Here is a 57671-nt window from a genome sequence, read left to right as displayed (position 1 = left end):
GAGAAATTAAAAGAATATTATGTTAATTTATTGTTTTTAAAAAGTTCTCCTAAGAAATAGAAATTTTATAGTTATTTGTTTTTATAGAGATTTGTAATAAATATTATAAATGCGCTTTATTTCCAGTTTTTTTCCTTAAATAGATGAAAAATATTGTTTTCCTAGATATAATATTAAATTATCACTTAATAACAGATCAAAAATAGTATTTTGATGCTTTATTTATAAATATGTATCATGTTATATTAAGATAGATTTATTATTTTTATTTATATAAATAGTTTTTTATTAAGTTATTTTTTATGATATAAAATAATATTGTTTAATGTAATGATATACTTTGTATATTAGTTTTTTTATTAGAATGCGTGGTGAATATTTAGGTCATGGCTTGTCTGTAGAGGCTAGAAAACGAATCATATGAGTGGTTGGAAAGTAAAATCCATTATATTAAAAAGTGTTTGTAGATCCAATGCTCGTAGAAAATTTCTTTTTTGATAGGGCGGAGCGGAAATTAAGGTTTAGTGTTATTTTACAGATACATTATCGGGAATAAATGCATCAAATGCAGCCCAAAATTGCTTTTTATAATCTTCGTTAACCATAATTGTATCCAGTTCAGCGCCTGTAATAGTAATACTTTCTGTCAGACGTGTGTGTTGGCATAATTGCTGCACTTCAATGTTGTTTGCAATATTATTTTGATTGGCAAGAATAAAGAGTGTTGGGATTCGTAAATCTCCATGAAGTACATTTCTCTTCACAGAATCAATCGCATTAAATACTGATGCTATCCATTGGGATGTTGGGGGCTTAATGGAAGAGAGCGGCACTTTATGTATGTGTCCCAATTGTATATTTTTTTGTTTTGTTTTGTTTAATTTTTTACCATCTTTCGCTGGTATAAAGCCAAGACCTATATCAGAAAGAAATTGTGTTAATTTATGTTGAAAACCATTTGTTTTATTGCCGAATGGAGCAAAAAGGGGAGAAACACAGAGCAATCTATTAAACTGATGATTAATGAGATCTAATCCGCTAAGTGCTATCAATCCACCTATGCCGTAGGCAAGCATAGAGTAAGGTGGCGGACAATTAGGATAAACAATATTTTTAAGAAATTTATATAAGTCATTAATATCGTTATTTATATCAAAATAATGATGTCTGTTTTGTTTTCTTATCTTGAGGGATGTTTTTTCTTGATCAAACCAGTCAAATATTGCTGTATGAAAACCGCGTTTAGAAATTTCATTTATTAATAAAAAATATTTTTCTAAAGCATTTGCGTAGCTTTTGAGAATAACAATTGTTCCCTTAGATTTTTCCACCTCAGGATATGTTATAGCAAAACGAATTTCATGATCTATTGCTATTTTAAGAGTACCATGATGGACATTAAGAGGAGTGGCCCCCCAGTCTATGGGATAAAGAGGTGTTTCCAATTGAAATCCTTTACAGTGTATTTGCTGCTTAGTGCTTTGACATTTATGTAATGAAGAAAAAGGATTTAAAAAGGGGTATATTGCTTTTTAGATAGTTTTTATCAATTTAGGTCCCAAAGAGTTGAAATAAAGAAAAACGATTACTAGATAATATAGTGCGGTTGCCATGATGGGGCCGCAGGTTCACAAGTAAGTTTGCCATGTGGGAACTTTGTGAATTAGTTATAAATTATAGTCGCTCTAGAGGAGGGCAATATTATGCGTCAAGTAGATTTTTCACCATTTTATCGTTCCACAGTAGGTTTTGATCATCTTTTTAACTGGTTTGATTCTAGAACACAACCAGACGAAGTTTCTTCTTATCCCCCTTATAATATCGAGCGTTTAACTGAAGATTCTTATAGAATTTCTATGGCTGTTGCTGGTTTTTCTCAAGATGAAATTGATATTGAAACGCATTGTAACCAGCTGATCGTTAAGGGAGACAGAAAGTCTAAAAATGATGATGAAGAGCGAGAATTCCTTTATCGAGGTATTGCTTCTCGTGCTTTTGAACGGCGTTTTCATTTGGCTGATCATGTTAAGGTTATTGGGGCAGAACTTGGAGATGGGCTTCTTCATATTCAGCTTAAAAGGGAAATGCCAGCTGAATTAAAACCCAAAAAGATAACCGTACAGATGTCACCATCCATTACAAAAAATGATAACAGCGACGTTATCGTGTAAAGAAAATTTAGAAAATATGAGATCGGATAATTATAAATTTTTCTGAAAAATAAAAAACGCGAGGCAAAAGGTCTCGCGTTTCGTATGTGTTTTCCTAAGAACGAAGCGCATTTTAATAAAAAAGCTTATCTCGAATTTATGATAAAATATCATTGCACATTATTCTACGTTGAAGAAAAAGTTCATGTGTGTGCAATTGAAATGCATAATGATTCACTTTTTAAGTAAGCTTATTTATAGCATTTTAAAAATGGTCGGAGCGGCGGGATTTGAACCCACGACCCCTTGACCCCCAGTCAAGTGCGCTACCAAGCTGCGCTACGCTCCGAGTTCGTGTAAAACGATTAAATGACTGTTTCTTTAAAGGCAAGAGAAAAAATAAACAGAATAAAATCTAAAATGCTCTTGCACTTAGAGCTTTTGAAAGTAAAAATTTTGGACATCAATATTTTGTTGTTAATTCAAGATAAATAACGAATTTGTAAAATTCTTTGTGATCATTAAATTTTTAGCTCTATAGTTAATAGATGTATGCATTTAATTACTTTTGAGATTGTGAGGAGGGGGGTAAGATTGGTGTAGAAGGTATGAATTGGAGCAAATGAGTGCTGAAGGTATATTTTTTTCTTACCTAATCGTTACTTTTCTAAAAAGATAAAGATTTTCAAAAGAAGAGGAGTGAATATATGGTTTTGAAAAGTTTTCGTTTTTTAGAGTTTTATAGACGAGGTATTTTCATTTTATATGGATAAAAAATTGTAAGTTCTGGATTGTATAATCACAAATCTCATTTTACGGGTATGTATTTTTATCCAAATAAACAAGATCAGAATGCTTTAATTTATGTTTTGTTGTTTTTTTTCTAAAATATCAGATAAAATATTATAGAGGAAAAACTTTCAAAGTGTCTATTGAACTAAGAAAAGAGTAAACTATGAGCCGTTTTTCGGTAATAAATTTGACGCAAGCAGCAGTGGATCGTGTTAAAGCGATTATGGATGCAAAAGATGCACAGGGTATTCTTGTTGGTATCAAAAAAGGTGGTTGTGCAGGGATGGAGTATACAATTACTCTTGTCAAAGAAAAGGGGATAGATGCGGATGTTGTTGAAGTGAATGGTGCCCGTGTTTTTGTAGCACATGATGCGGTATTATTTTTATTAGGGACGCAGATGGATTATGAAGTGACAACGCTGCGGTCTGGTTTTATCTTTAAAAATCCTAATCAAGTTTCAGCATGCGGGTGTGGCGAATCGGTGGAACTTCGTCCTGCTATGCAGGATCAATATAAAACAAATTGAGCTGAGCTAAATTATAATTTAGTAATTTTAGAGGGGCTTGTTCTTTTAGGTAGAAGAAATCTACTATTTTTTATTGTTCATTTTTAGCTTGCTTCCAAAGTGCTTCCATTTCATTCAAGGATGTGTCAGTGAGTGTTTTAGATTGAGTGGATAGCTTTTCTTCAATATAGGCGAAACGATTTCGAAATTTTATATTCGTTTTTTTTTTAATGCTTTTTGTGAATCAATCGCTAAGTGGCGCGCGAGGTTAAGGAGTATAAAGTAGAGATCTCCAAACTCTGCTTCTATCTCTGAGTTTTGTTTATTTTTGATGGCTTCTTTGAGCTCTTCGAGTTCTTCTTCTATTTTTTCAAAAACTTTATCACTTTTTTGCCAATCAAAACCTACTTTAGCTGCTGCTTCTTGTAAAGCAAGTGCCTCTTGGTTTGCTGGCTGGATTTGTTTTACTTTTGCGAGTATGCTTGTGGAGGAATTGTTGTTTTTTTCTTCGCACATTCTTTTTTGTTCAACCTGTTCTCTTTTTTTTATATATTCCCACTCCTCTTTTATAAATCCTCGTTTTTTTTGCTCGGTATTTCCAAAAACATGAGGATGGCGTCGAATCATTTTTTCTGTGATTGCATAAACAACATCTTCAAAAGTAAAGCTGCCTTCTTCTTGTGCTATGGTAGCATGATAGACAACTTGTAAAAGAAGATCCCCAAGTTCTTCACAGAGATCCTTTCGATTCTTTCGTTCAATGGCATCGATGACTTCGTAAACTTCTTCGAGCATATAGGGTATGAGGGATTCAAAAGTTTGTTTTTTATGCCAGATACAACCATTATCAGAGTTTCGTAATGCAGTGATAATTGCAGTGAGATCTTTGATATCTTTTGAGGCTAACATTTTGCACTTCCTTTGTAAGCAATAGAGCTTATGTTAGATGTCCCAACGTCTATGTAACCACATCCATTGTCCAGGATATTCACGGACCCAAGATTCAACAATATCATTTAATTTTTGCGTAGAAGCAGCTATATCGATATCATTTTTTTCATCACGTGGAAGTTCTACATGTTCATATAACTCTAAACGATGACGTCCACTAGGCAAACGAATACAACGTGCTGGATAAATATCACAGTCATATTGTCGAGCAAGTTTTATAATTAAGGGGTTTGTTTTAAGAGGTCTGTTAAAAAATGTTCCCATGATACCGCGGCGAAATTTTTGATCAACGAGCATACCAACATTTTCACCTTCTTCTAATTTGGCTGCTAATGCCCATGCTGCTCCGGCCTTGGAGGGAACAAGGTGTCCCATAGAAGTTTGTCGTGCTTTAAGGATTCGTTTGGCAACATAGGGATTATTGGGTGGTCTAAATAATACCGTAACATTAAGATCAAAACTTTGTGCACAAATAGGCAGAAGTTCAAAATTGCCAGTATGTGCGGTGAAAAAAATATGTGGTTTTTTTTCATTTTTTAATCGCTCAAATATTTCAATGCCTTTAACCTCAATGAAACCTGGCTCGTCTGCATGAGGATCAAAATCAAAAATTTTATCAAGAAAAATATATTCAGCTAGGAAACGTCCTATATTTTCCCACATTTCTATTGCAATCGCACGGAGTTCTTGCTCTGTTTTTTCTGGATATGCACTCCTAAGGTTTGCAAGTGTGATTTGATGACGATGTACAAGGGGACCAATTTTTTTTGCTAACCAAGCAAAAAAAGAAATTCCCATTTTGGCTGGAAAACATTTTAGAATAAATAAAGAACCAAAGAGTAGATATGCCCATAACAAGTAGGATATTTTTTTAGCTATAATTTTAATACGATATATGAGATTTTTAAGAGAAAGCTTCATCATGATTTAATCGATTTTAAGGATAATTTTACCAAAAACATCACGACTCTCCATTCGTTTTAAAGCTGTATCAATTTCATCCAGCCCAACAATTGTATCAATGACAGGGTGTACGGCTTTTTGTGCCATTTTTTGCATGGCATTTTTCATATTTTCCATACGGCAGCCAAATGAACCGAATATCTTGAGCTGTTGCTGGAATAATTGCATGAGATTTATTGGTGCTGAAACACCAGAGGTAGAACCGCAAGTCACTAAGCGTGCTCCTTTTTTCATACATAACAGAGAACCGTTCCATGTATCGACACCAACATGCTCAAAAACAACATCAACACCTTTTTTTTGGGTTAATTTACGCACTACACCTTCAAAACGATCTTTACGATAATTAATCACATGATCTGCCCCAAGAGAGTGCGCTTTTGCAATTTTTTCATCTGAACCTACAGTTGTGATAACTGTACAGCCCATGTGTTTTGCAAGTTGAATGGCTGCAGAACCAATACCTGAGCCACCAGCCTGTATCAGGATTGTTTCTCCTGCTTGTAGTTTTGCGTTATCGAAAAGCATATGTTCTACGGTACCAAAAGTAATTGGAGCAACTGCTGCTTGCAATTCATCACATTGGGGTGGTGATGGAACCAATAAACGTGCTGGCAAATTGACAAGCTCACACGCAAATCCATCAAGATGAAAACCGTAGACTCCCTTTACCTGACTGCAAAGATTATCCCGTCCTTCATGACAAGCTTGGCATACTCCGCAGGTTTGTGCACCATAAATTGAGACAATCTGTCCAAGTTGGAGATGTTCAACACCATCTCCTATTTGTATAACCTCACCAGAGGCTTCTGCACCAATGATGAGTGGCATTTTTCTTTTCGCAAAAGCCATGCCACGCCATCCCCATACATCAATATGATTAAGAGCAACGGCTTTTATCCGCACAGTTACTTCACCTATACTAGGTGAAGATGGCGGGGAAATATTGGTGATTTCAAGCCGACGATCATCGAAGAGTTGCAGTGCACGCATTATCATCCCCCTTAAATATATTATTAGGTTAGCGTTATAAAATTTTATTATTAAAGGATTATCCTTTATATGCAGTGATAACAAGACTCATATTTTGACCACCAAATCCAAATGAGTTTGACAAAACCGCATTGACACAGGCCTTACGGCTATGATGAGGAACAACATCTAAAGGGATCGCAGGGTCAGGATTATCATAATTTATTGTCGGTGGAAGTATCCCCGATTGAATGGTTAAAAGCGAAAAAACCGCTTCTATTGCACCAGCAGCAGTTAATGTATGTCCAATCATTGATTTATTAGAAGAGACTGGAATATGCTTTAAAAGATCACCGAATACTGTTGATAATGCAAGATATTCCATTTTCTCATTTTCAGGTGTTGAAGTTCCGTGGGCATTAATATAGTCAATTTCATTGATGGTTATTTTTGCATCGTCTAAAGCTTTACGAACGGATTCAATTGCTGGTGATGCATCGGGTTTTGAACGTGTACGGTGAAAGTCATCGGCGGTTTCTCCACAGCCAGCTAAAATTCCTAAAACTGTAGCATTACGGTTTAATGCGCTTTGAAGAGATTCAAGAACAAGAGCGCCTGAGCCTTCTGCCATAACAAAACCATCTCGATCACGGCTAAAGGGTTTTGCTGCTTTTTCTGGAGGCTCATTCTGAGTTGAAAGAGCAGATAGTAACGAAAAACGGATGAGAGATTCTGCTGAAACTGATCCATCTGTCGCAATTATGAGAGCTCGATTTGTTTCTCCCCGTCTAATAGACTCAACACCTAATTGAATTGCTGTTGCACCAGATGCACAGGCAGTGGAAAGTGTAACAGGAAGTCCTTTTGTGCCAAATGTTTTTTGAAGTTTTTCTGCAATTGCACCAAATTGTGTGGCTTCAAAAAGCGTCTCATGGAGTTTATCCTTACAGACTTTAAGAAGATGTGCATAAGAAGGCTCATTATTGAATTCTTCCTCTTGATCAAGACTAAAACGTGCTTTCCATTCAAGTTCAACAGGAGGAGCAGCTAGAAAGAGTGGTCCATTAAAGTTTTTTTTATCAATAGCAGCTTGTTCTAAAGCTTCTTCAGCAGAAAGATGTGCAAGCTTCTCAGAGAGAGCTGAAGCACCAAGTGTACTTTCTTTAAGAAAATCAATTGTTCCAGCAATATATGTATTTAATCCCTCAACGGGAAAACGTGTTATTTTGTGGATACCACTTACACCGCTTGTTAATTTTTGCCAATTTTCATGTTTCCCTTGTCCCAGTGATGTGACAATGCCTGCACCAGTTATTGCTACAAGTGGACGCCCAAAATGATCATGATATTTCACTATAGAAATTCCCCTTCAAACAGCAGTAAGACGCACAATACCTTCAGCTCTTTTTATACCAATCGTTGTAACAAATATTTCACGTACTTCTTTAGAAAAAGGTTTTTCATGAGGACTTAACGCTGGAAAACCGCGTTTTTTTTCAATTGAAAGTGCTGCAAGAGCTAGAGCTAGAGGAAATTGTGCTTCCCGCATATAACCAAATAATGTTGTAATGCCACGGTAAGATAGATCAGCATTATCAAGAGCATTTTGTTCTGCTTTTGTTGCTTCGTGAGCTCCTGAGGCTGCTGAAATGGCTAAGGCAGATTTAGCGCCCGCAGTTTTTAACATTGTTGCAATTGAATCTCTAAGTGGAATTTTGGTTCTATCTGTTTGGTCTGTAATAATTTGGCTAATTTCAGCATAAGCACGTGCGTTGCGTTTTTTGGCATGTTCTCCACTTTCAATAACTAGGAAGATCCCACCAGAACCTGCTATGACACCGCCGCCTGGATAGATTCCACGATCCCACACGGGGCTCCATCCATTATGGGTTAAAAGACCACCAAGCTCATGCGCCAACAACATATCATAACTTTGTGCATTATAGGAACTTCCTACAAGAGCATGGGTACTTTGACCTGATTTAATACGAGCTACAGCAATTTGAAGTGCAGAAAGACCACTGCCTTCTTCTCCCATAAATGTACGAGATGATCCAGTGACTTTATGAACAATTGAAATGTTTCCTGCCAAAAGGTTTGAAAGTTGTGCCAAAAATAATGTTGGACGAAGTTCAGTTGAAAGAGCAACATTTAACATAGAAGCATGATCGGCAACAGCGCGCGCTTTAGAAAGAATCTGTGTATCAACAGTAATATCACGTTCTCCCCCACTTGCCGCTACGATCATATCCATTGTTGAAGTGAGTTGTTCATTATTTTTCATGCCGGCATCATCAAGAGCAAGACCAGCCGCATAGGTACCAAGACGCTGCCATGTTCCCATTTGCCGTTGATCACTTTTTTTAGGAATTTGTAAACTCCAATCAATTTCGGGCAATTTATGAACCGTGTAAGGTGAAAAAGTTGTATAATCTAGGTTTGGTGTACGGATTGGATCATTTAAGAGATTCCAATGTTGATCAGTTCCTTCCCCCAGAGAGCTTATGAGACCTATACCAGTGATGAATACAGATTGATCATGCATGGCGAAAAAACTACTCCGCCTGTTTTAAGGCAACGAGATCATCAATTTTTGCACAAAGGTTTTTAAGAACAAAGTATTCTTCTGTTGCAACGGTACCTTCGTTGACTTCTTGTGTCCATTGTTCTAGAGGGACTTTTATTCCAAAAGCTTTATCAATAGCGAAAACAATATCAAGAAAATCAAGACTGTCGATTCCTAAATCGTCAATTGTATGACTCTCAGGTGTAATTGTATTGCGATCAATTTCACTGATTTCTGCAATGATATCAGCAACTTTATCAAACGTGGAAGGCAATGTACGGATTCCTTATTATAGAGTTAGTAAATTCAAAATACATTTAATATTATTCTTCTAGCCTTTTTTCTCTTTAAAAAAAAGACTTAATCCAGAATATAGCTGTCTTTATCTATAGAGAAAAGAGGTTTACAGTACATGAAATACTATATCTCAATATTTAAAAAACTTTGAAATTTTATTGCGCATTTATTTTACGAGACTATTTTTTCTATTGGCAGCAAGGACAGCAAGGGCTGTTATATTAACAACTCCCCGAGAAGTTACTGAAGGTGTTAAGATATGGGCGGGACGTGCTGCCCCGATTAGAATAGGACCAACATGGAGTGCATTTGTGAGGCTTTTAACAGTGTTGAGCGTGATATTGGCTGAATCAAGTGTTGGAAAGACAAGCAAATTAGCTTCACTTTTAAGACGAGAATTAGGAAAAACACGATCACGAAAAACTTTGGAAAGGGCAGCATCAGCATGCATTTCACCATCTGCTTCTAAATCAGGGTGTAATTTGGCAAGAATTTCTGTTGCACGTCGCATTTTACGCGCACTTTCTGTGTTTTTAGAACCAAAGTTTGAGTGTGATAATAAGGCTGCTTTTGGTGTTATTCCAAATGCTTCAACTTCTTGAGCTGCCAACACAGTCATTTCAGCGATTTCTTCTGCAGAAGGATTTTCATTGACGTAAGTATCTGTGAGGAAAAGAGTACGTTGTTGAGAGATAAGCAAACTCATAGCAGAAAAACGGTGAACATGAGGATCAAGACCGATAATTTGTTCAATCAATTCAAGTTGACGTTCAAAGCGTCCTTCTAAGCCGCAAATCATTGCATCTGCTTCTTCACGCATAACGGCAAGGGCAGCAATAGCCGTTGTTGATGTTCTCACTACTGTTTTTGCCATTTCAGGCGTAACACCACGCCTCCCTGTATAATGAAAAAATAAATTAACATAATCACGAAAACGTGGATCATCTTCAGGGTTTGTTAATTCAAAATCTATACCGGGACGAATTCTTAAACCAAAGCGTTTTAATCTTGCTTCTACGACATGTGGACGGCCGATAAGGAGGGGCGTTGCTGTTTGTTCTTCAATGACAACTTGTGCCGCACGAAGGACGCGTTCATCTTCACCATTGGCATAGATGACGCGTTTACGTTTTGCTGTTTTTGCTGCAGCAAAAACAGGTTTCATTGTTAAACCAGAAAGAAAGACAAATCGATTGAGGATATCATAGTAGGCCTCCATATCTTCAATGGGACGAATGGCAACACCAGTTGTCATTGCTGCTTTAGCAACAGCGGGGGCAATACGCAGTATTAAACGCGGATCAAAAGGAGAGGGGATTAGATAGTCTGGTCCAAAATTGGGTGGTTCTTTTGAGTATGCACGTGCTACAACATCTGAAGTTTCTTCACGTGCAAGGGCAGCAATCGCATGAACAGCGGCCATTTTCATTTCTTCATTAATTGCACTAGCACCTACGTCTAATGCACCACGGAAGATATAGGGAAAACAAAGGACATTATTAACTTGATTGGGATAATCAGAGCGTCCTGTGCAGATCATTGCATCTGGTCGTATAGAGCGTGCTTCTTCAGGCATAATTTCTGGTACTGGATTAGCCAGTGCTAAAATGAGTGGATTTTGAGCCATTCTTTTAAGATATTCAGGCTTTAAAACACCACCTGCAGATAGGCCTAGAAAAATATCCGCATCATCAATAATATCAGATAAAGTTCGTGCGTCCGTTTTTTGTGCGTAATTGATTTTCCAACGATCCATAAGGGTCTTGCGACCTTCATAAACAACTCCCTCTAAGTCACTAAGCCAAATATTTTCAACTTTTGCCCCAAGACGAACCAAAAGATTAAGGCAAGCGAGGGCAGCAGCACCTGCACCTGAGGTAACTATTTTTGCATTTTCAATTTTTTTTCCTGAAAGATTTAAGGCATTTAATACAGCCGCAGAAACAATAATGGCAGTTCCATGTTGGTCATCATGAAAAACTGGAATTTTCATTTTAGCACGAAGCTTTTCTTCGATGTCAAAACATTCAGGAGCCTTAATGTCTTCAAGATTAATACCACCAAATGTAGGTTCTAAAGTCGATACCGTTTGTACCATTTGTTCTATATCGGATGCATCAATTTCAATATCAAAGACATCAATATTCGCAAATTTTTTGAATAAAACGGCTTTACCTTCCATAACTGGCTTTGAAGCAAGAGGGCCAATATTTCCTAAACCAAGAACAGCAGTTCCATTGGATATAACAGCGACTAAATTAGAACGGGAGGTATATTGAGCAGCAAGATTAGGATCTTCATGAATTGCAAGACATGGTGCAGCAACACCTGGAGAATAAGCAAGAGCTAAATCACGTTGGTTATCAAGAGGTTTTGTTGCTTGTATTTCCAATTTTCCAGGTTTAGGGTACTGGTGATAAAAAAGTGCGGCACTGTCAAGTTCAGCTTTTGGTGAACTGAAATCACTATTTCGTTCTCTAGACATTTTTATGATATCCAAGTTAGCGTATGTGTATATGAGATGTTCCATCTACGATAAGGTTTTGTCCACTAATAGATCCTCATTTCTCTGAATATCAAAATGCATGAGTATGAGAAAACTCTTCTGGATCGTAAAACCAGTTTGATGATTCTTTTTGTTTGTGTGCATGAATAATTTCATTGATAGAAGCACGATTAGTTTTTTCTTTCCTTAATAAAACGCGTAAAAATTGATTAGTCTACAAACGAATAAAATATTACTAATAATTACATTACCAAGCCATTATTTTTTTTGCAATGCTTACAACTTAAGGAAAGAAAAGAAGAGTGTTTTCTATTAACTTCATCTTCTTTATTTAAATTTCTATAGGGAGGTAGAAGAAATTTTAAATAACAATTTGCAATTTATAAATTATTTTTGCAGCTATTTAAAAGGAAATTGGAACTTTAAAAATGGGAGTTGTTTTGTTTATTATTCAATTGAACTCTTAATAATGCAAACTTTATAATTTATAATGAATCATCTCGTATGTTGAATGAGAAATTTGAATACAATAAGATTCTTTTAGCTCAAACTCATCTAATATAATAAAAAATATTTACTTACATAATTCAAACGAGAGTAATATGTGGATAAAAAACATTAAAAAAAATAAATAGAAGTGTTTCTATGAGCTATTTTAATACAAAAGCATGAATTTTTTTCACAATTAATAAAAATAATTATTACCGATTTTGTACCTTTATGAAACTATGAAAAATAAAGGAGTTAAGAAAAAGATAAGGAAATAGAAAACATGCTTTATCATTCTTAGAATGATACGTTGTTTGATAAGCCATTACGCTTCTTTAGGGTTATTGCTTAGGATATCAAAGAAAACCGCATGCCAATTATCCCAACCTTTGAAGTACAAAGCTACAGTTGAAAAAAAAGCATTCTATGATGAGCCATTAAAACAACTGGAGAGAGAAAGTGGAAAAAATATCTTTTTCCACTTTCTTATTTGTTATTGGATTCGACCACTTGCATGAGCAAGCATAGTATAAACTTTTCCGGTATCTGATATCAAGTACTTGCGAACTGAGTTGGAAGAGCCAGAACTGCGCGATATATCACGTAAGAGCTTTTCGAAATCTGTAACATATTGATTCACTGAACGTTTAAACCCAAAATCGCTCATATATTTTTTCTTAATCATTTCAAATATTTTTTGTCCATTTAAGGTATAAAGGCGTTCTGTTACGATGTTTTTTTGTCCACGTTGATAATGATCCCATAGCTCAACAATGGCATTGTGATTAATAGCTTGCACTATACCAGAAGCTAATGAATTAAGAGAGCAGTTTGCAGGAGATGGTTTTGTTTGCACTGATGTTAAAACATCATCACTAGGGGGAGCATCATAAAATGTTTCTTCACGTGAAGCTCTTTCTAAGAGATTTGATACCCATTTATTTGGTCTTTTTTTGCTTTGATCTTGTTGCAAAATAGGCTTAGGTGGTACAATCTTTTTAACAGACTCAGTGGAACTGTCACTTTTTTGATTAAACATTGATGATGTAGGAAATGCTGACATTAGCTGTTTTTGTGCGCTCTTTTGATCATTTTGTATAACACTGACTAAATCTTGTAACGCTGTAATCTGTTCATTCAAAGCTGTGCGAATTGTTTGCGTTGTTTCTTTTGTTTTTTCTGGAAGTTTTTTTACATTTTCATTGATATCATTATTAATCTTTGAAAGCTCTAAACGAACTTCATCAGCGGAGCGACGTATATCTTCTGCTGCTTCTGAAAAACGCGTTGATGCTTCACTAACAAGCTTATTAAGTGATTGTTGGAATGAATTTGTGGAGTTACGCGCATTCTTATCAGAGCGTTCAAGTGCTAAGTTGAAGATTTTTTCATAATGCCCAATCATTTGATTAATTTCATGAGACTTTGAAACAAGAGCATCGCTTAATACAGAAAGCGTATTATGTTTTTCTTCAAGTGTTGCACTAAGTGAATTTTCAGACTGTTCAAGAACATGAATAGTTTGGGAAAGTGTCTTTGCATGTTCACCAAAACTGCTCGTTATATGATTAATTTGTTCAAAGGTACTCTTTGAAAGTCCTTGCAGAATTTCAACATTAGTATTGAGCGCTTGATTTGAAGCTGACAAACGCTCTGCTACTTGGTCCGTGTTGCGGAAAAAATTATTCGTACTCTCATTAAACTGCCCATCAATATTTTGAACAGCCGATAATAAAACATTACTATTTTCGTGAAAATTGTAAATTGATTGATTCAACTGTGTTAAGATGGATGAGACATTATTAACAAGCTCTTCCTTCATAATCGTTATTGTTTGAAGTGTTTCAGAGTTAGCTTTGGTTAAGCTATTCACTAAAGATTCATTATGTGCATAAATTCTTTGTTCAGCATCTTGTGTGGAAAGAGAGAGTTGTTCACCGATATGCTGTGTTAAAGAATCAATTGATTCTGTCGTATTTTGCGCTGCTTGATTTAAGTGATTTGTAAGCTCTGTTATTTTTCCAACATGTTGTGAAATTTGTGTTGTTGTTTGATTTCCAGCATCTTCCAGACGGCTCGTTACATCAGAGAGCTGATATCCTAAATTATTTTTAAGATTTTGCATAGAGTGATGAAGAACATCACAGCGTTCATTAAGAACTTGTTCTATTGCTGTTGTTGATGTGTGAATAGTTTCATTCAATAATGCTTGTGCATTATGGCTGGCTGTTGCGAAAGCTTCGACAGTATGCGCTGTTTGTTCAGACAGAACTGACAGAACTTTTTCACTGGTATCATAAACAGTTTTTTTGACATTTGATACAATGCGATTGCCTGATTCTGAGAGAATATTTTCTGCTTGTGCAGTAACATTTGTAACAGATGAAAGAATTTGTTCACTCGTAGAAGAAAGAATATCAGAAGCTTTTATAATCTTATTATGCAGGTTATCTGTCACTGTATTAACAGAGTCTTCTAAGGTTACACGCATATTGTCAACACTGCTTTCCAGCGCTTGTTGAATTATCTGACTTTGCTCATTATTAATCATGAGAGACGTTTTTAATGTGTCAGAACGTTCCTCAATAACAGATGTTTGCATATCAATGGCTTCACAGATTTGGCTAAATTTTTCAGATAATGTTTCCTCTAGCGTTGTTGTCCGTTCAAAAATTTTGTGTGCACGATCTTCTAGATCTGTATCGAATGATTCCATACGTGTTTCAAGGGTTTCAAAGAAAACACCACTCGATTGAGAGAGCGTATTCTTTAAAATTTCGGCATGGCTTTCAAGGTTTTTGATATGATCTTGAACCGTTTCAGTAATGTTTTTATTATTGGCGACAATTGCACTCTCAACTAAATCTATTTGTTGTTTCAATGCAACATCGACACGTATATCACTTTTTGCAATGAGATTATGGATTGTTTCCATGCGTTGTTCAAGTGTGCGTGCTTGATCGGCAAGAACTTCATTGAGAGAAAAACTATTAATCGCTAAAGAATCGCGCAGAGCATCGGCACGGATATCAATATTTCTCGCTTGTGCTTCTAAAGCATCTTGGGTTGTATTACAACTTTGTACAATGACATCTTGTAACTTTTCAGTGCATTGAATGATGTTTGTAATATGATTTTCAGCTTGTTTATCAACGACTTGAACATTATCAGCCAAAACTTTTTCAATATGAGAAGTATTTTGGGACAAAACATCAATTTGATTTCTTAATGTATCCGCAATTTTATTTTTCTCGTTATCGAGCATGTCTGCCATAAGAGCTCGTTGATCAGAAAGTTGTACTTTAAAATCTTGTGAACGTTCTTGTATGATATCAACAATGGCATTGTCGACATATTGAATTTCTTCTCTCAGACTTTCCTTACTTTTATCAATTGCAGAAAGAATAGCTTCACGTCCATTTGTAAATGCATGGGTAATGTCTGCTGTTTTTTCTTGGAGGTTCTCATTTATTTTCAAGACATGAGCTTCCAAGAAGTTACCAAGTTTTTCAGCATTATCCTCTAAAGCCTGACTGCGTTCTATAAAGGAATCAATGATGGAATCACTATGTTCTTTAAGAGAAAGATCAACAGTTGCTAAACGTTGTTCAAAGGCTCCAATTGCTTGCGAAGTTACGTTATCAAATTTAGAAGAGAGTTTATGTGCTTGGTCGTCGAGCTTTAAGATCTTCTCATCAAAATTCTGTAGAGATTGATTATTACGATCAATAAGAGCTTTATCCAAGGCTTTAAACTTTTCATCGACAGCGTGCAAAGTTTGATCTGTTACTGCTTGTATATGTGTTGCAATTTTAGCAACATGTACTTCCGCTTTTTCAGCTGTTTCATTAAAGGTTTTTTCTATTTGTTTTTCATTATGATCAAATCGTTTTGCAAAACCATCAAAGTTTTTTCCTAATTCATGAAAAAATTCCGTGTTTTTCTGCTGAATTTGTGTTGTTGTTTTGTTAAATTTTTCAACAAGTTGATTTGTTACGCCATCACCGGCATAGGAAAGTTTTTCAACAAGGTCTTCACCTTGTTTTTGTAAAGTTTGAGAAAGGGTTTGTGCAAGCTTTTCAACATTGGTCACAATGTTAGAGGTAACCAAACCAAATTCATCACTCAGTTGTTCTTGGGTTCCTTTAATTGTTGATTGTACGCGATCTGCGTGATTCAAAATGGCTATGCGTTCATTACTCAATTCTTTGATTAATGTGTGAATGCGTGATTCATTCTCAGCATAGGCTTGTTCTAGATTGTGAACTTCACCTTGTATGATTGCTTCAAGTTCAACAGCACGTCCGAGGGTACGTTCAATACCTTCGTTCATTGCCGCTACTTCTTCACGAATGGTTTGCCCTATAGCAATAGCTTGTTTTTCAGATAGATGTTGTGGTTCACTAAGGCGCTGTGCAGCATTGGTCATAAGAAGCGCAATATTATGCAAGTCGTTTGAACGTTTTGTTAATTGAGCAACGCCCCAAGATATAAGGATAGGAATTGCTGTTCCGGCTGCTACAGCAAGTCCTGTTGGGGATGTAACAAAAGTGCTGATATTGGATAAGGAGCTGAGTCCGGTAGGTGCGAGTTTATGCGCAATAAAAGCTCCTCCCGTTGCCCATAAAGCACTAAGCGCTGTTGTATACCAGTAGACTCGAGAGGAAGAACGCTGCTTGAATGGTCCAAAATTTACAGGGGTTGTTATATCATCATTTGCAGGAAGAAGTTTTGTAGGCAATAATGTATTATGAACAGTTCCACCTGAAATATCAGGTGAAGGTTTTGGAGCAAAAAGCTGTTCAACAACGGATTTATCAACAACAGCTTCATCATGAATATTAGAAACAAAAGTTGACGTACCGTTTTCAGCAAAAAATTCTTCTTCTGCCATTGCAATTTTTTGAATCAGATCATCGACATTAACAACATTTTCAGAATTATTGGATGATATCGTTTCAAATCCTGTGTCATCGAAATCAAAGTTCATAGCTTTTGTGAGGGCTTCTTCAACTTCAACTTCAAATGTTTGCAATTTTGTTCTGCGTGCCATACTCGCCTCGTACTCTTACAGCCGGAAAAGGGATACGTTCTCTTCCACATAATTTCTACATACTAGCTGTTAATTATTTAGAAAGGAATATGCTTAGGGAAAAATTTTAAAAACTTATCAAGATAAAGTTAACGCGGTTTCTTGTACCCTGTTTAAAAATGTTATAGAATATAGTAAAAACAATTTATTATTTAAATCTAACTAAAACAAAAATACTGTTTACAACTTGTGTTTATAGAAAGCTTTATAAGCCGGCAGTCTTTGAAATAAGGACAATTTAATAGCGGTTATATATACAGTAAGGTGCGAATGTCTCTCTTTAATATCGACAATCGTTAATAAATGTTGTTGTCCGCTTACTTTTATTGATTCTAAACGAAGCAGATTCATCATCACATATAGTCTGTAATAGCTTAGGATGTATAAAAGTATGCCTTTGAATTGTAAGCTCATAAAAAAGTAAACGTGGAAAAATTTTTAATTTAATATAGCTTTTCGTAAGTTGTACTTTATTATTGTCTTAAAGAGCTGTTTTTTCTCTAATTTCAGTTGTTTGTTGCTGAATTTTTAAGCTTCTACGTTGACAATTGGATATTTTTCAGTCGATATGCATGCACGAATATTTTATGCAATCTAGATAAAGGTGTAAGAATAATGGCAGAGCGATCACAACACCTGCAAGATGTGTTTTTAAATACGGTGCGTAAGCAAAAAATTTCCCTTACAATTTTTCTTGTCAATGGCGTTAAACTCACGGGTATTGTAACTTCATTTGATAATTTTTGTGTTCTTTTGCGCCGAGATGGACACGCGCAATTGGTTTATAAGCATGCTATTTCTACGATTATGCCTGGACAGCCTGTACAGATGTTTGAGGGTGAAAGTCCTGAGTAAACATATCATTTTAAGATAGACCTCTTATCCCATTTAAAAGTACTTAGATTGCTATGATAAATGAAAATGAGAGATTAGGAGGGGTATTTTCGCAGAATACAGGACAGGTGCGCGCACTTGTTTTGATACCGATTTTTCAAGAAAATAGAAGTGAAAGCTCTTTGAGAGAGTGTTCTATATCTTCTCGTGTTAAAGAATCATTGGGGTTAGCACGTGCTATAAGGTTAGAAGTTGTTAATTATGAAACGATTAATATTGCAACGCCTCGCTCTGCGACTCTCTTTGGAAAAGGTAAAGTAGATGCGTTAACCTGTTATATAGATGAATATTCTATTGAGCTTGCGATTGTAGATCATTTTTTAACGCCAGTACAGCAGCGTAATTTAGAAAAATTGTGGAATTGCAAAGTTATCGATAGAACGGCTTTGATTCTTGAAATTTTTGGGGACCGTGCACGAACAAAAGAAGGAGTTTTGCAAGTAGAGTTAGCGCACTTGTCCTATCAAAAAGGGAGGCTTGTGCGGAGTTGGACGCACTTGGAAAGGCAACGGGGGGGGCGTGGCTTCCTAGGTGGACCTGGTGAGACGCAAATTGAAGCAGATAGGCGTCTTTTACAAGAAAAAATTATTCGTATTCGCCGCGAATTGCAAACGGTTATTAAAACACGTGCACTTCATAGAGCAAAAAGGAAAAAAACATCTTATCCTGTTGTGGCACTGGTAGGATATACGAATACAGGAAAGTCAACTCTCTTTAACCGTTTAAGCGGTGCAGATGTTTTAGCAAAGAATATGTTATTTGCAACGCTTGACCCGACTTTGCGCAAAGTTGTGCTTCCCCATGGAAAAACTGTTCTTTTGTCTGATACTGTAGGGTTTATTTCTAACTTGCCAACGAATTTGATTGCAGCTTTTAGAGCAACCCTTGAAGAAGTGGTTGAAGCGGATCTCATTCTTCATATAAGAGATATGTCAGATCTTGATCATCGAGCACATGCCCAAGATGTTTTAGAAGTGCTTTCAAGTCTTGATATCGATATTGATGATATGGAGCATATCATAGAAGTTTGGAATAAGATTGATATGTTAGATGAGCAAGCATTGAATGTTTTACAAACAAGCGCAAAGACGCGATTAAATCCTGCTCTCATGGTATCAGCACTTAAGGGGGATGGACTCGATCAATTATTAAGAGCCATTGAAAAGCGAATTTTTGGAGAGGTGCAAAGCATTGAATATCTTTTACAACCTCATGAAATGTCGCTTATTGATTGGTTTTATGAAAACTCTGCGGAAATAGTGCAAGAAGGGCATGATGATGGGTCTATTACCATTAGAGCGGTTGTTACTTCTGAAGCAAAAAAACAACTAGAGAGCCTCAAAAAAAATATGAATTAAGTTCTTTAAAGCTATTTTTGAACATTTGTTCTTAAATTTTATATTTTTATTATCTCAAAATAATATGACAGCAAGTTAAGAGGATAGTTACTACTTTCTCTTAATAAAACAATATGAAGAAGTATTTTGCTGGTTAAAATAAAGATGAGTCTTACATGTAATAAAAGACTATTCGTACGTACCGTATGGCGAAGCATTTTGATTGTTTTGCTATTACAAATGCTATGTGTATCTTTGATTTGGTTGTATTATTTTGTCCAGCCTCGTGGTTACCAAGCAACTTTAACATTTTCATTATCTGATTCTGTAGGAAAGCCATTACCAATTAAAAAGAAAGACAATGTTATCGCCTTTTTGTTTTCACAGCCTATGTTCTTCAATGATTCGAATTTTTCTTTAAGTGCTTCTTATAAGAAAAAAAAATCATGAAAATATCCGTTTATCGCGTCATGGTGATTTTATCGATCTTACTTTTGAAGCCGAGACACTTGAAGCAGCTCAACGTGGGTTGGAAACTTGGTTTTCCGCATTTTCACAAGCAATCATAAAACAGAAACAATTCTTGTTAAATGATAAATTAGAAGACAAACAATATGATAATATTGCAATCCTTAATATCGTGCAGGAATTTCGTAAATCTATTGATTCTTTTATTCAGCGTGGTGTAAAACAAACAGAGCTTCATGATCTTTCGATGCAATTAACGCAAGCAACTTTAAAGCGTATTCATTTAACAAGTTTGAATTCAACGATTAACATGATGCGTGAAAATGGGCAGTCTTTACTGTCTTTATCGTTTATTGCAGGCAATTCAGCAATTGCTGCTCTGGAATCTAAACGTGATCTCTTGGAAACACAAAGAGCACATATGGCTGTGCAATTAGGGTGGACACATCCTCAAATTAAAGCGATGACTGCAGAATTAGAGACAGTTTCTCATCAATTAAAAAATAAAATTTTACAAATCGTTTATCAAGTTCATTCAGATGAGGTTATTGCAACGGAATTAGAAAAACAGCTCAAAAAAAGAATGAACTTTTTTGTAAAAGATCAATCCCAATCTTTGAATGAAATATTTAACGAGTTTGAAAATAAAATAAAAGTAGCAGTCGATGCCCAAAATGAAGCGATGAGCAAGTCTGCTCAACGAAGAGAAAAAATTATTGATTCATATCGGAGATTGAGTGATGATCCTCTTCTCTTACAAAATACAAATATCCACGTGGTCACGCCAACAACGTTAGCACCAATTTCTTTTATGGCTCTTTATGGAAAAAATATTCTTGTGAGTGCATTGGTCAGTTTCCTTACTCTTTTGCTAGGAATATTGTTATTCTATCCGTGCTTTAAAAGGAAAAAAGACCAAATCTCAGAAGAGGATTTGAGATCAAAAGAAAATGATCTTAAGAAGAATGAGAGTATTTTAGTCTCTCAAGAAATGAAAAATTTTGAAGCTTTTATTACGATAGAGGGATTATCTGATGTTTTGAAATGGCGTGCTTCAACCATTATTTCAATCATTGGACCAGAAGCTGCACGGACAGCGGCAAAGCTTTCACTTCATCTCACAAAAGAGAACAAAACAATTTTGTTGGTCGATATTTCTGGTCAACAAATAGAGAAAGTCATAGGCCCACATCGCGGACTGAGTGATATTTTAACGGGCAATGCCAAGTTGCATGATGTTATTTACCGTGATTATGATACGGGGGTTGATATTCTTCCTCAGGGGTTAACAAGTGCTATTTCAGCACAAGATTTTTCAAATGATATTTTTCATATATTACAAGAATTTAAAAAAGAATATGATTTTATCATCCTAGAGATGGCAAGCGAACCCAAATATGGGTTTGAGCAATTTGCAGAGCTAACAGACTATTATATTTGTAATACTGTTCTTAATAAACAAGAATGGATGATGCGTATGGTAGACAGCTTTCCAAAGACTGTTTATCACGTTGTAGCATCATAAGCTTCGTAAAAAAGAAATATGTATCGCATGTTATAGTGGTACGCTTGTTTTTTGCTAAAGTTGTAGTACATACTAAAATAGACAAAGAGTTAATGTTTAAATTTTAAAATGCATTTTAGTTGGAGAGAAGCGTGGGGCAATCAGAGATGGCAGTAAAGAGATTAAACAATAGCATTTTAACGCCTGTGCAAAAGGAAAATAGAAAACATATACAAGTGTGGCTTTACTCTATTTTATTGCTTTGTTTGGCAATTGTCTTAGTAGGTGGCGCTACTCGTTTGACGGGATCAGGATTATCTATAACGGAATGGAAGCCAATACACGGCGTTATTCCACCGATTGGTGAGGATCAATGGCAAGAGGAATTTTTAAAATATCAACAAATAGCACAATATAAGCTGCTTAATCCTGATATGACCTTAAGTGCTTTTAAGGTCATTTTTTGGTGGGAATGGGCGCATCGTGTTCTTGGGCGTCTTGTTGGTCTTGTCGCTTTATTGGGGCTCATTTGGTTTTGGGCGACTAAGCGTGTTGAAAAAAATATCTTACTCCCGCTTATTGTTGTACCTATTCTTATCGCCTTTCAAGGCTTTATTGGTTGGTGGATGGTTGCTTCAGGGATTGGGCAAAGTAATTTAACAAGTGTGAGCCAATATCGTTTGGCATTTCATCTTATAACGGCATGTTTTGTTATTGTTTTTGTTACTTATTTATCTCGAGGGCTTGCAGAATATTCAGAAAAACCAGCAAATAAAAAGGTGCAATATTTTGCGGCATGGCTTGTTATTTTCGTCTTGATAGAGATTTATTTCGGAGCTTTGGTTGCAGGGCTTCATGCTGGAAAAGTCTATAATACATGGCCCCTTATGGATGGGCAGATTATTCCTGATGGATTGTTGCAGCATCGTCCTGTTTGGCTCAATTTATTCGAAAATTCCTTAATGGTTCAATTTATTCATCGGTTTTTTGCTTATTTTTTATTGATTGCCTCGGCTATTCATGCTTTCTATGTACAAAAAAATGCTCCACATTCAACTCATTCTCGTCGTGCATTTCTTATCTGTGTTATGATTATTATCCAAGCAGTCTTGGGTATCTTAACACTGTTACATGAGGTTCCGATAAGTTTGGGGCTCATTCATCAAAGTATGGCATTAGTCGTGTTGTGTTTTGTTGTTGCACATTGGCGAGCAACAAAAGGGGCTTATCGCGTTGTTGAATAAAAGTTTGTGGGTAGGGAGGTTTAGTCGCTTGAAAGCATTAAATCGAGGTTTTGGATAGCTGCAGCTGATGCGCCTTTTCCTAAATTATCGAATATGGCGCTGAGATTAAAAATACCTTCACGATCATTTCCAAATACGAACAGTTTCATACCATCTTTATTGGCTAAACACTCTGGATTAAGTCTTTGAAGTGAAGCAGTTTCTTCTTGTGATGCAACTAAAATGGTATTTTGTCCATCGTAATGGTTTGCGAGAATTTCGCGCAAATCAGAACAGTTTGCTGATTTTGTGAATAAATGGCGATGCAGAGGAAGATTCACAATCATTCCTTGGGGAAAACGACCCACACTTGGTATAAAAACTGGGGGTTGATTGATTTGTCCATAGATTTTAATTTCTGGCACATGTTTGTGTTCAAGATTAAGACCATAGATAAAATAATTGTCCTGAATATTTTGTTGAGATTGATTTTCCATTTGTAAAATCAACTGTTTTCCACCACCGGTATAGCCGGAGATTGCATTAATCGAGATGGGATAATCGGCGTCTAGCAGTCCTGCTTCACGGAGTGGGCGAATCAAACTAATGGCACCGGTAGGATAGCATCCGGGATTGGTTATATAATGTGCTGCTTGGATGCGCTTTCTTTGTCCTGCTGTCATTTCAGGAAAACCGTAAACCCAGTCTGGTGCAACACGGTGGGCTGTCGAGCTATCAATAATCCTAATGTTTTTATTTTTTTGAAGCCAATGAACCGTTTCGCGTGCAGCATCATCTGGAAGACACAAAATAGCAATATCGGCTTGATTAAGATAGTCTTGTCGCAGATGAACATTATGGCGATCTTTATGAGCAAGAGAGAGTAGTTTTAAATCTGTACGCCTTTCTAAGCGTTTTTGTATTTGTAGTCCGGTTGTGCCATGTTCACCATCAATAAAAACTTTGGTTAGCATTTTTATTTGCCTTCGTATTAACTTTGCCTATTATATTCAGCTTTTCACATTATAAATTATTTTTAATCATTAAATTATTGAATTTCTTTAGATTATAGATATTTTTTGTAAAAGGTGTAAACAAATAAGAGTGTAAAAAAAGAAATGTAATCTCATTTTTTACTATTCTCGAGAGGAAAGTTTTTCGCTGTTTTTATAACAAAGAATAAGATAAATATTTGCCTCATTATTTTTGAGTGTAAGTAGTTTAAAATGTTTGGTTTGCATGGTTTGCTGTGTTATCGTTCCTTGACTTTATTTTTTTATGTTAGGAATGTGTTTTATGACTCAGCAAGAAAATGACGCACAAAAGCGCTTTTTTAATGATAATTTACAAACTGTTGATGGTGCAATTTTTGACGCAATTAGAGGGGAGTTTGAGCGTCAACAACATGAAATTGAGCTTATTGCTTCAGAGAATATTGTTTCAAGAGCGGTCCTTGAAGCGCAGGGGTCTGTTTTAACCAATAAGTATGCAGAAGGTTATCCAAGAAAGCGCTACTATGGTGGGTGTCAATTTGTTGATGTCGTTGAAGATTTAGCTATTGAAAGGGCAAAACAGCTTTTCGGTGCTGCGTTTGCGAATGTACAGCCTAATTCTGGTAGCCAAATGAATCAAGCTGTCTTTTTAGCTTTACTTCAGCCTGGTGACACATTTATGGGGTTGGATTTAAATGCTGGAGGTCACCTTACGCATGGTTCACCTGTTAATATGTCAGGAAAATGGTTTGATGTTGTTTCCTATGGTGTGCGTCAAGAAGATCAGATTATTGATATGGATGAGGTTGAGCAGCTTGCAAAAGAACGTAAGCCAAAACTTATTATAGCAGGGGGCTCATCTTATCCACGGCTATGGGATTGGGAAAGATTCCGTGAAATTGCAGATGAAATCGGTGCTCATTTACTCGTTGATATGTCTCATATTGCTGGTCTTGTTGCTGGTGGCGTGCATCCTTCACCTGTTCCACATGCGCATATTGTAACAACAACAACACATAAATCGCTTCGAGGTCCTCGGGGTGGTTTAATATTGACAAATGATGAGGCTTTATCCAGAAAAATTAATTCTGCAATTTTTCCTGGTCTTCAAGGTGGTCCTTTAATGCATGTGATTGCCGCAAAGGCTGTTGCGTTTGAGGAGGCTTTGCGTCCCTCTTTCAAGAGTTACAGTGCCAATGTTGTCGCTAATGCGAAAACTTTAGCAAAAACATTACAGGGTAATGGTTTTAATATTGTTTCTGGTGGTACAGATAATCATTTGTTGTTGGTTGATTTACGTTCTAAAAATCTAACAGGTAAACGTGCTGAATTGGCTTTGGGACGCGCTCATATTACCTGCAATAAAAATGGCATTCCTTTTGATTCTGAAACGCCATCTATAACATCGGGAATTCGTTTGGGATCACCTGCTGCCACGACGCGTGGTTTTTTAGAAAAAGAGTTTATTCAAGTTGGTCATCTGATTTCAGAAGTTCTTGATGGTCTTCGGAGTGCAAAAAGTGATGAAGATAATCATGCCGTTGAAATGGCTGTTGAGAAAAAGGTAAAAGATATAACGAATCAATTTCCTCTTTACTCTTATCTTACCACTCGTTAAGGATACAAAGGATGCGCTGTCCTTACTGCCAATATGAGGATACACAGGTCAAAGACTCTCGTCCAGCAGAAGAGGGGGCAGTGATTCGCCGCCGCCGTGTGTGTTCCGTTTGTGGTGGTCGTTTTACAACTTTTGAACGTGTTCAGTTGCGTGAGCTCTTGGTTGCTAAAAAAAGTGGACGATGTGAACCCTTCGATCGTGATAAGTTAATGCGATCAGTTGATGTGGCTGTACGTAAGCGCAATATTGATCCTGATCATATTGAACGAGCAATTTCTGGCATTGTACGCCAGCTTGAAAGTTTGGGAGAACCAGAGATTTCTTCAGAAAAAATTGGGCATCTTGTGATGGAAGCATTGAAAAGAATTGATGATATTGCTTATATTCGTTTTGCTTCTGTGTATCGAGATTTTCGTAATGCAAGCGATTTTCACGATGTTATAGATGAATTGTCAAAGGGTATCGCGGATACAGAATCTCGTTTTGATGAATAAAAAAGTGCAAGATGAACGGTTTATGGCTGCAGCTATTCGTTTAGCAGAACGTCATGTCGGTCTTACAGGTGAGAATCCTTCCGTTGGTACGTTAATTGTGCGAAACGATAATGGTGCTGTGGGGGCTTTTATTGTTGGCTATGGCGTAACAGCTATTCATGGGAGTCCTCATGCGGAAGTGCAAGCTTTACACATGGCAGGTTCTTTGGCTCAAGGAGCGACTGCTTATGTTACTTTAGAACCTTGTGCGCATTATGGAAAAACTTCGCCGTGTGTGAATGCGCTTATTGATTCAGGTGTTTCTCGAGTTGTTGTTGCGCTGACTGATTGTGACAAGCGTGTTGATGGTCATGGTATTGCTCTTTTGCGAGCGGCGGGTATTGAAGTGGTTGAGGGCATTTTAGCTGAAGAGGCTTTTGAATCCTTATGGACGCATTGGTGCATAAGGAAGATACAACGCTGTGCGGTCACTTTTAAAATGGCAATTTCTGCCGATAATGGTGTTGGAAAAAGAGAGAAGGGCAGCGTAAAAATTAGTGGAACACTTTCTCATGCCCATACGCATATTCTACGTGCTCAAAATAATGCTATCCTCGTTGGTATTGGTACTATATTAGCAGATGATCCACAACTCAATTGCCGCTTGCCAGGGATGGAGATGCGCTCACCAATTCGTATTATTTTGGATGCAGATTTATCTATCCCCCTTGATGCAAAAGTTGTCCAAACAGCCATAAAAATTCCTACATGGGTTATTTGTGATGTGGATATTTCAAAGAAAAGCAAAAAAAATGCATTGGAGCAATATGGTGTGTCTGTTTATTCGGTCGAGATGAACAATGGTTGTGTAGAACCCTTTGCTCTTTTACAGATGCTTTATAAACATGGGATTAATAGTGTTTTATTGGAAGGGGGCGTCAAGACAGGGGAAAAATTTTTGAATGCTGGTTGTGTTGATCATTTGATATGTTTTCATACCCCCATTGTTTTAGGCAAAAATCGTATTGAAGCCCCTCATTTTGGAAATTATCTCTCGCAGTTTCATGAGATTGAGACAAGAATGTTTGGAAATGACCGTTTTTATAAGTGGAGACGTAAGACATTATGTTCACAGGAATTATAACGGATATTGGTTGTGTTGAAGATGTTCAACCTTTAAAGCAGGGGATGCGTTTAAAGATTTCTACCCGCTATGCTATAGAAAGCTTAGCAATTGGGGCGTCAATTGCTTGTTCAGGAATTTGTCTGACAATTGTAGAGCGAGGATTAAAGCAAGAAGATTCCAATTGGTTTGTTGTCGAGGCGTGGGAAGAAACATTACGTTTAACGAATCTTGCACAATGGATAAAAGGAACTTTTGTTAATTTGGAACGTTCGCTTCGATTGGGTGATGAAATGGGAGGACATTTAGTTTCTGGTCATATTGATGGTTTGGCTGAAATCATTGATCAAAAAAATGAAGGGGATGCAATTCGCTTTTATTTAAAAGTTTCAAGACAATTTATGCCTTTCATTGTTAATAAGGGATCTATTGCACTTAATGGGACATCTTTGACTGTTAATGGTGTTGAGGATTGTGTTTTTGATGTTCTTATTATTCGCCATACACTTGAAATGACAACGTGGGGACAAGCTAAAATTGGAGATCGGGTCAATTTGGAAATTGATCAACTTGCTCGTTATGCTGCAAAACTTTTTGCTTTAAAAAGAGAAGATGAATAAACCAACACTCTATTGATCGTTTTCAGAATTTTATACTTTATAACTTTGATTTTTTTGATTCGTTTTTTGTGGAATTCCATTATGATGAAAGAGATAGGTAAAAAGCCTCACGTATTGATTGTTGAGGCACGTTTTTATGAGGGGATTTCTGATGCACTTTTGAGAGGTGCAGTGAATACTTTGCAAAAAGCTGAAGCAAGTTATGATGTTGTAACGGTTCCTGGAGCATTAGAAATACCAAGTGCAATAGCTTTTGCTGAACAAAACAAGATATCGTATGATGGTTATGTTGCTCTTGGTTGTGTTATTCGGGGTGAAACATATCACTTTGAAATTGTTGCTAATGATTCTTGTCGTGCATTGATGGATTTAACTGTTCATCAGCACTTGGCTATTGGAAATGGTATTTTGACTGTTGAAAACGAAGAACAAGCATGGGTGCGTGCAAAACTAGATGATAAAAATAAAGGTGGTTTTGCGACTGAAGCTGCTTTATGTATGATCGCTCTAAAAAAGAGATTTGGAGATAATCGTTAAATATGGCTGATATAAAAAGCAGACATTTTCCGCGTTCAGCCAATAAACGTGGAGCAGCAAGACTCGCTGCAGTTCAAGCACTCTATCAAATGGATATCGTGGGTTCGGGGGTGATGGAAACGGCAGCTGAGTATGAGGCTTATCGTTTGGGAAAAGATATTGATGGAGATCAATATCTTGAAGCTGATTTTCAATGGTTTTTGGCTATTATAACGGGTGTTGTAAAAGATCAAAAGCAGCTTGATCCGCTGCTTCATCAACAGCTTTCTGCAGAGTGGTCTCTTTCACGTCTTGATTCTATATTGCGAGCAATTTTACGAGCAGGTTTATGGGAGTTGATCAACCGTAAAGATGTTCCCGTTGCGGTTGTCATGAATGAGTATGTTGACATAGCAAAGGCGTTTTTTGAAGGTGATGAGCCAAAACTTGTTAATGCAGTTCTTGACAGTATGGCAAAAAAAGTTCGCCTCTAAGAGTTACAAATCCCCCTATTATAGATCTGATATTATCAGACCTATAATATTGAAACGGTATGCAGACTATATAATTTAGTTATGGGGTGGCAAATTCGCAGGGCCTTTTATAATTTGAATTAAGAAAGGATGTTCTTTCGTTACAGTTGGCGTTGTTTGTGTAATAAAATCAAATACTTGACCGTCTTGTAATCCGTAATTTGCAACTTTTGCAACCTGATTATTTTTATTGAAGTAAATGGCTAAAACTTTGCGATCAATAATCTTTGTTTTCATAAACTGCATCCCACGATAACGTGTCTGTGAGATGTAATAAAAAACTTCATTATCATATTTTGTTTTTAATGAAGGGGTCCCTAAAGTTAAAAGAACTTGCTCTTGACTTGAGCCAATAGAGATAGAACTTAGAGCATTTTTATCAAGAACATAGCCCTCTCTATAAATTTGGCTCGAACCTGAAGAATCAAGAAGGCTACACCCAGCAAGCATTCCTATGCTTGCTATTGATAGACCAATCAATAATTTACGTTTGATTAAGGCTATTATGTGAGGCATTTGAAACAATGGTATCTCCTTTTTATACTGAGATGTAGGACAAGAAGGCAACCTCAAGTTTTTTCTAATTTTAACTTAATCTACCGTAGCTTACACTGAGTTTCCCTGTTATAAAGCAAATTATGCCATATAGAATTTCTTTAGAAAAGAAAAAAATGCATAAATACTTGAGATAAATAAAAACATAGTGCTTTACGCGTTTTTATGTTTGGGAGTTGTCAATGAATGTTCAAAATGTTCCTCAAATGACATTTGCTTTGGCTTATCCAATATCTGTACGTTCTCTACCTGCTAAAGGTATAAGGGTTCATTTTTGTGCAAACAAAAAAGAATGTACACATTTAGCCCAGAACCATGATTTAATTGAAGTAAAATCTTGTGAGGGAAAATTCCATATTTTCCCGTGGAAAAAACGCGGAGTGCGTATAAAAGGTCTGTTGCAAGCGCGTATACTACAGTTATGTGTTGTTACATTGGAACCATTAGAAAATATCCTTTGTGAAAATATTGAGGTTGTTTTTGTTCCTGAAGATTCAAATTTGATGAAGCCCCAAATATCAGAGGATACAGGGGAATTGTTTTTAGATGTGGGGGGGCTTGATACTCCTGAAGTGTTTTATGATGATAAAATTGATATTGGCGCAATCATGGAAGAGTTTTTTGAGTTGTCTATTAATCATTATCCACGTAAAGAAGGGATAAAGATGAATATGGGTGAAAATTTAGAAGAAGCAGAGCGAAAATTCTCTCCATTTTCTGTTTTGAAAAATTGGAAGTGATTGTAGAAACATACAAAAAATATCTATTGTATGCTAAACGGTATTTTCTGCGGAGCGATTTTCGCAAGATGTGCTGTGTGAGTATTCAGGAGCCAAAAATCATAATATGTATTTAAAGATGTAAATGAAAAGATGTGGGATATGCAAGCGTGATTAGAATTTCTGTGGATGTCATGGGCGGTGATTACGGTCCAGAAGCAGCTATTGCAGGAGCAGCAATTGTACAAAAATATTTATCAAATATTTATTTTCTATTTTATGGAGTAGAGGAGGCTGTTCGTCCGGTTTTAAAAAAATATCCCTGTTTGGATTCTGTATCGCGCTTTTGCCCTACAGAAAGTTATACACGCATGGATGAAAAGCCAAGCCAAGCACTTCGTAATGGACGTGGTAAATCATCAATGTGGTACGCCATTGAAGCGGTAAAAAATGGTGAAGCTGATGCTTGCATTTCTGCTGGTAATACGGGTGCACTCATGGCCATGTCTTATTTTTGTTTGAAAATGCTTGCAGAGGCTGAACGTCCTGGTATTGCGGGTATCTGGCCAACACTGCGCAGTGAGAGTATTGTTTTAGATATTGGAGCAACAATTGGTGCCTCTGCTAGTCAGTTGGTTGATTTGGCGGTTATGGGAGCAGGTATGTTTCGCGCTTTATATCACACTGAAAGACCAAGTGTTGGGCTTTTAAATGTGGGGGTGGAAGAGGTTAAAGGACTTTATGAAATAAAAAAAGCAGGAATGATATTGCGTGAAGTGCAATTAGAAGGATTGGAATATAAAGGATTTGTTGAGGGCAATGACATTGGAAAAGGAACAGTCGATGTTGTTGTGACAGAGGGGTTTTCTGGTAATATTGCTTTAAAAACCGCAGAAGGAACCGCGCGACAGATAGGAGAGATTTTAAACTCTGCAATGCGCAGTTCTTTTTTAACATCTCTTGGTTATTTTTTATCACGGGGTGCTTTTCGTATACTGAAACATAAAATGGATCCTGATAGGGTGAATGGAGGAGTTCTTTTAGGTTTGAATGGTGTTGTTATAAAAAGTCATGGCAGTGCTAATGCTAATGGCTTTGCTTCTGCTATCCGCGTTGGTTATAAAATGGTTAATAATGGACTTTTACAAAAAATAACGGCTGATTTACGGCGATTTCATGAAAATAAAGCAACACTTTTTGACCAAGAAGATGAAGCGGTGATGAATGGAGAGTCCTTATGATAAGCTCTTATAATAGAAATAAAAAATTTGAAGAAAAGGTAAGAGCTGAATGATTCGGTCAATTATACGTGGTGTAGGAAGTGCTTTGCCGAAAAGAAGTTTATCAAATGATGAGATTGCAAAGTTTGTTGAAACGTCAGATTCATGGATTGTTCAGCGTACAGGAATACGCCAACGTTATATTGCCAGTGAAAATGAAACAACTGTTTCTTTAGGAGTTGAGGCTGCGCAAGCAGCACTTACAAATGCTGGTTTAACAATAAAAGACATCGATTGTATTATTTTAGCAACGTCCACCCCGAATCGTACTTTTCCTGCTTCTGCTGTTGAAATTCAGCATGCTTTGGGAATGAGCCATGGATTTGCTTTTGATATTCAAGCTGTTTGCTCTGGTTTTATTTTTGCTTTAACAACAGGAGATTCTTATTTACGGTGTGGAGGGGCTAAAAGAATTTTAGTTATTGGATCCGATACATTTTCTCGAATTTTAGATTGGGAAGATCGTACGACATGTGTTTTGTTTGGTGATGGTGCTGGTGCTGTTATTTTGGAAGCACTAGAAACTGAGGGTGATATTGCTTTTGAGCGTGGTATATTGTCTGCGAAATTGCGCTCTAATGGTGCTTATATAGATAAGCTATATGTTGATGGTGGACCTTCAACAACACAAACGACAGGCTATTTGCGTATGGAAGGACGAGAAGTTTTTAAATATGCTGTTGGTATGATAACGGATGTGGTTGATGATTGTTTTGCAGCTGCAGGTATGGATTCTTCACAACTAGATTGGTTTGTACCTCATCAGGCTAATAAGCGCATTATTGAAGCATCTGCTAAAAAGCTGGGAATTTCACTAGATAAAGTTGTGATTACCGTTGATCAACATGGTAATACGTCTGCTGCATCAGTTCCGTTGGCTTTAACAACAGCTGTTTGCGATGGAAAAATAAAAGAAGGAGATCTTATCATGTTAGAAGCCATGGGAGGTGGATTTACATGGGGAGCAATTCTTATTCGTTGGTAAATTATGGCTACTTGACCATATTTCAAGAAAACGTATAAGTCATTTTGTAATTTTTAATATTTTAATAGGTGGTTATAATGACAAGTAAGACAGTAACGCGTGCAGATTTAGCGAGCGTAGTTTGTAAAAGAGTGGGCTTGTCACATACTGAATCAGCAGCTTTAGTCGAATTGGTTTTGGATGAGATTTGCAACTCACTTGTAAGAGGTGAAGCGGTTAAATTATCTTCTTTTGCAACTTTTCAGGTTCGCAGTAAAAATGAACGTGTTGGACGCAATCCAAAAACAGGTGTTGAAGCACCGATTCCGCCGCGACGTGTTGTGACGTTTAAGGCTGCCAATGTCCTTAAACAGAGAATTTTAGATTCGCATCGTGCAAAACAGAAAAAATGATATCTCATAAATAAATGCCATGGTATGTTTGGTATTTGTTAAAGAAATGTATAAAATAAGGGTCTTTATTTTTTAGAAAAAGACTGGTGAGTAAGGTATCAATGATGGTCTTATTTTTGACTAATCTTGTTGAGAAATTGAGACAGAATGAGTCATTGTGAAGTAATTTATTTTGTTTTAAATAAGGTGTTACAAAATGGATAAAAGCTCTGATGCTTTTCGCACAATTAGCGAAGTAGCGGAGTTATTGGAGCTTCCGCAGCATGTCTTAAGATTTTGGGAAACACGTTTTAGGCAGATTAAACCAATGAAACGTGGGGGAGGAAGGCGCTATTATCGTCCGGTCGATGTTGATTTGCTCAATGGTATCAAGCAGTTACTATATGATCAGGGTTATACAATAAAAGGTGTGCAACGCCTTTTGAAAGAAAATGGTGTTGCTTTTGTGACTGCATTGGGTAATGGTGATCTTGATGCTATGAATGTGGTCATAGAGAAGAAACATGCAGGACAAACTTCTGAAAATGCTAGCAATAAGCCTAAGAAATCTTCTTTTGGGCGTTTGAGTTTCATGAGGAATGAGGGAGAAACATCTGTCGGTTCTGTGAATCTTTACAAAGATAAAACTGATAAAGCATTGTTACAAGAAATTCTGTTTGAACTCATTGAATGTAAGCGTGTTCTTGATAGAGCACGATAATAATATTTTTTTATTTTATATGTGTTTCGTAGATATTTAGATGTTTTATGGATGTGCACAGAATTTTATACGTTCAACGAGTAGTCATATATCGTATGTGTATATTTAACGAGTTTTTTATAAGAGTTTTTCATTTGGTAAAACATGAAGAAGAGAAAGAATAAACGCTGAGTTTTGCCATTTTTTTTGATTTGGCTTTATAAAAATTAAGGCAATATCTCATCAGTGTAGATTGCGGGATGTAGAATGCCATTAGCTTACCAATTCATGTGCTTGTTTTAAAGAGATGTTTCTTAAGGCTTCTTAATCTTATTTTACCATAATGCCTCGTGAATGATTAATGGTAAACTCGTTGAGTACCGCTATTTTTATACTTATGAAGGTTCAAGTCGGCATCATCATTATAATTATAGCCTGTTCTCAATGACTGCAACAATTCTTAGCACTTTAGGCGGTTCATTGTAGGCATTTTAAAAGTCCTTTCTCAATAATTTTTATCCACGCACTCATTCCGCTTGTTTCGTGCAAGCAAATGATTTTGATAGATTCAACATAAACATATTAAAAATAAGAGAAGCCTATGATATTCGAAACCTTATTTAATATGAATAACGATATATTATCATTATAAATCAATATCTTGTCCTTTTTATAAGGGCTTATCTTACGAATAAGAAATATCATTGTTCAGCTAATTTTACATATTTTTTATTAATAAATATAATCTTGTTTTCAGTTTTCTTGCTTGATGTTTCTATAATTATTGTAATGATCTATCCATGATAATAGCAGAATTTTTTCATTATAAAGGTAAAAGATTAATGTTATTATTAATATTCAATTGTCTATGATTTTTGCATTTAAACAGCTCATAGCTTATATTCAACTTTTTCACCAATCCACCTTGTAGAGAAAGAGCACGTTATTCTTTCTGGTGACAGGTCATTGTGCATGAAACAAAAACACACTACAATATCAAATTATTTCATTTTGTACAAAAACTGAAAATTTATAGTAAAAAATTAACGTATTACCATCTTCCGTGATATTATGCATTTATTACACGTTGCAAATCTGGAGGTGTTGCTTCATTTGAGAGTTGTTTAATCACATCTTCTACAGATAAAAGGGTTTGATTTGTACTTCCTAAGCGGCGCATATTTACGCTGTTTGTTTCAGCTTCACGTTTGCCACATACCAAAATTACGGGGACTTTTTGTAAAGAATGTTCTCGTATTTTATAGTTAATTTTTTCATTGCGGAGATCTATTGTTGCGGAAAGCCCAACAGCTTTAAGTTTTGCTGTTATTTTTTGGGCATATTCATTTGCTTCGGATGTAATTGTTGCAACAACAATTTGTTCAGGAGCAAGCCAAAGTGGCATATGTCCAGCAAAATTTTCAATTAATATACCAAGAAAACGCTCCATTGATCCAAAAATAGCACGGTGGATCATAACAGGTTGACGTTTTTCTGAATCTTTATCAATATAGAATGCACCAAAACGTTCAGGGAGATTAAAGTCTATTTGTGTTGTTCCACATTGCCATTCACGACCGATAGCATCCTTTAATGTATATTCAAATTTTGGACCATAAAATGCTCCTTCACCTGGAAGGATGCTTGTTTTGATTTGTCCTGCAAATTTTGTTTCAATCGTTTTAAGGACAGATTCCATGATACTTTCTGCATGATCCCATAATGCATCAGATCCAACTCGTTTTTCTGGACGGGTTGAAAGCTTAAGACTAATTTCTTTAAAACCAAAATCGGCATAAGTTGATAAAATAAGATCATTAATACTGAGACATTCATCGGCTAATTGTTCATCAGTACAAAAAATATGCGCATCATCTTGTGTAAAACCACGCACACGCATAAGACCATGTAAAGAGCCTGAAGGCTCATAACGATGAACAAGTCCAAATTCAGCAAGTCTAATAGGCAAATCACGATAAGATTTTAAACCATGTTTAAAAATTTGCACATGACCAGGGCAGTTCATTGGTTTAAGGGCATAAACATTCCCATGATCTGAATCTTCTTCTGCTGAAATTACTTTGAACATATTCTCCTTATACCAACCCCAATGGCCAGATATTTCCCAGAGTGACCTATCGAGAACTTGTGGTGCATTAACTTCAGCATATTGATGATCATCAAGGCGTCTACGCATATAGCTGATCAAATTTTGGAACATTTTCCAACCTTTTTTGTGCCAAAAAATCATTCCTGGCCCTTCTTCTTGAAAGTGAAATAAGTCCATTTCACGTCCCAAGCGGCGATGATCACGTTTTTCAGCTTCTTCTAGCATATGGAGGTAGGCTTTTAAGTCATTTTCATTTGCAAATGCTGTTCCATAAATTCTCGTGAGCATTGGATTATTGGCATCGCCACGCCAATAAGCTCCTGCAACTTTCATTAATTTGAAAGCATTCCCAATTTGCCCTGTAGATTGCATGTGCGGTCCGCGACAAAGATCAAACCACTCCCCTTGATAATAGATTTTTAAATCTTGATTTTCAGGAATGCTATCAATAAGTTCAACTTTATAAAATTCCTTTTTATCAGAAAAAACTTTTCTTGCTTTTTCACGAGACCAAATTTCTTTTCTAAAAGGTTTATTGCGTTGGATAATTTCACGCATTTTCTTTTCAATGACGGTGAGATCATCTAATGTGAAAGGTTGTTGGCGTGCAAAATCATAATAGAATCCGTTCTCAATGACAGGACCTATTGTTACTTGCGTTTCAGGAAAGAGCTCTTGCACTGCTTCAGCAAGGACATGGGCGCAATCATGCCTTATGAGCTCAAGAGCGCGTGAATCTTCTCGGGTAATAATCTCTACTTGACCAGATTGTCCCAATGGATCCGATAAGTCTCGCGTGATACTATCAAGACTATAGGCGACTGCTTTTTTTGCAAGTGATTTAGAAATAGATTCTGCTAATTCCAAGCCGGTCATTTCGGCGGGGTAATTACGTTTTGAACCATCGGGAAAAAAAAGAGAAATAGAGCAAGACATAAAAACACCCTTTTAATCCAATTCCGCTAACGATTGCGGATGGTTTCGTGAAAATTGAGTAAAAAGCTTATAGACTAATTTTTTATCAATACATGTGAAAAAAGAAAAGGATTATTTGTTGTGTTTGTCAGAAATTTTCCAGTAACGCCAAGGTTTATAAAAACAGCAAGAATTTCCAAGCGATGGAGGGACTGGATCAAAGCCATCTGTTCCAAAGGGCCCACAACGCATGATACGAAAGAGTCCCATCCATGCACCAGCCCAAAGCCCATGGCGTGCAATCGCTTCATATGTATATTCTGAACAAGTCGGGGCATGGCGACATTGATTGCCTATAAGGCTCGAAAGTGTTATTTGATAGAACCGTATTAAGAAAATACCCAATAATCGTCCGGGTGTTTTTTGCCAAGTGCCTGTGTAATTCCGAGTCAACTTTTTTTGTCTAGATTGTGATTTGAACATTTATTTTTCTTCAATTTTTTGAATGCAGTCTATCGTTGCATCAAAGGGTAGTAGTGTTGCTGCATGGCGCACTTTATAGTCTTTAATGGGCTGTAAGCAAGAAAAATCCTCAAATGGAGCTTGAGGAGAAGGACCATTTTGCGTTAGCATTTGGTAGATAACTTCACGCAATATTTTAAGATCTTGAGTTGTTTGTCCGATGATATGAGATGCTAAAAGTGAAGCTGAAGCTTGCCCTAGCACACATGCATGTATTTCGTGAGCAAAATCGGTAATAATACTATTTTCCACTTTTAAATCTACAGTGATTGTCGAACCACAAAGGTGTGCATGTTTTCTTGATGTTGCATCAGGATTATTAAGACGCCCAATTTTGCCTATATGTGCAGCATATTTAAGTATTTTATCATTATAGATAGTATCAATCATGCGCTATTGCCTGAAATTTTGAAAGTCGTGATTGTTTAAACTTTTAATTCGCTTATATAGAGATTATACAAAATGAGATAGGTATGGAGCAAATGCTTTGTATAGAGTAAGCTTGGAGTTTTTGAATGCGTAATGTTGTTAAAGAAGACGCAAATTTATCTGAAAAAAAGCGTCCGAGTATTGAAAAGGTGGAAGAAGCGATTCGTACATTACTCTTATGGATAGGGGAAAATCCAAATAGAGAAGGGCTTTTAGATACTCCAAAACGTATAGCCAAGGCATATCGCGAGCTTTTTAATGGTTATAGTCAATCGGTTAAAGAAACCTTAGGTACAGTTTTTGAAGAGGTTTCAGGATACAATGAAGCCGTAATCGTAAAGAATATACCTTTTTATTCACACTGTGAGCATCACATGATCCCAATTATTGGGAAAGCACATATAGCATATCTTCCTAATGCAAAAATTGTTGGTCTTTCAAAAATTGTACGTGTTGTAGATATTTTTTCTCGTCGTTTACAAACTCAAGAAGCTATGACAGCGCAAGTGGCTCACGCGTTAAAAACGTATCTGAAGCCTCATGGTGTAGCAGTATTGATTGAGGCTGAGCACATGTGTATGGCTATGAGAGGAATCCAAAAACAGGGCTCTACAACAATTACAAAAAACTTTCATGGTTATTATGAAAAAGATCAAGCGGCACAAGCACATTTTATGATGATGGTTCAAAGGTCATAGTAAAGCCCATATTTCTCGTAATCTTTATTAAGTTATAAAGCATCCGGATAAAATAAATTATGAGAAAAAGAAAATTGGCTTGTACCTTTCTTTATGATTTGTTAAAGGCTAAAAACCAAGATTTTTTCTTTCCACGTGCGGTCGTGGCGGAATTGGTAGACGCGCAGCGTTGAGGTCGCTGTGGGGCAACCCGTGGAAGTTCGAGTCTTCTCGACCGCACCAGTTCGCAGTGAGTCTCTCCATAATGAGATGAAGTTATGTTAGAGAGAGGGGATTTATAGGCATTATAGAAAAATCTTTTTTGTATGTTATTTGTTGGTGTGTTGCCAATAATGTTTCGTTTTTTATTACTTTATCTATACATTTGAAATGTTATATTTTTATAAGGTGGGGTGAAGTTGCAGTGAGAAGTATAATGATTCTGAGATATTTAACACTTCTTATTTGTATTTCTTTATTATCAGCGTGTAGTGATTCACGTGCTGTACTTTGGCATGGGGTGCATGCAACACCTTCTATGACTGCCGTAGAAAGGGAAGTTGAAGGGAAACCAGTTTCTCCAAAAGCCATCGTTCCAGTGTATGTTGCAACAAGTCGTATGATGCAAAATAATTACGCTCAACCTTATGGTGCAGAGCGATCAAATAAAGTTCATTATAATCGCGTTGACGTAGGAATTCCTCAGCAACATGTAAAGGGAGTTGTTGAAATAAATGCCTATAAACCTACGCATGATAAGTATTTTGCAGCAGTAGCATTGCAAAAATACGATAATAAAGAACAGTTTAAACAGCAATTAAATGCTGCTTTAGCAAAAAAGCCAAAAGGAAAAAGAGAAATTTTTCTTTTTATCCATGGGTATAATAATAATTTTGCAGATGGTACATTTCGTACAGCACAGTTTACACACGATTATTCTTTAAATGTTGTCGCTGTGCATTATTCTTGGCCTTCGGCCGGATCAGTTCCTCTTTATATTTATGATCGTGACAGTGCTAATTTTGCCCGTGACGGATTGATAGAGCTTTTAACACTTATTAGTGAAACCAATGCTGATCAAATTTCGGTTATTGCACATTCTATGGGCAATTTTGTTATAATGGAAGCATTTAGAACGTTAGCGTTACAGGGAAAATATAAGCCTATTCGTCGTATTACAAGTTTATTAATGGCTGCACCAGATATTGATGTTGATGTATTTGAGCGCCAACTTAATGATATAAAAAAACTTCCGCAGCCAACCGCTATTTTAGTATCCAGAGCGGATAAAGCTCTTGCGGTTTCAGGACGTCTTACGGGTGGACATCATCGTGTGGGCGATGGCTCAGATATTGAAATGTTGCGTAAAAATGGAATAGCTGTTCTTGATTTTTCTCATGTGGATGGGGGAGCACACAATGTCTTTGCATCTTCGCCAACGTTGATGGCTCTTTCTCGAGAAGGTTCTTTGGCTTCCACAATTATGCAAGGTACAGAATTGTCACCTAGTCAAGCCCTTCTTGCTGATGGTAGTAGTGTGTTGGAAAAAACAACACATCTTATCCTTTATACACCTGTACGTTTTCTCTCTCCACGGATTCCACGTTGATCGTGAAAAGAGAGAAGGGGCTCCATCGAATAATGTATTGGAGGTAATATTTTTTAGCACTTTCTTTAGAATGGTCTTGTAAAATGAAAAATAAATAGCGGGATGAATATAAAAAACAGTCATTAGGTGAGTTTGTGATGATTGCACGGAAACGCTATGTTAATACGCCTACAGTTGTTGATTATTTGTCTCATTCCGCAATTAAGTTATTAGACATTCATGCTATGCTTGTGAAGGTGAGAAAAGGTGATATGGGGGAAAAACCAAATTTATTGCGTCAAATTGATTCTACAAAAAAACAGTTAGATGAGATAAGCCATGCTCTTATTTTAGAATATCGTAAACGCCAAGAAAATGAGCGTTTTTTAAAACAAATTCTGCTATCCATTTCTGATCAACTTTTTGCACTTAATAATGGTTTTAAGGAAACAGGACGTCTTTTTTTTCAAGAAGTTAGAATACTTCAATCTCAGATGCAATGTTTATATGAGGGAAAGGAGAGGCTGCATTTGTTGAATAGCCAAGAATCTTTTTGTTCTCCGTCAAAGATTGATGAAGTCATTAAACAGTTACAAAAAGCACGAGAAAAGCTTATTCTTGAAAGCCCACATCTCTTTGAAAAAAGCACAAAAGCTAAACAATAAAAGTTCTTTAGTTGAGCAGATAGATAATTTGAATTTTACAGCAAAAACGCTGTTAAATAGAAGGCTATAACCTTTTTAAAGCAAATTCTTTTCTTTAATAAATGAAACACATGCCTTATATCTTTGCTAAAGTTAAGGCTGATGAATTAGGTGGCTTTATTGAAAAAAATGTTTGTGGAAAGAATTTTACAAAAAACTTTCTGATTCTTTTAATAATAGTCCGCCGGATAATTTTACCAATGTTATGAAGTTGTTAGTATATTCATTAGAAACTTAAACTTTGGTAGAAATTAGCTGAATTTAAAGCATTAAAAAGAAGTTTGATAAAAATAACATGTTTTGTAAATTCACGTTCACCTCTACCTTCTCTTGAATTAAAAAACACTCGGAAAATGAATAAGCTACACGTAATTAAAAAAACATATGGTGCCCCCAGAGAGCGAATCAGGCTTTAGCAACAAGATTCAAAGTATATAAAGATGTGTAAGGGCGTATTGATGTCTATAGCTTTTTATGATTCAATAAAAAAAGTAAGTATTAAAGAAAAAATCTCAAATCAGAAATTAAAGGTGGTCTAAAAGGTGGACCCAAAAAGGTGGACGAGCAATGCTTGAAAAGGTGGACGAGAGGGGACGTTAAGTGAGGGCGATTCATCGGTTATCAGCATCATTCGTAAAGACGTCCTCGCAGGGTAAATATTGTGACGGGGCGGGGCTATGGTTGAATGTTCGAAAAGACAATACACGCTCTTGGTTTTTTCGCTATACGCACCACAATAAGCGCCGTGAAATGGGACTTGGTCCTGTTACAAAACTCTCTTTAAAAGAAGCGCGTGAGCTTGCAAGATATTATAGTGATATTCTTAAAGAAGGCAATGATCCTATTGTCTTTCGAGAACAGACTATTTTAAAACAGCAAAGCAATATCTTCCAAGAAATTGCAAAAGCGGCTTTTGAAAGCAAAAAAGCAGAGTTGAAAAATGAAGGTAAAAACGGCCGCTGGTTTTCTCCACTAGAGTTGCACGTTATTCCACACATAGGCAAATTACCTATAGAAAAATTAACAGCCAATATCATCCGCAATGTTCTCGCACCCCTTTGGCATGAAAAAGCAGACACAGCGCGAAAAGCGCTTAACCGTATCAATATTTGCTTGAAATATGCTGCGGCTCTTGGTTTAGATGTTGATCTACAGGCTTGTATGAAAGCACGCGCGCTTTTAGGAAAACCACGTGCGACATCAACAAATATTCCTGCTATGCCATGGCAAGAGGTTCCGGCATTTTATCAAAGCTTGGATGATAAGATCCTTTCAAATTTAGCACTGAAGTTACTCATTTTGACAGGAGCACGATCATATCCATTGCGCTATTTGCGCCTTGAACAAATTGACAAAAATATATGGACGATACCAAAAGAAAACATGAAAGGTATTGTAGGAAAAGTTTCAGACTTTCGCGTGCCACTAAGTGATGAAGCTTTGAGAGTTATTGAAAAAACTCTCCCCTTTGAAAAGAATGGTTTTCTCTTTTCTGGTCTTAGAGGCAACCCCATTTCTGATGCTACCATGGCAAAATATATGACAATTTGCGGCTTAACCTATCGTCCCCATGGTTTTCGTTCAAGCTTACGGGACTGGATAGCAGAGACAACGTCAACACCATTTGAGATTGCCGAAACTGTTCTTGCACATACAGTTGGGAGTTCAGTGACGAAAGCCTACATGCGAACGGATTTTTTAGAGCAACGGCGTGTTCTTTTAGAGCTGTGGGCTAGCTTTATATCGTGAGTGGTTTGACAAAATATTCTAAGGCCATTAGAGCATAAATATAATTATTGTTATTCTACCTTAATGGCAACCCTAAAGCTTTAAAGAAACGTTGATGTCTTTTCTCAGTATCAGCTATGAGCTTACTAAACGAAATAACCTCTATATAGGACTCATAACTCTTATGATATCCAAAATATCCCATATGATCGCCTGATTCTGTTAAATCCCAACGTTTGCAGCACTCTTTTATTTTTGGAGTTAGATCACAGACGACATAACAGTAACCGGGAACTTTTCCATCCAAATTTATTGGACGCCCTTTTGGGGTAAGTACTTTGCCTGCACGAATTTTTTCTAGATAAGTAATGACCTGCAAAATAGGATCTGTTTCGGTACCAGCTTTCGCGTCATCTCTCATGGGACGCTTAATTTCTACTATAGTAAGAGATGCCAAAGTAGGAGATTCTAAACCCTCTTTGCTATCTGATACTAATAAAGGATTCCAATAAATAGAATTATTACATAATTCTAAACTACATATATCAGGTCTTTCCTTTTCCATAGAGCCGGTAATAGACATTTTTTTTAATGATAAATCAGAAGCTAAATAATCATGAAATACTAATTTTTCGTCTATCAACCACAAGTTACAATTATCCATAGCTACAGAATTAGAATCACACTTCATGGGTACTATGAGTTGATGAATAACGTCTTCTTTAATATATTCTTTACCACCGTCATAAAGAGAATTTAAAGATTCCTTCAAAAGTTCTATGATAGTTTTTCTATGGAATAAGTAATTTGCCAAATCGGACTTTTTAAGATCACATACAGCATTTACATATTTATTAATTCTTGCTGCATAACTATCTGTATTTTCTCCTTGTTGAACTGCTAAAACATTATAACCTTCTTCTAAAATTTCATTTTCTACTCTAGCAAGACATTCATGCAAATGTAGTTCCAATTTTTTATCATTTATTTTAGGTGAAATCATATAGTCATTGTCTGTTAAATAGTTTAGGAGTGGACGATAGCGTGGTACTTTATGTGTGAACTTTTCAACTATCTCCTTACTGTTTTGAATGTTTTGCTTCAATTCTACAGCTAAATATTTTTGAATGCTTTCATAAATGGCTTGTCGTATTATCGGAAATGATATTTTTTTTCTTTTAAATAAATCTTCTTGTTTATCTTCAACATTTTCTTCAATATCAAAGCCTATTCTTTCAGAACGTACTCTTTCATCTAAAAAAAGAGAGCTTACATAACAAGAGTAGATAAATTCACCTATATCATCTTGCAGTTTTGATTGCATACCCGGAATTTTCTCAGATAACTTTTCTTTTGTAATAGCTCTATTGCCTGCACAAAAACATAAAGCCTGATTTTCTAAAGGTAAGGATCTAAATTTAATATGCATAATAGAAAAATTATAATTTTCTATTTTTATTTTTTCATTTAAAACGGCTCCATGCATGCATTGTTCATATAGATCATTTAATAATATCTTTTCTGTGTCATCTTCAATAGTTATGAAAGGGCAACCACCAGTTCTTGCAAAATACCAGAGACAATGTTCTAAGAGTGCTTTTGCGATAGATTGTAGTTTTTTAGGAATATGATTTTTATATTTTTGGTTTAGACCTGTTAACTCAACAATAGTTTCTCTCTTCGTACAATTATCTTGAAATTCATCTAATTCTTTTATACCTGCAGCAGCATCAAATAAAAATGTGCGCCCTTTTAATCCTCTATCTGTTTCATAAATACTCCTGATTTTTATATTATCAAAAGCTTTAAGCCATAAAAGTCGTCCTATACCATGGCAACCTTTATCTCTTTTATAATCTGAGTCTAAAGTTTTAAATGATTGAAAATTATGATCATTAAAGCCTGTACCATTGTCGATCACTTTAAAACCTACAATTTCTGTCTCGTTTAGTTTTTCTGTATCTTTGTCAAGTGGTAGTGAAGCTTGCTTCGATCTTATGACTGAAACTATAATGTAGCGTGAGGAAAAATCATTCCCTATTTCTTCAATGGAATGAATAGAATTTACAACTGCTTCAAAAAGAGGCAGTAGAGCATGATTTTCTGGTAAAGATGTATTTCTTACGCGGCCACTTAAATTTGTTCTCATTATCCACTCTAATCTATAAAAGACAATCAATTGTGTCGTTTTACAAAGATTTGACTTCCTCTTCATCCTTAAAGGATTAAAATTTCGAAGCTGCTCATATCAAATACAGTTTATTAGAAGCTTTAAATTCATGAAACAATTAATTCAAAGATTAATTCTTTGAAATCCACTGTTTTAAATGTGCAAAGACATTCTCTATCGCCTCCATGAGACGTGCAAAATTAAGAAACCATTTTCTAAAGAATTTCGCGCGTCTCAGAGTATGTTTAGAGTCGGATATTTGGTTTTTGTGTAAAAATACTTACAAACGCATCCATAATACGTGAAAAATCAAGGGCTAATAAGAGTATAATGAGTACAATCCATTTCGTATAACGTGACATCACTTTTATACTTTTGTAGGTCATGATGATTTCTTGAAGTATTTCTTTTTCTCCTTCTGTAAGTTCTATATCGTCTTGTGTTCTTTTTCTAGCCATGTTTCCACCCACACATACGTTCACCCTGCTTGTTATGCTTTAAGATTTCTCTTGCTAAATTGGAACTGATGACGTTGACATCTTGCCTCTCTAAATAAATTGGCAACCAACCAACACAAGAGACATACTTATTTGTCGCGCAACCAACGAGAGAGAGCAGCACGCACATCAGTATCACTTTTCTGATTAACTTCATTTTCCACCTCCAGCCGTGTTGTTGCTGTCTTTAAGGTTTTTTCTGTTTGCTTTTGCTGTTCTGCCTTTTTTCCAAGGGTAAAAGCTTTTGCCAAAGCCATAAAAAAAGCGGCTAAAGCCGCGCCTGTTAACAGCAGATTTCTTTTCATCCATAAGATCATAGGCGGTGTTCCTGAAAACGTTTAGCAACAAAGAAAATGCCAGCACATGCAGCTAAAACCATGATAGTGGCGAGCGCCCATTGGACTGGACCATTTCCTGCCAATAAACCACCAAGCCCTGAAAAAGACCCAATAACTGGTGCAAGAGCTTCAGCTTTTAAAAATCCCGTTGGTGCTTGTGTTTCTACGGTTTGGTAGTTAGAGGAAACAAAAGCACCTTTCGCCCACAAGCCTGCTTCTGCTGCACGCCGGTGTGCGAGACCTTCAAGACGCTTTCCGCCTGCTTTGGTCCATTTCTGTAGCTCTGCAGGGACAGCTTCATATTCACCTTGATTGAGCTTTTTTAACAGTGTCGAGTTACAAAAGGCTCCTGTTCCTACATTATAGCAAAAGGACACTAACGCCGCGAATTGTTCATCTGTTAATGAAACTGTAACAGCGCGTTCAACGACATTTTCAAATTGTCTTAAGTCTTGGCAAAGAAGTTCTTCTGCTTGCTTTTCCGTGATGGTCATGCCTTCATAAACAAAAGGCTTTCCAGCATTGTTTGTATGTCCATAACCTATTGTCCACACACCAATGGTATCTTTGTAGGCGTTTAAACGCAAGCCTTCCCATTGTTTGATAAGTGCTAGCCCTTCTGATGATATTTTTCGCATATGCTTCTCCATAAAAAAAGCTCCGCAAAAAGCAGAGCTGGATTAAAAAATTGACATCTTTTTCATTCGGAAAGATAGCTTGGTTAAGCTTCATGTCACTTTTTCATTGGAATAAAAGAAGATTTTTTCTCAACTTTTAATTTCTTTCTTGACAAATATTCGTTTATAAACGAATATACATCATGTTTGAAATACGTCACTACCTTACTTCTGATGGCAAAGACTTGATAGCTGATTGGCTGCGAAAGCTCCGTGACATGCAGGCTAAAACTGCAATTATTCGCCGCCTTAATCGTTTAGAGCAGGGAAACTTTGGCGATTTCAAGCCGCTTCGTGAGGGTGTTCATGAATTGCGTATTAATGTTGGTCCTGGCTACCGAGTTTATTATGTCCAATCTGGAAAGACCGTATTGTTGCTATTATGCGGTGGCAGCAAAAAAACACAAGAGACTGATATCACTCGTGCATGTGCTTGCTGGCGTGATTGGCAAAACCGTGAAGATTAAAGGAGTGCAAAAATGAAAGACCGTAACCATGATGATGCAATGGCAGAAATATTCCGTGATGATCCTGAGTTGGCAGCAGCTACCCTTGATGCAATCCTAGCAGATGGTGATCAGGGTGAGCTGCTTGTAACTCTACGCCAAATGGCCAAAGCTTATGGTGGTGTTCAAGCTGTAGCTAAAGCAGCCAACTTGAACCCAACACAACTTTACCGTACACTTTCAGAAAAAGGTAATCCAGAGTTCCGCAGCTTGAATGCTTTACTGCGTACCATGGGGTTTCGTTTGGCTGTACAGCCTCTTGAACGACCAGTTCCACACGTGTAACTTTAGTTCCACTCCCCACCTTTAAAGATGGGGAAGGGAGGTATTTAAGCAATCATTTTTAATGAGGGGCTCTACATCTAGTTTATAACCTATCATGTATCCTCTTCATCCATATGGATGACGCCTTCGCCTTCGTCACATGCGTTTGGTGGGGCGTTTGGATCAATGGTATCATCCTTGTCTGGTGTTGTGTTTGCAACGTTTTCAGCCGCATCTTCTTGCGCTTTATCAAAAAGTTCGCACTCTATTTTTGTGGTGTAACCACCCGTTTTATCAAGTTTGTGCTTAACGCTCTTGATGCGCCATTCTGCTGGAATATAGGGGCGGAAAGGGGGCTCTTGAACAAGCTTTGCTTCTGCTTGCACAAACGGATCACCACCAATATCACATGAGAAAGAAGATTTGCCACGAGATGATTTGTTGCGATAAACAGCAATGGCCGCAACAGCTTCTGATTGATTGTGGTAGGTGTATTTGAGTTCATGAAAAGGCTCTTTACCAACCTTGACTTCCTTTTTTTCACCAGTGCGGATATCATGATAGCTTGCGATAACACCGCCTTTTTTCTCTTCTTCTTGCTCTTGATTTTCAGATGTTTTGGCTTCCGTCTCTTCTTTAGGCAAATTGGGGGCGTCACTTTCATCCATATGGATCACATCTTCGCCTTCCTCAATTTCCTCTGGTTCTCGTGCATCAGCGGCGGCTTTTTGATCATCTCCTGCATCTGTCTTTAATCCATTGGCGGCACCTGCTTCATCCCGTGCGCTGTATTTAAAATCCCAAGAGGTACAATGTTTTTCATGGATAATAACAACGGGGAGTGTTTCACCAGTGATGGCTTTGCCTTCACCCCGTTTGGCGAGCACAAGTTTGCCATCAACGGGTTTTGCTACCGCATCATATCCTCCTGCAAGGCGTGCGGCAAAAGCCATATCGCTTTCAGCTGTTTGATCAATGTGACGCACAACAATTTTAGCAAGAGCAGGGTCAACTTTTGGTGTATAGCCATTACGCTGTGCTATCTCTTGAACAATACTGCCAAGGGTTTGCTGGTGATAGGATTGGCTTTTTGGGGTTCTGTAAGACGTGTTCATTGATGCGGCGCGCCCTGTCACGCTTAAGCTTTGTGGTGGGCTGCTTACAGAGATTTCGTCTATCAGATAGGATCCCATATCGCGGTTTTTGCCCCCTTCATAGCCAAGTGTGACAGAAATGATTGTTCCGATAAGAGGAATATCAAGAAAGCCGTTATCACTGTCACGTGCGCGGTCATCAAGCTCTATAGTGATACGGTCACTTTTGTTTTCTGCTTCATCGGTAATTTCAATCGACAAAACATAGTCCATCAGCATTCTTGTGATGTCCTCTCCATTTGCCAGAACCGTGCAAAAAGGTTTCATGATTTGCTACCCCAAATTCTGATTACTGGTGTGGCTTTCGGATAGGGGAGGGTTGGTAAGAGTATCGTGATGCCTGCTTTTAAAATGGGTCCATAGTCTGCAAGCCCCAAATTCGCTGCATAGACGCGTTCAACAGCAAGGGCTTGTTGACCCTTTGCATAGTATCTCCAGCAAATGGCATCAACCATATCACCATCTTTGGTCATATAAAGATCACTCATAGGTCTTCACCATATTCTCTCAACTTTATTGTAAATTCTTGTTTTTTGGGGATGCCATTATGATGAAAAATGCTTTGTTTTTCCTCTACAGAAAGAATGACAAACTTACCTAAGATTTTGCCTTGACCAGTCACAAGAATGTGAGGTCCTTCATGTGCCATTTGCCGTAAATATTCGAGCTGTCTATGACCACCTTTGAAATCTGGATAAATCACACCAGTTAAAGAAAATTCCGCATTTGCAACGGCAGGCAATTGAAGAGCTGCTTTGCGCCCCAATCGTCCTTGCTCTACCCATGGAACCCCATAAGACATATCAAGTGTTTGATAAGCAGCTGTTTCAATCGAAAAAATAAAACCACCCAAAGCTAACATCATGGTATTTAATCCGAAAGGCTAGAGGCTATGGCTAAACGTTGCTGTTTTGCATAGCGTTCAAGTGCTTGATTGACAGCGTCTCTGATTTCGTCCTTGAGACCATTGGGGACGGAAATATTGAGATTTGTAATGGTTACACGGGCGTCTACTTCAACGGGCTTATGAACCGTAATTGGCTTTGGAGCTTTAAAAGCACCTACTTTATTTGTTGCCTGCATTTGTCCTGTTTCAACGACACTTGTATTAAAACCACTCTTGCGTTTTTCAGGTGGGGTATTTGTAACCACTACTGTATCAACCATTTTTTTTTGCACGTGCATTGGTTTCTTCGGTAAAGGTTTTAATGGTCTGCGTTGAAGTCTTGTCTATTGAAACATTAAACCCTAACTTTTCTTTCACCCAATTAGGCATCCAACTGGTTAATTTCTTCATCATATTGCCAAAACCGTTATACAGATCATCCCATTTGCTTTTGATGCCCTCCCAAAGCCCATTAATAAGATTGGAGCCTATTTCCATTAAATCGACACCAAACAGCCATTCAATGAGTTCATTGATTTTTTTCGAAATCCAAGTCAGTGGTGAAAAGTTTTTAAAGAACGTCAAGAGGTTATTGAAAACATTACTACATAAGCTGTAAAAAGAATCCCATAGCTTGCTTATAAAGCTTATGACTGTATCCCAATGTTTGTAGAGCAGATATCCGGCAGCAACAAGAGCTGCAATGCCGCCAATAATCCAGCCAATAGGTGTGGTCATGATAGCAACACCAAGCGATATAAAAGCGGAACTAACGGCAGTTATTGCCGAAATCAGTGTACCTACAAGAGTTAAGGCAAAACTGGCAACAGCAGAAGCAGCAGGTGCTATTGCCGCAATGAATGCCCCAGTAAGAACTGCTCCAACTGCGGCTAAGGATGCAGCCACCCAACCATTGAGTTTGTCCCAATATTTGTAGAGTAAAACAAGAGCTGCGATGCCGCCAATGAGCCATCCTATGGGCGTCGTCATTATAGTATAGCCAAGGGTGACAAACGCTGCTCCCGCTGCTGCTAATGCGGCAATGAGTGGACCAAAAATGAATGAACCAAGAGCTACAAGCCCCACCTTGAAAAGGGTTATTTCACCAATCAGAGGTTCTAGCCATTGGAACCAGCCTTTAATCCTCTCTGTGAGATCACTGATGCCTTTTCTTAAATCAGAGGTAGGATTAAGCAAATCATTAAGGACTTTTTTTAAGGTTTTTGCCCAGCTCGCAACAGTTGTTTGAATGAGGTCGCGGTTTTCATCAATCAACTTTGAAAAACCGTCAATCATATCATTAATCACGGGCATGAAACGCGCGCCAATAAAGCTCGCGATACCGCCTATTTTTTTCTTAAAAGCACCAAGCTTGTCACTTAAATCTGCTGCATAGCGTGCAACATCGGCACCTATCAGCCATTTTCCTTTTCGCGCCTTTGCAAACAGCTCTTTAATGGGTGCCATGCCTTGTGCAAGCATGGTCGCCATTTCTTTACCATCGCCCCCAAACAGCAGAGCGGCAATATGCTGTCTTTGTGCTTGGCTTTTCATCTTACTCATCTTGTCGGTAATTTCTTCTAACAAGACAGAAGTGGATTTGAGTTTTCCAGAAGTGTTTTTGACAGAAATGCCAAGTGCTTCAAAGCCCATCATGCCTCTTTTTTGTCCGGCATATGCTTGTGCTGAACGCCTATTTAAAACCGCTAAGGATTGTTGAAAAAGTTCGGCAGAGTATCCTGAATTATCAGCTGCATCACCCCATAATTGAAGTGATGCAACACTCATACCTAAATGGTGTGATGCGTGATAAAGACTATCGCCCAGATGCATGGTTTTCATGGTGAGGGCGGCTACACTTGCCACAAGACCACCACCAGCAAGCCCTAAGACACCGGTAAAGACTGAAGCACGACTTGCCGCTGTGCTAAGAGCACTTTGAACGCCATGAAGGCTTTTTGTCATGTTTTTGACAGCAGCAGAAAAGCGCGGAATACCCAAACTATGTGAGAGTGTTTTTGACAATGTATCGAATTTTTTTTGAAGATGTTTGAGAGGTGCGGTGAGTTTGTCTTCAAGAGACAATTTTACCTTTGCATCAGCAACTTTTTCACTCATTTTATCTTATACCTTTCTGCTGCTTGATTTCGCCAGAATATGAGTTCTTGCGGTTCCATTTCCATCATCTTTGAAAGGGACCAATGGAACACAATGGTAATATCGGCTATGAGTTTAGCGGCGGTTTCCCAGTCGAGGTATCCCGCCGCTTGATAAAAGACTCCAAAATCTCTCCAATGCTCGACAAGTCATTAATATCGAGTTCTCCAACCGCTTCATGTGCCCATCCAGAAAGACGTGCGATCATAGCGATTGTTTGCTCTATGCCTTCTTTTTTGTCGATTGCTTGCACATCTTTTGTTTTGGGGCGCTGTAAAGTAATTTCGGTGTGCTCTTTTCCTTCAAAAGTAACAGGTATCAATAATTTATGTGTAATGCTTGTTTGTACGGTCATTTTATAATCCTATATTTTCTCTATGGTCTGCGAGTTGATTGACGCCATTGAATTTTCTCACCAAGTTGAGGACATCTATCTCAACGATTTCAACGTCCTTCTGGACATATTTGAAATACTGCAATGTGAAGGTAGTTGTGGATGTTGCTTTGCTGCCCGGTTGCCATTCTGCCATTTCAAAGCCTTTGCATAGTCCTCTCATGGTAATGACAACACCTTCTGCTGGTGTGCCTTGCGCTTGCATTGAACTTCGTAATGAAATGTTGACATCGGTGCGCCCTAAGAGTGCCATCAACTCTGGAGAGCAATCAGAAATGGTCATGCTAAGCGTGAGGGTTTCAAGACCAAGGTCAACTTCAATGGAGCTATCCATGCCACCGCCGCGATAACTTTCAACAACCAAACTCAAATTCGGTAGGGTGACACTTTCACATTTTGCCTGATAGGGAATGCCGTCGACAAAAATGTTAAAATATTTCAAAACTCTTGGTAAAACAGGTACGGTCATTAAAAGATCTCCTCTAAGTAATCATTCACAATGCGTGAACGGAACGTGATATGTTCTGCGGGTGTTGTGGGGGTGAATTCGACATTGAAATAGACTCTACCGCTTTCAATAGCGCTTGCTGTATTAAGCTCTAGATCAGGCGTACAGCGCCCACCAAGAATGGCGCCTTGTGCTTTCAAATCACGCAAATAGGCATTAACGCTTTCGCTTACGTCATGCATGTAGGTTTTTTTGATATTGCGGTCGACAGCCCATAGATGTCCGCGCAAAATGGCATCATTGATCATATCTGCGGTGCGTACCACGGATAAGAAAGCAAACTTTGTATCACTTGAAAGGGTGCGATTACCCCAAAGACGATAACCATTTTCGCGGATAATTGTTGTGATGTTTTGTTCGTTAAGAAGGTTAGCGCGGCTTGATCGATCACCAATGGAAAAATCAATGGGGCGTGCAATACCAACAATGCCATTGATCACTTTATTGGAAGGAGAATGCCAAAAACCGTGTGTAAAATCAGTTTTAGCAATGACACCTGCAACCGCTGTACTTGCTGGCTGTTCTATGATTTTTCCATCACGATTCACCTTTACAAAAGGGTCAATGATAATGGCGCGTTTTGAATCAAAATCCTTTGCTGTGCTAAGGGCTGCTTCATCTGTCGTGTTTGGTGCATCAAGCACCACAATAGCACGCAGACGCTCTGCAATGCCAATGAGTTCTGCTGCGACGGGGTTGGCAGTTGCATCAGTTCCATTCTCTTCAATATTCACACTGGAAGGGCGTTGATGTGTAAAGCCTGGCGCAATCAGAATGCGTGGTGTTTGTCCTACAATGGATTGTGCTCCAATCAAAGCATGAACACCTTCATAAGCGCCATTTGCGTTTACACCCCCTAGAATATTGGTGAGAGTCGCATTTTCGTTGTCACCCTCGTTCACGCGTACGACAACGACAATAGCCCCCACTTGCTTGAAAATAAGATCAAGGGCATTGGGTAAGGTCCCTTGACGCTTCCCCGTTTTATCCAGTTTTGCAGCTTGTGAAAGAGAGCCTGCTACCAAAACGGGTGTGTTGAGAGGGAAGGCTTGTTCATCGGCATCGGGTGCTGTGCCAACGATCCCGATAACTGCCGATTGTACCGCGCGAAGGGGTCGGGTGCCGTCGTCAACTTCAACGACTTCAACACCGTGTAGAAAACCTGTTGCCATTTTATACTCCTTTAAATGGTTGGCTAATGAAATGAATGGGAAAAAAATGAGGGGGGTGATTGCTGTATTTGTTAGACCGGCATGATGATAAAAAATTATCGAAAATAGCTTGACATTATTTATGCAATGTGTATTTTCGAATCAGGTGCTTGAAAAACACCTTAAAGCAACTAGCGGATGGATTGCCGAAACAATCTCTTCTCCGCCAACTAAAAGTTTTGACTCATTGTATGTTACACGCATATAATGGCATTGTCGGGTGTGGTTACGCTATACAATACCCTTTATGGGAAAGGCATAACGACGGGCTAGTTGCCGTGTTTTTCAGCGCCCGGCACTCTCTTTAGAGTGTCAATGAAAAACATCTAACAACTAGGAGTTCACATGAACACTCTTATAGAAATTACAGAACAAGTCATTGATGGCGATGCGATTCAGACAGTAAATGCACGTGATCTACATGCGTTTTTAGGAGTAGGTAAAAAGTTTGCAGACTGGATTACTGAACGCATCAACAAATATGATTTTGTCGAAAACAGAGATTATATAGTTTTTCCCAATTTTGGGAAAAACCTCCAAGGTGGTCGTCCCTCTAAAGATTATGCTCTCACTTTAAGTGTAGCCAAAGAACTTTCTATGGTGGAGAACAATAAGAAAGGTAGAGAAGCTCGTTTATATTTTATAGAATGTGAAAAACGTGCAAAACAAGTAGCAACACCACGAATAGATCTTGCCAATGCATTGGAAAATCCTCTTACGATTAAACAGCTCCTTTTAGAGAGTATCAATCAATTAGAAGACTTAAGAAATGAGGTGAGTACACTCAAGCCTAAAGCAGAAGCTTTAGAAGGCTTAAAACGCTCTGATGGTCTGTTTGGTCTTATCGAAGCCGCGAAGATGTTAGAAGTACGACCAAAAGATTTAACGGATTACTTGCGTAAACATGATTGGGTCTATCGACGTGCTCCGGGGGCGCCTCTGTTACCTTATCAGGATAAAATCAAGAAAGGCTTTATGGACTGCCCTGCTATCACCATTCAAAGACCAGATGGTACAGAAAAGGTGCTCCCTTCAACGAAAATCACCTCCAGAGGATTGGCATGTTTAAGAGAGCAAATCCATGGAGGTGTGCAATGAAGATAGATACCAATTTCTTATGCGATTTGTGGTTGGCATTATCTCAATTTTCTAGACATGAAAATATGAATGATAAAGATTGTACAGCTCTGGTTGATACTATGAGTGTCATAGAAAAAGCTTTAATTTTAAAACTTCAAGATGAGATGCCAAGTATACTTAAAATCTTAATAGTTCTAACAGATTTTGGTGATTCAGAACTGCCGCATAGCATGGATCCTTTATTGCGCGCTTATGAACCAGATTTCGAGAACCCTATTAAAAAGGTTGCTTAAGTTCAAAAACATGACTTATCTCCTCGTCTTTAAGGGCGGGGAGAAGGTTACGAATGGCTATGTTCCATTTGCGTATTCATTTCGCTAGCTGTTAGTGTTGGAATAGAAGAGACATCAATGTCCCTCAAGGCATGCCATGTATCATAATTGGCTTGAAGCTGTAGCCAAAGGGCTGGTCCATTTCCTAACAATTTACCAATGCGAGCCGCTGTTACGGCTGTGACTGGACGTTCTCCTTTAAGGATACCGTGCAAGTGCTGGCGTGATATTTGAAGAATCCTAGCAATTTCGGTTTTGCTTGCATTTAAATGTTCTAAGGATTCAGCTAAAATTTCTCCTGGATGAGAAGGACAACGATTAGGATTACGTGTGGTCATGGATAGTTTCCTTTACAAATCTTAAAACCTTCAGTGGTATTGCTCTAGATCAACATGGTAAACGTGTCTGTCTTTAAATTCAAAAGTGATACACCAAGGACCATTGATATGAATTGTGTAGCGAGTTGGAGTAAAGCCTTTAAGCATATGAAAATTATAACCTGGTACATTGATATCACTAACTTGAGAAGCAGCGTCAAGGGCATCAAGACGGCGAATAATACGCTGTTGAAGCCTGCTATCAATCTTACTTTTTCCTGTTTCCCAGAGAGATTGGAGGTCTTTATTTTTAAATGTTTTGATCATAGCAAACTCAACAACTTTATTTTAAGTAAGATGTAATGTATTAAGTGACAATTGTCAACAAAAATGTTACAACTTAATATGATTGATGCCAACACTGTGGAACTACAAGAATTTAAGAAATGAATATCAAACCAATTCGTGCTGAGAGGGAGTACCAAGAAGCTTTAGAAATTGTGTCTGCAATGTTTGATAAGCAGCCAGAAGTTAATACTCCAGAATTTGATAGAATGAAAACTCTTGTTTTGTTAATTGAAGCTTATGAAACAGAACACTATCCTGTTTCTCCACCTCATGCGTAAAGAGAAGAATAGGTGCATGGAGGGGATAAATTTGCACGTTAACATCAAGGATTTTACAAACATACCAACGGCTGTCTGATCAAATATTGCTAAAAACTTAGATCCCTTGCCATTCTTAATAAAGTGAATACGAAGTTTAAATTCTATTGTCATTTTGCTCTCCAAATTAATGAAGAGACCATAACAATCATCTACACTCTCTCATAAGCCTGACACTGTCAGTAAAAAAGGGCTTTAAAGGGGACTTTATAAGAAGAAACTATACAGTTTATAAGCCATCAGACAATAAGTGTCCGTTTAGAAACTATCATTGTTTTTTATACCTGCATAAACCATTCATTCTTTCCACAATCTTATAAGGACAGCGCCATCAGCTCCAGCGCCACTTGAAGAAGAATCGGCATGAGCACCAGCACCACCACCACCAAAACCACGCCCTGCTTTTCCCGAACTATAGGAACCTTTGCCGACTCCTCCAGAGCCACCACGTGATGTATCACCTCCAGCATCGCCTCCATTACCGCTTGTTTTACTCGTAATTCCATTCGTTCCAGCATAACCATTTCCGCCTTTGGCAATTCCTGGATGTTCATCCGTTGCTAAACCAAAGTTTCCACCTGTTCCTCCAGCACCGCCATCGCCTGAATAGAAGGAAGTATTATCTTTACCAAATCCCGTGTGAGTGCTAGAAGAGTAAGTACCCCCACCACCATGTCCTCCTGTCGCCGTAATAAAATTTTTGCCAACGGTTGTTGTTCCTCCAAACCTACCTTTTACATTCCATCCAGAAACAGAATCTCCTCCTTTACCAATTGTGATATTCTCATGACCCTTTAAACTCGCTTTATAACCATACCATACCGTACAACCGCCACCGCCGCCACCGCCTCCTAAGTAATAAGAATAACCACCCCCACCACTGCCGCCGCCACCCCATGCTTGGATTTCGACTTTTGTGTTATCCGTTACCCAATCGGGCCATTGAATTTTTCCATCCTGTGTATAGAGCAATTCAGCATCAGCAAGAGCCGGCCAATTCGTGATTTTATCGGTCAAATCTTTTTTAAGACTCTTTATCTGTGCCAAGATGGCTGCATCCACTTGTGATTTGGTATAAACAAGATCATCATCAACTTTAAGCGGTCCTTTAAGCGTACTTCCACTTGTGCTTAAACGGGTAACCACTTTCCTTTTTGGAAGACCGAAGAAGTCAGATGATACATTACCCAAGATCTCCAAGTCGTCACCCATGGTGACTTTACTGGTAAATTTATTATAACTTTGCCATTCATTTGGGCTGGCTAAGCGACCATAGCTTGTGAGATCTTGATTAATCTTGGCTCTAAAATCGTCAAGCCCCACAATATCTTCGGTTTTATGTTGATGCGCGCCTAATAGTGAGACAGCACTGCCAAAGGTGAAGTTATTATTGCTTGATTTATAGAGAACATAATTATTTGCGGCATCTTTTGCGCCTTCGATATCGCTTAAATCGGCAAAAGTGAAGGTTTTATCCGCTGCCATTTTGCCATTGAGAGCGCTTTCTAGATCTGCGATTTCGTTGATCGTATGCGTGTGGTGTAAAGGTGCCTTTTCGTCTACCTTTTCCTCAACAGCCAAAAGAGCTTGATCAATTTTGGTCAAGTTTTCCCGCAAGATTGGGAATTCAGAACTGATAAAACGCCCCTCTTTAGGCAATTCCATGTCGAGTTTTTTGGTTTTGGTCATCTCTGTTTTCCCATTATAATATGCCAGCGCCAAAATCACTCACCATGGACCGCGCTGCTGGTCCACCGGTAAGCGTGAGTTTCAAGCGCGCTTGTTTGGCTGTTTTGTCACTGCTCACAAATTTTCGTTCTGTCCAAAGTGGTTCAGCGAGTTGTTCTGTTTCGTCAAGTTTCAAAGGGGTGAAACCACCATCATCCAGCTGCATCTCGCAAGTGAAGGTTGCACCACCCGGTAAAAAGGTTTTGATATAGCTCGTTAACCTTGCCTTTTCCCCAAAGGTAAAAGCACGCGTGACATAGGTCGCTTCCTTATGGATCTTTCCCGCAATCAATTGAACAGGCGCAAATAACACCGGTGAGAGTTTCTCTGTTCCTTTAAGAATAGCGCGAAGCTTGATCTTTTCACTGATATATTCAGTAAGACTGAGCAATTGAAAGGGAAGGAGTTGATAAAGCGTGCCGTTGTTTCTTTCAATTTCAAAGATGACAGAACAATCGCTTGAAGGCAACTCAATGGCTGCGCGTATTTGTAAATCAGAGCAGTCCACAAGATCAAAAGTGCCTAAATCGACAATCTTTTCTGTTTGCCTATAGCGGGCAGCGAGCACCCGAAAGGCTAAAGCCTCATCTTGATGAGCTGTCCAACTTTGTGCGTTAACAGAAGAAAAGCGTGGACCGGTCACGTAAGGGTGACTTGAGACATATCTCTGGTGTTCTGCATCAAAATCCCCAAGCTTTGCTAGTGAGACAGAATGATCAGCATCATCGGTTTTAATGACAAAAGCCGTTAAGCGGTCATCCATCACAAGGAGTGGTACATCATAGCGTGCCTCTGCCCAACCTAGCTTTGCGCCCTTCATAGAATAAAAGCTTTGCGCTTGAATATCGGCGGTAGGATAGCCGTTTTCTGTAGTGACCAAATCAATCACCAAATCATGGTTCTCATTACCGATTTTG

At 37.6% G+C, this 57671-nt stretch carries 53 protein-coding genes, 2 tRNA genes and 4 pseudogenes; 27 read left to right on the top strand and 32 right to left on the bottom strand.

Annotated features, from left to right (window positions below):
• Positions 1 to 527 precede the first annotated feature (527 nt).
• Positions 528 to 1445 carry an alpha/beta hydrolase gene (locus tag ACFIMS_RS09165; RefSeq protein ID WP_375629406.1) on the bottom strand — a complete coding sequence of 306 codons (918 nt, stop codon included), beginning with the start codon at positions 1443 to 1445 and terminating at the stop codon, positions 528 to 530.
• 258 nt (positions 1446 to 1703) lie between these two features.
• Here ACFIMS_RS09165 and ACFIMS_RS09160 point away from each other — a divergent pair, with 258 nt between their 5' ends.
• Positions 1704 to 2171 carry an Hsp20 family protein gene (locus ACFIMS_RS09160; protein WP_375613075.1) on the top strand — a complete coding sequence of 156 codons (468 nt, stop codon included), beginning with the start codon at positions 1704 to 1706 and terminating at the stop codon, positions 2169 to 2171.
• 251 nt (positions 2172 to 2422) lie between these two features.
• On the opposite strand, the gene ACFIMS_RS09155 is transcribed toward ACFIMS_RS09160, so the two are convergent.
• A tRNA-Pro gene (locus ACFIMS_RS09155) sits at positions 2423 to 2499 on the bottom strand.
• A gap of 606 nt (positions 2500 to 3105) precedes the next feature.
• On the opposite strand from ACFIMS_RS09155, the gene ACFIMS_RS09150 reads away from it, so the two are divergent.
• A complete protein-coding gene (locus ACFIMS_RS09150) occupies positions 3106 to 3471 on the top strand; it encodes an iron-sulfur cluster assembly accessory protein (RefSeq protein ID WP_375681227.1) in 366 nt (121 codons plus the stop codon).
• Positions 3472 to 3541: 70 nt separating this feature from the next.
• Here the strand turns inward: ACFIMS_RS09150 and mazG are convergent.
• The 8 genes and pseudogenes from mazG to ACFIMS_RS09110 form a co-directional block, all read right to left on the bottom strand.
• Positions 3542 to 4359, bottom strand: a pseudogene (gene mazG, locus ACFIMS_RS09145) (nucleoside triphosphate pyrophosphohydrolase).
• Positions 4360 to 4392: 33 nt separating this feature from the next.
• Positions 4393 to 5322, bottom strand: coding sequence for a lipid A biosynthesis lauroyl acyltransferase (locus ACFIMS_RS09140; protein WP_273791402.1), 930 nt, complete (start codon positions 5320 to 5322; stop codon positions 4393 to 4395).
• A gap of 6 nt (positions 5323 to 5328) precedes the next feature.
• A complete protein-coding gene (locus ACFIMS_RS09135; RefSeq protein ID WP_375637475.1) occupies positions 5329 to 6357 on the bottom strand; it encodes a zinc-binding dehydrogenase in 1029 nt (342 codons plus the stop codon).
• A gap of 58 nt (positions 6358 to 6415) precedes the next feature.
• Positions 6416 to 7690, bottom strand: a complete 1275-nt coding sequence (locus tag ACFIMS_RS09130; RefSeq protein ID WP_375696684.1) for a beta-ketoacyl-ACP synthase — start codon at positions 7688 to 7690, stop codon at positions 6416 to 6418.
• A gap of 15 nt (positions 7691 to 7705) precedes the next feature.
• Positions 7706 to 8881: a beta-ketoacyl-ACP synthase gene (locus ACFIMS_RS09125; RefSeq protein WP_375613070.1), complete on the bottom strand. Its 1176-nt coding sequence runs from the start codon at positions 8879 to 8881 to the stop codon at positions 7706 to 7708.
• 10 nt (positions 8882 to 8891) lie between these two features.
• On the bottom strand, positions 8892 to 9176 hold the full coding sequence (locus ACFIMS_RS09120; protein ID WP_005773457.1) for an acyl carrier protein: 285 nt from the start codon (positions 9174 to 9176) through the stop codon (positions 8892 to 8894).
• Between the two features lie 189 nt (positions 9177 to 9365).
• Positions 9366 to 11684, bottom strand: a complete 2319-nt coding sequence (locus tag ACFIMS_RS09115) for an NADP-dependent malic enzyme (protein ID WP_375611563.1) — start codon at positions 11682 to 11684, stop codon at positions 9366 to 9368.
• Positions 11685 to 12687: 1003 nt separating this feature from the next.
• Positions 12688 to 17247: a hypothetical protein gene (locus tag ACFIMS_RS09110; RefSeq protein WP_375696683.1), complete on the bottom strand. Its 4560-nt coding sequence runs from the start codon at positions 17245 to 17247 to the stop codon at positions 12688 to 12690.
• 654 nt (positions 17248 to 17901) lie between these two features.
• On the opposite strand from ACFIMS_RS09110, the gene hfq reads away from it, so the two are divergent.
• The 4 genes and pseudogenes from hfq (at position 17902) to ACFIMS_RS09090 (ending at position 22733) form a co-directional block, all read left to right on the top strand.
• Positions 17902 to 18141 (top strand): RNA chaperone Hfq, encoded by a 240-nt coding sequence (hfq, locus tag ACFIMS_RS09105; protein WP_005773461.1) that lies wholly within the window; start codon positions 17902 to 17904, stop codon positions 18139 to 18141.
• Positions 18142 to 18194: 53 nt separating this feature from the next.
• Positions 18195 to 19538, top strand: a complete 1344-nt coding sequence (hflX, locus tag ACFIMS_RS09100; protein ID WP_375629395.1) for a GTPase HflX — start codon at positions 18195 to 18197, stop codon at positions 19536 to 19538.
• A gap of 144 nt (positions 19539 to 19682) precedes the next feature.
• Positions 19683 to 21510: pseudogene (locus tag ACFIMS_RS09095) on the top strand (hypothetical protein).
• A 146-nt stretch (positions 21511 to 21656) separates the two neighbouring features.
• Complete coding sequence (locus ACFIMS_RS09090; protein ID WP_375696699.1) at positions 21657 to 22733, top strand: COX15/CtaA family protein; 1077 nt, start codon at positions 21657 to 21659, stop codon at positions 22731 to 22733.
• 20 nt (positions 22734 to 22753) lie between these two features.
• Here the strand turns inward: ACFIMS_RS09090 and argC are convergent, their stop codons facing one another.
• Entirely contained in the window at positions 22754 to 23686 is a 933-nt protein-coding gene (gene argC, locus ACFIMS_RS09085; RefSeq protein ID WP_375613064.1) for an N-acetyl-gamma-glutamyl-phosphate reductase, read from the bottom strand.
• Between the two features lie 322 nt (positions 23687 to 24008).
• On the opposite strand from argC, the gene glyA reads away from it, so the two are divergent.
• From glyA to nusB, 6 genes are all read left to right on the top strand, one after another.
• Positions 24009 to 25322, top strand: a complete 1314-nt coding sequence (gene glyA, locus ACFIMS_RS09080; RefSeq protein ID WP_375611569.1) for a serine hydroxymethyltransferase — start codon at positions 24009 to 24011, stop codon at positions 25320 to 25322.
• Positions 25323 to 25333: 11 nt separating this feature from the next.
• Positions 25334 to 25816, top strand: a complete 483-nt coding sequence (nrdR, locus tag ACFIMS_RS09075; protein WP_375611570.1) for a transcriptional regulator NrdR — start codon at positions 25334 to 25336, stop codon at positions 25814 to 25816.
• Positions 25809 to 26939 (top strand): bifunctional diaminohydroxyphosphoribosylaminopyrimidine deaminase/5-amino-6-(5-phosphoribosylamino)uracil reductase RibD, encoded by a 1131-nt coding sequence (gene ribD, locus ACFIMS_RS09070; protein ID WP_375613062.1) that lies wholly within the window; start codon positions 25809 to 25811, stop codon positions 26937 to 26939. The genes nrdR and ribD overlap by 8 nt, the downstream gene beginning before the upstream one ends.
• Positions 26921 to 27538, top strand: coding sequence for a riboflavin synthase (locus ACFIMS_RS09065; protein WP_375613061.1), 618 nt, complete (start codon positions 26921 to 26923; stop codon positions 27536 to 27538). Before ribD ends, ACFIMS_RS09065 begins: the two co-directional genes overlap by 19 nt.
• 81 nt (positions 27539 to 27619) lie before the next feature.
• Positions 27620 to 28075, top strand: a complete 456-nt coding sequence (locus ACFIMS_RS09060) for a 6,7-dimethyl-8-ribityllumazine synthase (protein ID WP_375696682.1) — start codon at positions 27620 to 27622, stop codon at positions 28073 to 28075.
• A 2-nt stretch (positions 28076 to 28077) separates the two neighbouring features.
• On the top strand, positions 28078 to 28548 hold the full coding sequence (gene nusB / locus ACFIMS_RS09055; RefSeq protein WP_015856452.1) for a transcription antitermination factor NusB: 471 nt from the start codon (positions 28078 to 28080) through the stop codon (positions 28546 to 28548).
• 75 nt (positions 28549 to 28623) lie between these two features.
• On the opposite strand, the gene ACFIMS_RS09050 is transcribed toward nusB, so the two are convergent.
• Positions 28624 to 29103 (bottom strand): outer membrane protein assembly factor BamE, encoded by a 480-nt coding sequence (locus ACFIMS_RS09050; RefSeq protein WP_375607172.1) that lies wholly within the window; start codon positions 29101 to 29103, stop codon positions 28624 to 28626.
• Between the two features lie 221 nt (positions 29104 to 29324).
• Here ACFIMS_RS09050 and ACFIMS_RS09045 point away from each other — a divergent pair, with 221 nt between their 5' ends.
• The 5 genes from ACFIMS_RS09045 (at position 29325) to ACFIMS_RS09025 (ending at position 33218) form a co-directional block, all read left to right on the top strand.
• Positions 29325 to 29882 carry a DUF177 domain-containing protein gene (locus ACFIMS_RS09045; protein WP_375613060.1) on the top strand — a complete coding sequence of 186 codons (558 nt, stop codon included), beginning with the start codon at positions 29325 to 29327 and terminating at the stop codon, positions 29880 to 29882.
• 149 nt (positions 29883 to 30031) lie between these two features.
• Positions 30032 to 31102: a phosphate acyltransferase PlsX gene (gene plsX, locus ACFIMS_RS09040; RefSeq protein WP_375613059.1), complete on the top strand. Its 1071-nt coding sequence runs from the start codon at positions 30032 to 30034 to the stop codon at positions 31100 to 31102.
• 49 nt (positions 31103 to 31151) lie between these two features.
• Positions 31152 to 32126, top strand: a complete 975-nt coding sequence (locus tag ACFIMS_RS09035) for a beta-ketoacyl-ACP synthase III (RefSeq protein ID WP_375629381.1) — start codon at positions 31152 to 31154, stop codon at positions 32124 to 32126.
• Positions 32127 to 32203: 77 nt separating this feature from the next.
• Positions 32204 to 32518: an integration host factor subunit alpha gene (locus tag ACFIMS_RS09030; RefSeq protein ID WP_273791377.1), complete on the top strand. Its 315-nt coding sequence runs from the start codon at positions 32204 to 32206 to the stop codon at positions 32516 to 32518.
• A 196-nt stretch (positions 32519 to 32714) separates the two neighbouring features.
• Positions 32715 to 33218 carry a MerR family transcriptional regulator gene (locus ACFIMS_RS09025; RefSeq protein WP_375696681.1) on the top strand — a complete coding sequence of 168 codons (504 nt, stop codon included), beginning with the start codon at positions 32715 to 32717 and terminating at the stop codon, positions 33216 to 33218.
• Positions 33219 to 34266: 1048 nt separating this feature from the next.
• On the opposite strand, the gene thrS is transcribed toward ACFIMS_RS09025, so the two are convergent.
• The 3 genes from thrS to ACFIMS_RS09010 form a co-directional block, all read right to left on the bottom strand.
• Positions 34267 to 36243 (bottom strand): threonine--tRNA ligase, encoded by a 1977-nt coding sequence (gene thrS, locus ACFIMS_RS09020; RefSeq protein WP_375681232.1) that lies wholly within the window; start codon positions 36241 to 36243, stop codon positions 34267 to 34269.
• Between the two features lie 111 nt (positions 36244 to 36354).
• Positions 36355 to 36705 carry a membrane protein insertion efficiency factor YidD gene (yidD, locus tag ACFIMS_RS09015; RefSeq protein WP_375607118.1) on the bottom strand — a complete coding sequence of 117 codons (351 nt, stop codon included), beginning with the start codon at positions 36703 to 36705 and terminating at the stop codon, positions 36355 to 36357.
• On the bottom strand, positions 36706 to 37134 hold the full coding sequence (locus ACFIMS_RS09010; RefSeq protein WP_375611578.1) for an iron-sulfur cluster assembly scaffold protein: 429 nt from the start codon (positions 37132 to 37134) through the stop codon (positions 36706 to 36708). It abuts the gene before it with no gap.
• Positions 37135 to 37259: 125 nt separating this feature from the next.
• On the opposite strand from ACFIMS_RS09010, the gene folE reads away from it, so the two are divergent.
• The 5 genes from folE (at position 37260) to ACFIMS_RS08985 (ending at position 41891) form a co-directional block, all read left to right on the top strand.
• Entirely contained in the window at positions 37260 to 37871 is a 612-nt protein-coding gene (gene folE, locus ACFIMS_RS09005) for a GTP cyclohydrolase I FolE (protein WP_375613055.1), read from the top strand.
• Positions 37872 to 38008: 137 nt separating this feature from the next.
• Positions 38009 to 38093 (top strand) — tRNA-Leu (locus ACFIMS_RS09000).
• 193 nt (positions 38094 to 38286) lie between these two features.
• Positions 38287 to 39459, top strand: a complete 1173-nt coding sequence (locus tag ACFIMS_RS08995; protein WP_375613054.1) for an alpha/beta hydrolase — start codon at positions 38287 to 38289, stop codon at positions 39457 to 39459.
• Between the two features lie 137 nt (positions 39460 to 39596).
• Positions 39597 to 40103: a hypothetical protein gene (locus tag ACFIMS_RS08990; protein WP_015856440.1), complete on the top strand. Its 507-nt coding sequence runs from the start codon at positions 39597 to 39599 to the stop codon at positions 40101 to 40103.
• Between the two features lie 639 nt (positions 40104 to 40742).
• A complete protein-coding gene (locus ACFIMS_RS08985; RefSeq protein WP_375696680.1) occupies positions 40743 to 41891 on the top strand; it encodes a tyrosine-type recombinase/integrase in 1149 nt (382 codons plus the stop codon).
• 55 nt (positions 41892 to 41946) lie between these two features.
• Here ACFIMS_RS08985 and ACFIMS_RS08980 read toward each other — a convergent pair whose 3' ends face one another.
• The 5 genes from ACFIMS_RS08980 to ACFIMS_RS08960 all read right to left on the bottom strand — a co-directional run bounded on the left by ACFIMS_RS08980 (position 41947) and on the right by ACFIMS_RS08960 (position 45513).
• On the bottom strand, positions 41947 to 44019 hold the full coding sequence (locus tag ACFIMS_RS08980) for a hypothetical protein (RefSeq protein ID WP_375696679.1): 2073 nt from the start codon (positions 44017 to 44019) through the stop codon (positions 41947 to 41949).
• Between the two features lie 266 nt (positions 44020 to 44285).
• Positions 44286 to 44498, bottom strand: a complete 213-nt coding sequence (locus tag ACFIMS_RS08975; protein WP_375696678.1) for a hypothetical protein — start codon at positions 44496 to 44498, stop codon at positions 44286 to 44288.
• Complete coding sequence (locus ACFIMS_RS08970) at positions 44491 to 44694, bottom strand: hypothetical protein (RefSeq protein WP_375696677.1); 204 nt, start codon at positions 44692 to 44694, stop codon at positions 44491 to 44493. The genes ACFIMS_RS08975 and ACFIMS_RS08970 overlap by 8 nt, the downstream gene beginning before the upstream one ends.
• A complete protein-coding gene (locus tag ACFIMS_RS08965; protein ID WP_375696676.1) occupies positions 44627 to 44854 on the bottom strand; it encodes a hypothetical protein in 228 nt (75 codons plus the stop codon). The genes ACFIMS_RS08970 and ACFIMS_RS08965 overlap by 68 nt, the downstream gene beginning before the upstream one ends.
• A complete protein-coding gene (locus ACFIMS_RS08960; protein ID WP_375696675.1) occupies positions 44851 to 45513 on the bottom strand; it encodes a lysozyme in 663 nt (220 codons plus the stop codon). Before ACFIMS_RS08960 ends, ACFIMS_RS08965 begins: the two co-directional genes overlap by 4 nt.
• A 182-nt stretch (positions 45514 to 45695) precedes the next feature.
• Here ACFIMS_RS08960 and ACFIMS_RS08955 point away from each other — a divergent pair, with 182 nt between their 5' ends.
• A complete protein-coding gene (locus tag ACFIMS_RS08955) occupies positions 45696 to 46019 on the top strand; it encodes a type II toxin-antitoxin system RelE/ParE family toxin (protein WP_015857128.1) in 324 nt (107 codons plus the stop codon).
• Between the two features lie 12 nt (positions 46020 to 46031).
• Positions 46032 to 46343 (top strand): DNA-binding protein, encoded by a 312-nt coding sequence (locus ACFIMS_RS08950; RefSeq protein ID WP_208439803.1) that lies wholly within the window; start codon positions 46032 to 46034, stop codon positions 46341 to 46343.
• A gap of 92 nt (positions 46344 to 46435) precedes the next feature.
• On the opposite strand, the gene ACFIMS_RS08945 is transcribed toward ACFIMS_RS08950, so the two are convergent.
• The 8 genes and pseudogenes from ACFIMS_RS08945 to ACFIMS_RS08910 all read right to left on the bottom strand — a co-directional run bounded on the left by ACFIMS_RS08945 (position 46436) and on the right by ACFIMS_RS08910 (position 52593).
• Positions 46436 to 47743 (bottom strand): late control protein, encoded by a 1308-nt coding sequence (locus tag ACFIMS_RS08945; protein ID WP_375696674.1) that lies wholly within the window; start codon positions 47741 to 47743, stop codon positions 46436 to 46438.
• A complete protein-coding gene (locus tag ACFIMS_RS08940; RefSeq protein ID WP_375641093.1) occupies positions 47740 to 47964 on the bottom strand; it encodes a tail protein X in 225 nt (74 codons plus the stop codon). Before ACFIMS_RS08940 ends, ACFIMS_RS08945 begins: the two co-directional genes overlap by 4 nt.
• Positions 47961 to 48341 (bottom strand): phage tail protein, encoded by a 381-nt coding sequence (locus tag ACFIMS_RS08935; protein WP_375630019.1) that lies wholly within the window; start codon positions 48339 to 48341, stop codon positions 47961 to 47963. Before ACFIMS_RS08935 ends, ACFIMS_RS08940 begins: the two co-directional genes overlap by 4 nt.
• Before the next feature lie 5 nt (positions 48342 to 48346).
• Positions 48347 to 50480, bottom strand: a pseudogene (locus tag ACFIMS_RS08930) (phage tail tape measure protein).
• Complete coding sequence (locus ACFIMS_RS08925; RefSeq protein ID WP_375638239.1) at positions 50477 to 50545, bottom strand: hypothetical protein; 69 nt, start codon at positions 50543 to 50545, stop codon at positions 50477 to 50479. The pseudogene ACFIMS_RS08930 and the gene ACFIMS_RS08925 overlap by 4 nt, the downstream one beginning before the upstream one ends.
• Positions 50546 to 50586: 41 nt before the next feature.
• Positions 50587 to 50874, bottom strand: coding sequence for a phage tail assembly protein (locus ACFIMS_RS08920; RefSeq protein ID WP_375612344.1), 288 nt, complete (start codon positions 50872 to 50874; stop codon positions 50587 to 50589).
• Position 50875: 1 nt separating this feature from the next.
• Complete coding sequence (locus tag ACFIMS_RS08915; RefSeq protein WP_375689351.1) at positions 50876 to 51382, bottom strand: phage major tail tube protein; 507 nt, start codon at positions 51380 to 51382, stop codon at positions 50876 to 50878.
• Positions 51382 to 52593: a phage tail sheath subtilisin-like domain-containing protein gene (locus ACFIMS_RS08910; RefSeq protein ID WP_375696673.1), complete on the bottom strand. Its 1212-nt coding sequence runs from the start codon at positions 52591 to 52593 to the stop codon at positions 51382 to 51384. Before ACFIMS_RS08910 ends, ACFIMS_RS08915 begins: the two co-directional genes overlap by 1 nt.
• A gap of 384 nt (positions 52594 to 52977) precedes the next feature.
• Here ACFIMS_RS08910 and ACFIMS_RS08905 point away from each other — a divergent pair, with 384 nt between their 5' ends.
• The gene (locus ACFIMS_RS08905; protein ID WP_375654143.1) at positions 52978 to 53730 is read left to right on the top strand and encodes an antA/AntB antirepressor family protein; all 753 of its coding nucleotides are present in this window, start codon (positions 52978 to 52980) and stop codon (positions 53728 to 53730) included.
• Positions 53727 to 54005 (top strand): hypothetical protein, encoded by a 279-nt coding sequence (locus ACFIMS_RS08900; RefSeq protein WP_375627783.1) that lies wholly within the window; start codon positions 53727 to 53729, stop codon positions 54003 to 54005. The genes ACFIMS_RS08905 and ACFIMS_RS08900 overlap by 4 nt, the downstream gene beginning before the upstream one ends.
• A 47-nt stretch (positions 54006 to 54052) precedes the next feature.
• On the opposite strand, the gene ACFIMS_RS08895 is transcribed toward ACFIMS_RS08900, so the two are convergent.
• Positions 54053 to 54382 carry a HigA family addiction module antitoxin gene (locus tag ACFIMS_RS08895; RefSeq protein WP_375627782.1) on the bottom strand — a complete coding sequence of 110 codons (330 nt, stop codon included), beginning with the start codon at positions 54380 to 54382 and terminating at the stop codon, positions 54053 to 54055.
• A 30-nt stretch (positions 54383 to 54412) separates the two neighbouring features.
• Positions 54413 to 54688 carry a type II toxin-antitoxin system RelE/ParE family toxin gene (locus ACFIMS_RS08890; protein WP_273791641.1) on the bottom strand — a complete coding sequence of 92 codons (276 nt, stop codon included), beginning with the start codon at positions 54686 to 54688 and terminating at the stop codon, positions 54413 to 54415.
• A gap of 119 nt (positions 54689 to 54807) precedes the next feature.
• Between ACFIMS_RS08890 and ACFIMS_RS08885 the strand changes: the two genes are divergently transcribed.
• On the top strand, positions 54808 to 54987 hold the full coding sequence (locus tag ACFIMS_RS08885; protein ID WP_375621862.1) for a hypothetical protein: 180 nt from the start codon (positions 54808 to 54810) through the stop codon (positions 54985 to 54987).
• A gap of 336 nt (positions 54988 to 55323) precedes the next feature.
• Here the strand turns inward: ACFIMS_RS08885 and ACFIMS_RS08880 are convergent, their stop codons facing one another.
• Together ACFIMS_RS08880 and ACFIMS_RS08875 are read right to left on the bottom strand one after the other, a co-directional pair.
• Positions 55324 to 56715, bottom strand: coding sequence for a Bgr_08870 family protein (locus ACFIMS_RS08880; protein ID WP_375696672.1), 1392 nt, complete (start codon positions 56713 to 56715; stop codon positions 55324 to 55326).
• Between the two features lie 13 nt (positions 56716 to 56728).
• Positions 56729 to 57671 (bottom strand): annotated as a pseudogene (locus ACFIMS_RS08875) (DUF4815 domain-containing protein); the annotation flags it as partial.

The organism is Bartonella sp. AP331QHHD, assembly GCF_042195905.1.
Lineage (GTDB): Bacteria > Pseudomonadota > Alphaproteobacteria > Rhizobiales > Rhizobiaceae > Bartonella.
Note: the sequence above shows the minus strand (reverse complement) of the source record. Positions and strands in the feature narration are given on the sequence as shown.

Bases quoted from the DNA above. Each gene is read 5' to 3' on its own strand.
- ACFIMS_RS09140 (WP_273791402.1), bottom strand. From the start codon at position 5,322: ATGAAGCTTTCTCTTAAAAATCTCATATATCGTATTAAAATTATAGCT.
- nusB (WP_015856452.1), top strand. From the start codon at position 28,078: ATGGCTGATATAAAAAGCAGACATTTTCCGCGTTCAGCCAATAAACGT.
- ACFIMS_RS08895 (WP_375627782.1), bottom strand. From the start codon at position 54,382: ATGACCACACGTAATCCTAATCGTTGTCCTTCTCATCCAGGAGAAATT.
- ACFIMS_RS09065 (WP_375613061.1), top strand. From the start codon at position 26,921: ATGTTCACAGGAATTATAACGGATATTGGTTGTGTTGAAGATGTTCAA.
- ACFIMS_RS09060 (WP_375696682.1), top strand. From the start codon at position 27,620: ATGATGAAAGAGATAGGTAAAAAGCCTCACGTATTGATTGTTGAGGCA.
- hflX (WP_375629395.1), top strand. From the start codon at position 18,195: ATGATAAATGAAAATGAGAGATTAGGAGGGGTATTTTCGCAGAATACA.
- ACFIMS_RS08905 (WP_375654143.1), top strand. From the start codon at position 52,978: ATGAACACTCTTATAGAAATTACAGAACAAGTCATTGATGGCGATGCG.
- ACFIMS_RS09035 (WP_375629381.1), top strand. From the start codon at position 31,152: ATGATTCGGTCAATTATACGTGGTGTAGGAAGTGCTTTGCCGAAAAGA.
- ACFIMS_RS09030 (WP_273791377.1), top strand. From the start codon at position 32,204: ATGACAAGTAAGACAGTAACGCGTGCAGATTTAGCGAGCGTAGTTTGT.
- thrS (WP_375681232.1), bottom strand. From the start codon at position 36,243: ATGTCTTGCTCTATTTCTCTTTTTTTTCCCGATGGTTCAAAACGTAAT.
- ACFIMS_RS08960 (WP_375696675.1), bottom strand. From the start codon at position 45,513: ATGCGAAAAATATCATCAGAAGGGCTAGCACTTATCAAACAATGGGAA.
- ACFIMS_RS08965 (WP_375696676.1), bottom strand. From the start codon at position 44,854: ATGATCTTATGGATGAAAAGAAATCTGCTGTTAACAGGCGCGGCTTTA.
- ACFIMS_RS08995 (WP_375613054.1), top strand. From the start codon at position 38,287: ATGATTCTGAGATATTTAACACTTCTTATTTGTATTTCTTTATTATCA.
- ACFIMS_RS09150 (WP_375681227.1), top strand. From the start codon at position 3,106: ATGAGCCGTTTTTCGGTAATAAATTTGACGCAAGCAGCAGTGGATCGT.
- ACFIMS_RS08885 (WP_375621862.1), top strand. From the start codon at position 54,808: ATGAATATCAAACCAATTCGTGCTGAGAGGGAGTACCAAGAAGCTTTA.
- ACFIMS_RS08890 (WP_273791641.1), bottom strand. From the start codon at position 54,688: ATGATCAAAACATTTAAAAATAAAGACCTCCAATCTCTCTGGGAAACA.
- ACFIMS_RS09135 (WP_375637475.1), bottom strand. From the start codon at position 6,357: ATGCGTGCACTGCAACTCTTCGATGATCGTCGGCTTGAAATCACCAAT.
- ACFIMS_RS08955 (WP_015857128.1), top strand. From the start codon at position 45,696: ATGTTTGAAATACGTCACTACCTTACTTCTGATGGCAAAGACTTGATA.
- ACFIMS_RS09025 (WP_375696681.1), top strand. From the start codon at position 32,715: ATGGATAAAAGCTCTGATGCTTTTCGCACAATTAGCGAAGTAGCGGAG.
- ACFIMS_RS08910 (WP_375696673.1), bottom strand. From the start codon at position 52,593: ATGGCAACAGGTTTTCTACACGGTGTTGAAGTCGTTGAAGTTGACGAC.
- ACFIMS_RS08945 (WP_375696674.1), bottom strand. From the start codon at position 47,743: ATGAAACCTTTTTGCACGGTTCTGGCAAATGGAGAGGACATCACAAGA.
- argC (WP_375613064.1), bottom strand. From the start codon at position 23,686: ATGCTAACCAAAGTTTTTATTGATGGTGAACATGGCACAACCGGACTA.
- ribD (WP_375613062.1), top strand. From the start codon at position 25,809: ATGAATAAAAAAGTGCAAGATGAACGGTTTATGGCTGCAGCTATTCGT.
- ACFIMS_RS08920 (WP_375612344.1), bottom strand. From the start codon at position 50,874: ATGACCGTACAAACAAGCATTACACATAAATTATTGATACCTGTTACT.
- ACFIMS_RS09115 (WP_375611563.1), bottom strand. From the start codon at position 11,684: ATGTCTAGAGAACGAAATAGTGATTTCAGTTCACCAAAAGCTGAACTT.
- ACFIMS_RS08980 (WP_375696679.1), bottom strand. From the start codon at position 44,019: ATGAGAACAAATTTAAGTGGCCGCGTAAGAAATACATCTTTACCAGAA.
- ACFIMS_RS08950 (WP_208439803.1), top strand. From the start codon at position 46,032: ATGAAAGACCGTAACCATGATGATGCAATGGCAGAAATATTCCGTGAT.
- ACFIMS_RS09090 (WP_375696699.1), top strand. From the start codon at position 21,657: ATGGCAGTAAAGAGATTAAACAATAGCATTTTAACGCCTGTGCAAAAG.
- ACFIMS_RS08940 (WP_375641093.1), bottom strand. From the start codon at position 47,964: ATGAGTGATCTTTATATGACCAAAGATGGTGATATGGTTGATGCCATT.
- folE (WP_375613055.1), top strand. From the start codon at position 37,260: ATGCGTAATGTTGTTAAAGAAGACGCAAATTTATCTGAAAAAAAGCGT.
- glyA (WP_375611569.1), top strand. From the start codon at position 24,009: ATGACTCAGCAAGAAAATGACGCACAAAAGCGCTTTTTTAATGATAAT.
- ACFIMS_RS08915 (WP_375689351.1), bottom strand. From the start codon at position 51,382: ATGACCGTACCTGTTTTACCAAGAGTTTTGAAATATTTTAACATTTTT.
- ACFIMS_RS09110 (WP_375696683.1), bottom strand. From the start codon at position 17,247: ATGGCACGCAGAACAAAATTGCAAACATTTGAAGTTGAAGTTGAAGAA.
- ACFIMS_RS08880 (WP_375696672.1), bottom strand. From the start codon at position 56,715: ATGACCAAAACCAAAAAACTCGACATGGAATTGCCTAAAGAGGGGCGT.
- ACFIMS_RS09125 (WP_375613070.1), bottom strand. From the start codon at position 8,881: ATGCATGATCAATCTGTATTCATCACTGGTATAGGTCTCATAAGCTCT.
- ACFIMS_RS08900 (WP_375627783.1), top strand. From the start codon at position 53,727: ATGAAGATAGATACCAATTTCTTATGCGATTTGTGGTTGGCATTATCT.
- ACFIMS_RS08970 (WP_375696677.1), bottom strand. From the start codon at position 44,694: ATGAAGTTAATCAGAAAAGTGATACTGATGTGCGTGCTGCTCTCTCTC.
- ACFIMS_RS08975 (WP_375696678.1), bottom strand. From the start codon at position 44,498: ATGGCTAGAAAAAGAACACAAGACGATATAGAACTTACAGAAGGAGAA.
- ACFIMS_RS09160 (WP_375613075.1), top strand. From the start codon at position 1,704: ATGCGTCAAGTAGATTTTTCACCATTTTATCGTTCCACAGTAGGTTTT.
- ACFIMS_RS09045 (WP_375613060.1), top strand. From the start codon at position 29,325: ATGAATGTTCAAAATGTTCCTCAAATGACATTTGCTTTGGCTTATCCA.
- yidD (WP_375607118.1), bottom strand. From the start codon at position 36,705: ATGTTCAAATCACAATCTAGACAAAAAAAGTTGACTCGGAATTACACA.
- ACFIMS_RS08990 (WP_015856440.1), top strand. From the start codon at position 39,597: ATGATTGCACGGAAACGCTATGTTAATACGCCTACAGTTGTTGATTAT.
- hfq (WP_005773461.1), top strand. From the start codon at position 17,902: ATGGCAGAGCGATCACAACACCTGCAAGATGTGTTTTTAAATACGGTG.
- nrdR (WP_375611570.1), top strand. From the start codon at position 25,334: ATGCGCTGTCCTTACTGCCAATATGAGGATACACAGGTCAAAGACTCT.
- ACFIMS_RS08935 (WP_375630019.1), bottom strand. From the start codon at position 48,341: ATGATGTTAGCTTTGGGTGGTTTTATTTTTTCGATTGAAACAGCTGCT.
- ACFIMS_RS09010 (WP_375611578.1), bottom strand. From the start codon at position 37,134: ATGATTGATACTATCTATAATGATAAAATACTTAAATATGCTGCACAT.
- ACFIMS_RS09050 (WP_375607172.1), bottom strand. From the start codon at position 29,103: ATGCCTCACATAATAGCCTTAATCAAACGTAAATTATTGATTGGTCTA.